The sequence below is a fragment of the Micromonospora sp. NPDC049559 genome, from assembly GCF_040676675.1.
Classification (GTDB): domain Bacteria; phylum Actinomycetota; class Actinomycetes; order Mycobacteriales; family Micromonosporaceae; genus JBFAPK01.
In genome coordinates this window covers 57,672-114,080 of sequence record NZ_JBFAPK010000017.1, presented here as the reverse complement: position 1 = coordinate 114,080, position 56,409 = coordinate 57,672, and the positions used below count along the sequence as shown (strand labels likewise).

The 56,409-nt window shown below is 71.6% G+C and carries 55 protein-coding genes and 1 tRNA gene (2 of these 56 running past the window's edge); 26 read left to right on the top strand and 30 right to left on the bottom strand.

Annotated features, from left to right (window positions below; all coding sequences use genetic code 11):
- The 6 genes from AB0J86_RS19765 to AB0J86_RS19740 form a co-directional block, all read right to left on the bottom strand.
- Positions 1–1,637, bottom strand: partial view of a transglutaminase domain-containing protein gene (locus AB0J86_RS19765; RefSeq protein ID WP_363859008.1) — the 5' portion only. Its footprint begins 640 nt before the window's first position; the window shows 1,637 of its 2,277 coding nt (coding positions 1–1,637); it begins with the start codon at positions 1,635–1,637; its stop codon lies off the left edge, out of view.
- Positions 1,634–2,788 carry a DUF58 domain-containing protein gene (locus tag AB0J86_RS19760; protein WP_363859007.1) on the bottom strand — a complete coding sequence of 385 codons (1,155 nt, stop codon included), beginning with the start codon at positions 2,786–2,788 and terminating at the stop codon, positions 1,634–1,636. Before AB0J86_RS19760 ends, AB0J86_RS19765 begins: the two co-directional genes overlap by 4 nt.
- 2 nt (positions 2,789–2,790) lie before the next feature.
- On the bottom strand, positions 2,791–3,750 hold the full coding sequence (locus AB0J86_RS19755) for a MoxR family ATPase (RefSeq protein ID WP_363859043.1): 960 nt from the start codon (positions 3,748–3,750) through the stop codon (positions 2,791–2,793).
- A gap of 98 nt (positions 3,751–3,848) precedes the next feature.
- A complete protein-coding gene (locus AB0J86_RS19750; protein WP_363859006.1) occupies positions 3,849–5,696 on the bottom strand; it encodes a fibronectin type III domain-containing protein in 1,848 nt (615 codons plus the stop codon).
- 71 nt (positions 5,697–5,767) lie between these two features.
- Complete coding sequence (locus AB0J86_RS19745; RefSeq protein WP_363859005.1) at positions 5,768–7,024, bottom strand: HAMP domain-containing sensor histidine kinase; 1,257 nt, start codon at positions 7,022–7,024, stop codon at positions 5,768–5,770.
- Positions 7,021–7,680, bottom strand: coding sequence for a response regulator transcription factor (locus tag AB0J86_RS19740; protein WP_363859042.1), 660 nt, complete (start codon positions 7,678–7,680; stop codon positions 7,021–7,023). The genes AB0J86_RS19745 and AB0J86_RS19740 overlap by 4 nt, the downstream gene beginning before the upstream one ends.
- A gap of 153 nt (positions 7,681–7,833) precedes the next feature.
- On the opposite strand from AB0J86_RS19740, the gene AB0J86_RS19735 reads away from it, so the two are divergent.
- The 4 genes from AB0J86_RS19735 to AB0J86_RS19720 all read left to right on the top strand — a co-directional run bounded on the left by AB0J86_RS19735 (position 7,834) and on the right by AB0J86_RS19720 (position 12,495).
- Positions 7,834–9,600: a BTAD domain-containing putative transcriptional regulator gene (locus AB0J86_RS19735; protein WP_363859004.1), complete on the top strand. Its 1,767-nt coding sequence runs from the start codon at positions 7,834–7,836 to the stop codon at positions 9,598–9,600.
- 379 nt (positions 9,601–9,979) lie between these two features.
- Entirely contained in the window at positions 9,980–11,083 is a 1,104-nt protein-coding gene (locus tag AB0J86_RS19730) for a type VII secretion protein EccE (protein ID WP_363859003.1), read from the top strand.
- Complete coding sequence (locus tag AB0J86_RS19725) at positions 11,080–11,814, top strand: LuxR C-terminal-related transcriptional regulator (RefSeq protein WP_363859002.1); 735 nt, start codon at positions 11,080–11,082, stop codon at positions 11,812–11,814. Before AB0J86_RS19730 ends, AB0J86_RS19725 begins: the two co-directional genes overlap by 4 nt.
- Before the next feature lie 27 nt (positions 11,815–11,841).
- Positions 11,842–12,495, top strand: a complete 654-nt coding sequence (locus AB0J86_RS19720; RefSeq protein WP_363859001.1) for a response regulator transcription factor — start codon at positions 11,842–11,844, stop codon at positions 12,493–12,495.
- 17 nt (positions 12,496–12,512) lie between these two features.
- Here the strand turns inward: AB0J86_RS19720 and AB0J86_RS19715 are convergent, their stop codons facing one another.
- Genes AB0J86_RS19715 through AB0J86_RS19705 form a run of 3 tightly spaced genes read right to left on the bottom strand, consistent with a single transcriptional unit; the run spans position 12,513 to position 13,865 of the window.
- A complete protein-coding gene (locus AB0J86_RS19715) occupies positions 12,513–13,112 on the bottom strand; it encodes a YdeI/OmpD-associated family protein (protein WP_363859000.1) in 600 nt (199 codons plus the stop codon).
- A gap of 2 nt (positions 13,113–13,114) precedes the next feature.
- The gene (locus AB0J86_RS19710; protein ID WP_363858999.1) at positions 13,115–13,687 is read right to left on the bottom strand and encodes a flavoprotein; all 573 of its coding nucleotides are present in this window, start codon (positions 13,685–13,687) and stop codon (positions 13,115–13,117) included.
- Positions 13,668–13,865 carry a hypothetical protein gene (locus tag AB0J86_RS19705; protein WP_363858998.1) on the bottom strand — a complete coding sequence of 66 codons (198 nt, stop codon included), beginning with the start codon at positions 13,863–13,865 and terminating at the stop codon, positions 13,668–13,670. The genes AB0J86_RS19710 and AB0J86_RS19705 overlap by 20 nt, the downstream gene beginning before the upstream one ends.
- A gap of 68 nt (positions 13,866–13,933) precedes the next feature.
- On the opposite strand from AB0J86_RS19705, the gene AB0J86_RS19700 reads away from it, so the two are divergent.
- A complete protein-coding gene (locus tag AB0J86_RS19700) occupies positions 13,934–14,428 on the top strand; it encodes an NUDIX hydrolase (protein ID WP_363858997.1) in 495 nt (164 codons plus the stop codon).
- Here the strand turns inward: AB0J86_RS19700 and AB0J86_RS19695 are convergent.
- Positions 14,415–15,659 (bottom strand): hypothetical protein, encoded by a 1,245-nt coding sequence (locus AB0J86_RS19695; RefSeq protein ID WP_363858996.1) that lies wholly within the window; start codon positions 15,657–15,659, stop codon positions 14,415–14,417. The two genes, AB0J86_RS19700 and AB0J86_RS19695, sit on opposite strands and share 14 nt — an antisense overlap.
- Positions 15,660–16,038: 379 nt before the next feature.
- Between AB0J86_RS19695 and AB0J86_RS19690 the strand changes: the two genes are divergently transcribed.
- Genes AB0J86_RS19690 through AB0J86_RS19660 form a run of 7 tightly spaced genes read left to right on the top strand, consistent with a single transcriptional unit; the run spans position 16,039 to position 20,701 of the window.
- Positions 16,039–16,284: a DivIVA domain-containing protein gene (locus AB0J86_RS19690; RefSeq protein ID WP_363858995.1), complete on the top strand. Its 246-nt coding sequence runs from the start codon at positions 16,039–16,041 to the stop codon at positions 16,282–16,284.
- Entirely contained in the window at positions 16,281–16,490 is a 210-nt protein-coding gene (locus AB0J86_RS19685) for a hypothetical protein (protein WP_363858994.1), read from the top strand. The genes AB0J86_RS19690 and AB0J86_RS19685 overlap by 4 nt, the downstream gene beginning before the upstream one ends.
- Positions 16,491–16,525: 35 nt before the next feature.
- A complete protein-coding gene (locus tag AB0J86_RS19680) occupies positions 16,526–17,524 on the top strand; it encodes a sigma-70 family RNA polymerase sigma factor (protein ID WP_363858993.1) in 999 nt (332 codons plus the stop codon).
- Between the two features lie 33 nt (positions 17,525–17,557).
- On the top strand, positions 17,558–18,349 hold the full coding sequence (locus tag AB0J86_RS19675; RefSeq protein WP_363858992.1) for an NAD(P)H-binding protein: 792 nt from the start codon (positions 17,558–17,560) through the stop codon (positions 18,347–18,349).
- On the top strand, positions 18,346–18,864 hold the full coding sequence (locus tag AB0J86_RS19670) for a hypothetical protein (protein WP_363858991.1): 519 nt from the start codon (positions 18,346–18,348) through the stop codon (positions 18,862–18,864). Before AB0J86_RS19675 ends, AB0J86_RS19670 begins: the two co-directional genes overlap by 4 nt.
- A 41-nt stretch (positions 18,865–18,905) precedes the next feature.
- Entirely contained in the window at positions 18,906–19,592 is a 687-nt protein-coding gene (locus AB0J86_RS19665; RefSeq protein ID WP_363858990.1) for a hypothetical protein, read from the top strand.
- Positions 19,589–20,701 (top strand): XRE family transcriptional regulator, encoded by a 1,113-nt coding sequence (locus AB0J86_RS19660; RefSeq protein ID WP_363858988.1) that lies wholly within the window; start codon positions 19,589–19,591, stop codon positions 20,699–20,701. The genes AB0J86_RS19665 and AB0J86_RS19660 overlap by 4 nt, the downstream gene beginning before the upstream one ends.
- A 19-nt stretch (positions 20,702–20,720) precedes the next feature.
- Here AB0J86_RS19660 and AB0J86_RS19655 read toward each other — a convergent pair whose 3' ends face one another.
- A complete protein-coding gene (locus AB0J86_RS19655; RefSeq protein ID WP_363858986.1) occupies positions 20,721–21,428 on the bottom strand; it encodes a TetR/AcrR family transcriptional regulator C-terminal domain-containing protein in 708 nt (235 codons plus the stop codon).
- Positions 21,429–21,607: 179 nt separating this feature from the next.
- Here AB0J86_RS19655 and AB0J86_RS19650 point away from each other — a divergent pair, with 179 nt between their 5' ends.
- Complete coding sequence (locus AB0J86_RS19650) at positions 21,608–22,594, top strand: NAD(P)-dependent alcohol dehydrogenase (RefSeq protein ID WP_363858984.1); 987 nt, start codon at positions 21,608–21,610, stop codon at positions 22,592–22,594.
- A 64-nt stretch (positions 22,595–22,658) separates the two neighbouring features.
- Here the strand turns inward: AB0J86_RS19650 and AB0J86_RS19645 are convergent, their stop codons facing one another.
- The 3 genes from AB0J86_RS19645 to AB0J86_RS19635 all read right to left on the bottom strand — a co-directional run bounded on the left by AB0J86_RS19645 (position 22,659) and on the right by AB0J86_RS19635 (position 27,745).
- Positions 22,659–25,004, bottom strand: a complete 2,346-nt coding sequence (locus AB0J86_RS19645; RefSeq protein ID WP_363858982.1) for a hypothetical protein — start codon at positions 25,002–25,004, stop codon at positions 22,659–22,661.
- 35 nt (positions 25,005–25,039) lie between these two features.
- Positions 25,040–26,548: an alkaline phosphatase D family protein gene (locus AB0J86_RS19640; protein WP_363858980.1), complete on the bottom strand. Its 1,509-nt coding sequence runs from the start codon at positions 26,546–26,548 to the stop codon at positions 25,040–25,042.
- Positions 26,549–26,935: 387 nt separating this feature from the next.
- On the bottom strand, positions 26,936–27,745 hold the full coding sequence (locus tag AB0J86_RS19635) for a hypothetical protein (protein ID WP_363858978.1): 810 nt from the start codon (positions 27,743–27,745) through the stop codon (positions 26,936–26,938).
- Positions 27,746–28,019: 274 nt separating this feature from the next.
- Here AB0J86_RS19635 and AB0J86_RS19630 point away from each other — a divergent pair.
- Both AB0J86_RS19630 and AB0J86_RS19625 read left to right on the top strand, forming a co-directional pair.
- Positions 28,020–28,092, top strand: a tRNA-Arg gene (locus tag AB0J86_RS19630).
- Between the two features lie 339 nt (positions 28,093–28,431).
- Positions 28,432–29,391, top strand: coding sequence for a hypothetical protein (locus AB0J86_RS19625; RefSeq protein WP_363858976.1), 960 nt, complete (start codon positions 28,432–28,434; stop codon positions 29,389–29,391).
- 77 nt (positions 29,392–29,468) lie between these two features.
- On the opposite strand, the gene AB0J86_RS19620 is transcribed toward AB0J86_RS19625, so the two are convergent.
- The 3 genes from AB0J86_RS19620 to AB0J86_RS19610 all read right to left on the bottom strand — a co-directional run bounded on the left by AB0J86_RS19620 (position 29,469) and on the right by AB0J86_RS19610 (position 32,776).
- Positions 29,469–30,767 carry a site-specific integrase gene (locus AB0J86_RS19620; protein ID WP_363858974.1) on the bottom strand — a complete coding sequence of 433 codons (1,299 nt, stop codon included), beginning with the start codon at positions 30,765–30,767 and terminating at the stop codon, positions 29,469–29,471.
- An 81-nt stretch (positions 30,768–30,848) separates the two neighbouring features.
- Positions 30,849–31,034, bottom strand: a complete 186-nt coding sequence (locus AB0J86_RS19615; RefSeq protein ID WP_363858972.1) for a helix-turn-helix domain-containing protein — start codon at positions 31,032–31,034, stop codon at positions 30,849–30,851.
- A 23-nt stretch (positions 31,035–31,057) separates the two neighbouring features.
- A complete protein-coding gene (locus tag AB0J86_RS19610) occupies positions 31,058–32,776 on the bottom strand; it encodes a replication initiator (RefSeq protein ID WP_363858970.1) in 1,719 nt (572 codons plus the stop codon).
- 977 nt (positions 32,777–33,753) lie between these two features.
- On the opposite strand from AB0J86_RS19610, the gene AB0J86_RS19605 reads away from it, so the two are divergent.
- Entirely contained in the window at positions 33,754–34,338 is a 585-nt protein-coding gene (locus AB0J86_RS19605; protein WP_363858968.1) for a DUF4259 domain-containing protein, read from the top strand.
- A gap of 258 nt (positions 34,339–34,596) precedes the next feature.
- Complete coding sequence (locus tag AB0J86_RS19600) at positions 34,597–35,136, top strand: hypothetical protein (RefSeq protein ID WP_363858966.1); 540 nt, start codon at positions 34,597–34,599, stop codon at positions 35,134–35,136.
- A gap of 137 nt (positions 35,137–35,273) precedes the next feature.
- Here the strand turns inward: AB0J86_RS19600 and AB0J86_RS19595 are convergent, their stop codons facing one another.
- The gene (locus tag AB0J86_RS19595; RefSeq protein ID WP_363858964.1) at positions 35,274–36,164 is read right to left on the bottom strand and encodes an IS982 family transposase; all 891 of its coding nucleotides are present in this window, start codon (positions 36,162–36,164) and stop codon (positions 35,274–35,276) included.
- A gap of 377 nt (positions 36,165–36,541) precedes the next feature.
- Here AB0J86_RS19595 and AB0J86_RS19590 point away from each other — a divergent pair, with 377 nt between their 5' ends.
- Positions 36,542–36,991 (top strand): DUF6228 family protein, encoded by a 450-nt coding sequence (locus AB0J86_RS19590; protein WP_363858962.1) that lies wholly within the window; start codon positions 36,542–36,544, stop codon positions 36,989–36,991.
- 807 nt (positions 36,992–37,798) lie between these two features.
- Here the strand turns inward: AB0J86_RS19590 and AB0J86_RS19585 are convergent.
- Complete coding sequence (locus AB0J86_RS19585; RefSeq protein ID WP_363858960.1) at positions 37,799–38,050, bottom strand: hypothetical protein; 252 nt, start codon at positions 38,048–38,050, stop codon at positions 37,799–37,801.
- 463 nt (positions 38,051–38,513) lie between these two features.
- Here AB0J86_RS19585 and AB0J86_RS19580 point away from each other — a divergent pair, with 463 nt between their 5' ends.
- From AB0J86_RS19580 to AB0J86_RS19570, 3 genes are all read left to right on the top strand, one after another.
- Positions 38,514–38,885, top strand: a complete 372-nt coding sequence (locus tag AB0J86_RS19580; RefSeq protein WP_363858958.1) for a hypothetical protein — start codon at positions 38,514–38,516, stop codon at positions 38,883–38,885.
- A gap of 95 nt (positions 38,886–38,980) precedes the next feature.
- Positions 38,981–39,775 carry a hypothetical protein gene (locus AB0J86_RS19575; RefSeq protein WP_363858956.1) on the top strand — a complete coding sequence of 265 codons (795 nt, stop codon included), beginning with the start codon at positions 38,981–38,983 and terminating at the stop codon, positions 39,773–39,775.
- A 64-nt stretch (positions 39,776–39,839) separates the two neighbouring features.
- On the top strand, positions 39,840–40,193 hold the full coding sequence (locus AB0J86_RS19570) for a hypothetical protein (RefSeq protein WP_363858954.1): 354 nt from the start codon (positions 39,840–39,842) through the stop codon (positions 40,191–40,193).
- A 9-nt stretch (positions 40,194–40,202) separates the two neighbouring features.
- On the opposite strand, the gene AB0J86_RS19565 is transcribed toward AB0J86_RS19570, so the two are convergent.
- Positions 40,203–40,430 (bottom strand): hypothetical protein, encoded by a 228-nt coding sequence (locus AB0J86_RS19565; protein ID WP_363858953.1) that lies wholly within the window; start codon positions 40,428–40,430, stop codon positions 40,203–40,205.
- Between the two features lie 181 nt (positions 40,431–40,611).
- On the opposite strand from AB0J86_RS19565, the gene AB0J86_RS19560 reads away from it, so the two are divergent.
- Together AB0J86_RS19560 and AB0J86_RS19555 are read left to right on the top strand one after the other, a co-directional pair.
- On the top strand, positions 40,612–40,944 hold the full coding sequence (locus AB0J86_RS19560) for a hypothetical protein (RefSeq protein ID WP_363858951.1): 333 nt from the start codon (positions 40,612–40,614) through the stop codon (positions 40,942–40,944).
- A gap of 338 nt (positions 40,945–41,282) precedes the next feature.
- On the top strand, positions 41,283–41,405 hold the full coding sequence (locus tag AB0J86_RS19555) for a hypothetical protein (RefSeq protein WP_363858949.1): 123 nt from the start codon (positions 41,283–41,285) through the stop codon (positions 41,403–41,405).
- 554 nt (positions 41,406–41,959) lie between these two features.
- Here the strand turns inward: AB0J86_RS19555 and AB0J86_RS19550 are convergent.
- From AB0J86_RS19550 to AB0J86_RS19515, 8 genes are all read right to left on the bottom strand, one after another.
- Positions 41,960–42,676 carry a hypothetical protein gene (locus tag AB0J86_RS19550; protein ID WP_363858947.1) on the bottom strand — a complete coding sequence of 239 codons (717 nt, stop codon included), beginning with the start codon at positions 42,674–42,676 and terminating at the stop codon, positions 41,960–41,962.
- 239 nt (positions 42,677–42,915) lie between these two features.
- The gene (locus AB0J86_RS19545; RefSeq protein ID WP_363858945.1) at positions 42,916–45,108 is read right to left on the bottom strand and encodes a germacradienol/geosmin synthase; all 2,193 of its coding nucleotides are present in this window, start codon (positions 45,106–45,108) and stop codon (positions 42,916–42,918) included.
- Positions 45,109–45,112: 4 nt separating this feature from the next.
- On the bottom strand, positions 45,113–46,102 hold the full coding sequence (locus AB0J86_RS19540; protein WP_363858943.1) for a polyprenyl synthetase family protein: 990 nt from the start codon (positions 46,100–46,102) through the stop codon (positions 45,113–45,115).
- 3 nt (positions 46,103–46,105) lie between these two features.
- A complete protein-coding gene (locus AB0J86_RS19535) occupies positions 46,106–47,554 on the bottom strand; it encodes a family 2B encapsulin nanocompartment shell protein (RefSeq protein ID WP_363858941.1) in 1,449 nt (482 codons plus the stop codon).
- A 347-nt stretch (positions 47,555–47,901) separates the two neighbouring features.
- Entirely contained in the window at positions 47,902–49,155 is a 1,254-nt protein-coding gene (locus AB0J86_RS19530; RefSeq protein WP_363858939.1) for a helix-turn-helix transcriptional regulator, read from the bottom strand.
- 50 nt (positions 49,156–49,205) lie between these two features.
- Positions 49,206–49,973, bottom strand: a complete 768-nt coding sequence (locus AB0J86_RS19525; protein WP_363858938.1) for a hypothetical protein — start codon at positions 49,971–49,973, stop codon at positions 49,206–49,208.
- 21 nt (positions 49,974–49,994) lie between these two features.
- On the bottom strand, positions 49,995–50,930 hold the full coding sequence (locus tag AB0J86_RS19520; RefSeq protein ID WP_363858936.1) for a GEVED domain-containing protein: 936 nt from the start codon (positions 50,928–50,930) through the stop codon (positions 49,995–49,997).
- 148 nt (positions 50,931–51,078) lie between these two features.
- Positions 51,079–51,678 carry a TetR/AcrR family transcriptional regulator gene (locus tag AB0J86_RS19515; RefSeq protein ID WP_363858934.1) on the bottom strand — a complete coding sequence of 200 codons (600 nt, stop codon included), beginning with the start codon at positions 51,676–51,678 and terminating at the stop codon, positions 51,079–51,081.
- A gap of 84 nt (positions 51,679–51,762) precedes the next feature.
- Here AB0J86_RS19515 and AB0J86_RS19510 point away from each other — a divergent pair, with 84 nt between their 5' ends.
- The 3 genes from AB0J86_RS19510 (at position 51,763) to AB0J86_RS19500 (ending at position 54,960) form a co-directional block, all read left to right on the top strand.
- The gene (locus AB0J86_RS19510) at positions 51,763–53,019 is read left to right on the top strand and encodes a YbfB/YjiJ family MFS transporter (protein WP_363858932.1); all 1,257 of its coding nucleotides are present in this window, start codon (positions 51,763–51,765) and stop codon (positions 53,017–53,019) included.
- 224 nt (positions 53,020–53,243) lie between these two features.
- Complete coding sequence (locus tag AB0J86_RS19505) at positions 53,244–54,071, top strand: DUF72 domain-containing protein (RefSeq protein WP_363859041.1); 828 nt, start codon at positions 53,244–53,246, stop codon at positions 54,069–54,071.
- Between the two features lie 367 nt (positions 54,072–54,438).
- Positions 54,439–54,960 (top strand): hypothetical protein, encoded by a 522-nt coding sequence (locus tag AB0J86_RS19500; protein WP_363858930.1) that lies wholly within the window; start codon positions 54,439–54,441, stop codon positions 54,958–54,960.
- 213 nt (positions 54,961–55,173) lie between these two features.
- Here AB0J86_RS19500 and AB0J86_RS19495 read toward each other — a convergent pair whose 3' ends face one another.
- Together AB0J86_RS19495 and AB0J86_RS19490 are read right to left on the bottom strand one after the other, a co-directional pair.
- Entirely contained in the window at positions 55,174–55,716 is a 543-nt protein-coding gene (locus AB0J86_RS19495) for an alpha/beta hydrolase (protein ID WP_363858928.1), read from the bottom strand.
- Between the two features lie 74 nt (positions 55,717–55,790).
- A protein-coding gene (locus AB0J86_RS19490) for a ferritin-like domain-containing protein (RefSeq protein WP_363858926.1) crosses the window boundary here: on the bottom strand, positions 55,791–56,409 show its 3' portion. The gene runs 560 nt beyond the window's last position; 619 of the gene's 1,179 nt are visible here — the last part of the coding sequence; its start codon lies beyond the right edge, outside the window; it ends in the stop codon at positions 55,791–55,793.

Here is a 56,409-nt window from a genome sequence, read left to right as displayed (position 1 = left end):
GCCAGCACGTCGCCGTTGCGGACCGTGTACCCGCCGTCCGGGTCGGGGGTCTGTGGTGCGCGGAACCCGACCACCAGCCGGGCCGGGATGCCCCCGATCCGCGCCAGCGCCACGTACGCGGCGGCGAACTGCTCGCTGGTGCCGCGCTTGCTGTGCAGCAGGAACTCCGCCAGGTTCGGCCAGGCGTGCCCGGTGGGCAGGTCGGTTCCGACGGCCAGCCGGTAGTTCTGCCGGAGGAAGGCCTCCAGCACGAGGGCGGCCTGGAACGTGGGCCGTACCCCCCGCAGGGCCTGCTCGGCGAGGTCGGTGACCTCGGGCGGTACCTCGCCGACACCGCCGAGCCCACCGGGCGCGAACTGGTCGATCGGGGCCGAGCCGAGTTCCCGCGCGTCGATCTCCGGCTGCCACCAGCTGAGCCGGTACCGCACGTCGGCGCCGCCCTCCGGCCTCAGCAGCGTGTTCTGCTCCTGCTCGACGAGCGGGTCGACGCCCCGCACCCCGGCCGGCCAGGTCTGGCTCGGCAGCCACGGGCCGCCGGTGTCGACGGTGGAGATCTCGGCGGACCGGGACCGCACCGGTACGGTCACGGCCGGACTCGGCCGCAGTTCGGTACCGAGGCGGCGGTACCGGTCGCCGGGGCGCCAGTTGACCCCGTCGAAGCTGTCCAGCACGACCAGCGGCCAGCGGTCCACCCCGGCGGCGTCCCGGACCCGGAACACGGCGGTGGTGGGGTGGTCGAGCCGGTACGCGATGTCGTCGAGCGGGTCGGTCACCCGGGTGTCGGGCAGCGGGACGCGCTGGTCCTGGCGCAGCGAGTACCGGGGCGGCGCGGCCGGCAGCAGGACCGCGACCAGGAGCACCGCCAGCCCGCCGAGCGCCGCCGGCGGTACCAGGCGGGACAGCGCCGCCGCCGTCGGCACCGGGCGCCGCGACGCCGGGGCCCGGGTCGAGGTCGCGGCCGGACCGGGGCGCAGGTCGGGCGGGGGCAAGGGTCGCGGCGCGGCGGGCGTGCCGCGCGAGCCGTCGGGCCGACCTTCGCCGCCGGCGACGGCGGGCGCGGGCCGGTCCGCCGGCAGGCCGGTCAGCAGGGCGCCGGCGAGCCCCGCGTACGCCAGCGCCGCGACGGCGGCCGGCCCCGGCGGGAGGGCGTGGTAGAGCTGGCCGACCGTCGCCACCGCGAGGCTCGGCGCGAGCGCGGGCAGCGGCCCGCCCGGCCGGTGCGACAGCTCGATGCCGAGCACCGCCGCGAGCACGACCAGCAGCGGCACGAAGAGCAGCAGTTCCGGGTCGGGCCGGGCCGGCCAGGTCGACTGGAGCACGAGCTGCCACGAGTCGGTGACCCCGGCGAGCAGGGCCCGCCCGGTCGCCCCGGTCGGCAGCCCGGCCCGCGTGGTCGGCCACAGCAGGGTCTCGGTGACGGCGAGCAGGCCGGCCCCGGCCAGCAGCAGCGGGCGCCACGGCTCCAGTGCCGACCGGCCGGCGCAGACGGCCGCGCCCAGCAGCACCGCCGCCGCCGGTACGCCGACCGGGAGCAGCAGCGCGGACAGGCCGAAGACCGGCGCGAAGAGCAGGCCGGCGAGGGCGGCGGCGAGAACCGGGCAGACCGTCGGTACGGCCCGGGCGGCGTGCGCGGTCACCCCGTCACCTCGTTCCAGCGCCGCACCGCCTCCGCCGCACCGTCCACGTGGAACACCCGGGTACCCGCGCCCGCGCGGACCGCCTGGGTCGCTCCCCGGGCCTGCACGCCCGGGCTACCCAGCACGAAGAGGAAGACCGCCGGGAACCGCTGCCGCAGCCAGGCCGCCGCGGCGAGCCCGCCCGTCGCACCGGCGACCACCACCAGGTGGCCGCCCGCGGGCCGGCTCGCCGGCAGCGGCGCGGGTACCAGCTCGGCGGAGCGCGGGTCCTGGCGCAGCTCGCAAAGCTCGTCCAGCAGCCGGCGCGCGGCCGGGGCGCCGCCCGGCTGCGGCAGGTCCAGGCCGGACGAGGTGACCAGGCGGGTGTGGTGTCCCGCCCGCGCGGCGGCGCCGAGCAGCGAGGCGGCCAGCTCGACCGCCTCCTCGAAGGCGCCGGCGGACAGCGCGTCGGACCGGGTGTCGAGCAGCAGGGTGAGCCGGGGCTGGTCCGGGTCGGTGAGGTCCCGGACCATCAGCCGGCCGGTCCGGGCGGTCGCCTTCCAGTGCAGGTGCCGTACCTCGTCGCCGGGCAGGTACTCGCGGACCTCCTGCAGCTCCGCCGAGCCGCGCAGCGCGTCGTCGGCCCCCTCGTGGTGGTGCCGGGGGTGACCGCCCACCAGCGCCCGGGCCGGCAGCTGCCGCGGGTGCACCCGCAGGGTCGCGGTCTCCCCGGCGGCCGAGGCGTGGTGGGCCAGCCCGAACGGATCTTCCCGGTGCAGCGTCAGCGGACCGACGGTGAAGCGGCCGCGGGTGCCGGTGGGCAGCTCGTAGTGGTGCACGGCCTCGGCGCCGGGCGGCAGCGCCCGTACCCGCACGGTCCGTGCCGCGCCGCCGGCCGCGTCGACCGCCGCGAAACCGGCCTGGCGCCGGCGGCCGGGATTGCGTACCGCCAGCCGGGCGAGCGCGGGGCGGCCCCGTTCGACCCGGTCCGGGTAGACCGAGCGGCGCACCTCGACCGGCAGCCCGCGCGCGGTGAGCAGCACCGCGGCCAGCACGGCGCCGAGCCCGACGGCGCCCAGCGCGGCGAGGAACGGGTAGCGGCCCCAGAGCCCGGCGGCGAGCAGCGCCACGGCGATGACGAGCACGGCGCGCCCGCGCCGGGTCAGGTGCACGGTCAGCGGCCCGCGCTCACCGCGGGTACGGGGGTCGCGTCGAGCAGTTCCGCGACGACCTCGGCCGTACCGCGCTGGTTCAACTCGGCCTCCGGGGTGAGGATCAGCCGGTGGGCCAGGACGGGTACGGCGATCCGCTTGATGTCGTCCGGCGTGACGAAGTCCCGCCCCTCGATGGCGGCGAGGGCCTGGGCGGTACGCACCAGCGCGATGCTGCCCCGGACGCTGGCCCCGTACCGCACCGCGGCGTGCTCGCGGCTGGCGGCGGCGAGCCGGACGGCGTACCCGGCCACCGCCCGGTCGACGTGCCCGGCGCGGACCTGGGCGCTGGCCGCGGCGAGGGTCGCGACGTCCACCACCGCGGTGAGGTCGTCGGGGCCGGTGCCGGCGCAGTCGGCCAGGACAACCCGCAGCTCGGCGTCGAGGTCGGGGTAGCCGACCGACAGCCGCATCAGGAACCGGTCGAGCTGGGCCTCGGGCAGCCGGTAGGTGCCCTCCATCTCGATCGGGTTCTGGGTGGCGATGACCAGGAACGGCCGGGGTACCTCGTGCGCCGTGCCGTCCACCGTGACCCGGCGTTCGGCCATCACCTCCAGCAGCGCCGACTGGGTCTTCGGCGTCCCCCGGTTGATCTCGTCGGCGACCACGACGTTGGCGAAGACCCCGCCCGGGTGGAAGCTGAACCGCTCGTCCTTCTGGTGGTAGACGGTGACCCCGGTGATGTCGCTGGGCAGCAGGTCGGGGGTGAACTGGATCCGGCTCCACCGCCCGCCGATGCTGCGGGCCAGGCAGCGGGCGAGCGTGGTCTTGCCGAGGCCCGGTACGTCCTCGACGAGCAGATGCCCCTCGGCCAGCAGCCCGGCGACGGCGAGCCGGACCAGCTCGGACTTGCCCTGGATCACGCGCTCCACGTTCGCCGCGATCGACGCGGCGATCTCGGCCACCGCCCCGGCGCCGGCCACGCTCCCGCCCGCGTTGCGTGCCTCGCTGTCGCCCGCGCCGGCCACGCTCCCGCCCGCACTGGGCGCCTCGCTGTCTCTCGCGTTGCCCGCCAGCGTGCTCACCCGGCCCTCCAGAGGTAGTGGTTGGACTCCAGCCCGGCCACGGTCACCCAGACGTGCTGCCCGACGGCGTCGAACGGGAAGTCCTCGAAGGTGAGGTTGCCGTTGCGGTCGGTCCGCAGGGTGGTGCCCGGGTTGTAGTTCGGCCACTCGTCGGAGTGCGGCTTGATCTCGTACGAGGTGTTCGGCGCGAAGCCCCGCATGGTCACCCGCATGAACGCGCAGTCCGGTGCCTCGCAGAGGTCCTTGTACGTGGTGTCGCGGCCCCGGGTGAGCGAGACCGTCCGGCTCGGGGCCGGTACGGTCGCCCGCGCCGTCGCGGGCGAGCCGCGTCCGGCCGAGTTCTGCGCCACCACCGTGAACGTGTACGCCACGCCCCGGCTCAGGCCGGTCACCGTCATCGAGCGCGCGCTGCCCGGGCGGGTGGACGAACCGCCGCCGCTGCCCGAGGCCGGCGTCCAGCGGACCTGGTACCCGGTCACCGCGGCCCCGTTGTTCGCGGCGGCCTTCCAGCTGACCACCACGTCGCTGCCGCGCACGGAGGCGGTCAGGCCGCCCGGCATCCCGGGCGGGCTGGCCGGCACCGGCCGATCCTCGCTGGCCGGGCGCGCGGGGCCGCCGTTGGCGTCGTCGCCGGCGGGCGGTTCGCGTCGCGGCGGGGGCGGCACCGGCGTACGGGAGCCCTCCGGCCGGCCGCCGACCGGTACGCCACCGACGGCGCCGTCCCGGTCGACCACGAGCACGTGCCGGCCCTCGGCGCCGTCCACGTAGACCCGCTCGTCCTCGCCCCGGCGCAGCGCCGGTTCGCCGTTCTCCGGCGGCAGCGCGGTGACCCGCTGCTGTTCGCCCCGGTTGTTGTAGGTGAGCACGGCGTTGCGCTTCAGGTCCAGCAGCACCACCGACGAGCGGCTGACCGTGGGGGCCGCGTAGGTGCCGTCGGGCAGGTCGACGCTGACCGGCGCGACGGCTCGGCCCGTGTCCAGCCGTCCGGCGTCGACCAGGTGCATCCGTCGCCCGTCGGGGTCGAGGATGGCGACCCGCCCGGCGACGTCGGCCGGCGCGACGCGGGCCGACGCCGGCACGTCCACCCCCATCGGCGTCGGGCGGCCCAGCCCGCTGTCGGTGACCGGGCTGAGCGTGTCGGCGGCGGTGTCCACGAAGACCGGGCGGCCGTCGACCACGGTGAGCGAGCCGGTGTGCCCGGTCGGCGCGACCGCCGGGCAGGAGATCCGGTCCGTACCGGCGGAGAGCCGGCAGAGCACCCCGTTGTCGAGCCGGTTCAGCCAGAGCGTGCCGTCGCGGGTCGTGACCGGTTCGCCGAGCGCCCCGCCGGCCGGGATCGTGGCGGGCGGCTCGCCGAGCCGCACCACCCGGCCGGCCTCCCGGTACACCAGGTACGGCCCGCCGGCGACCTCGACGGCGACCGGACGCTCGCCGGTGGGCGGCGTCATGGTGCTCTCCACCGAGAGGCTGGACTTGCCGAATTCGACGATCCGGGTACGGCCGACCACGTAGCCGCTGGTGTCGCCCTGCACCACCTGGCTACCGGCCTCGATCTCGCCCACCGGCGCCTGGGCGTCGACCCGCCGGGCGGCGCCGTTGATGTGGAAGACCTTGCCCAGCCCGGGGCTCGCCACCCAGTGGCCACCCTGCGCGAAGCGCAGCCCGGGCAGCGGCGCGGCGGCTCCCGACACGGCCGCCGTGACGGCGGTGAGGGCGACCCCGACCAGCAGCACCAGCGGCAGCCGACGGCGGCGGGACAGCAGCCCACGCATGGTTCGGGTGACGCCCGGGACCACGTTCCGGGCGGACCCGGGGACGAGTCGCCGCGAAAAGCCCATCCTCATCACAGTCCGAGCATAGAAGGACGTTTACAGAATCCGTCCACCCTCGGTACAGGGCGGTCGGGTGTCCGCGTTCAGTCGTCGCCGACCGGCAGCACCAACTCGAAGATCGCGCCGCCCTCCTCGGCGTTGTAGACCCGCAGCTGCCCGCCGTGCGCCTGCGCCACCCAGCGGACGATCGGCAGCCCGAGCCCGCTCGAACCGCCGCCGCTGCGGAACCGGTCGAAGTTCTCCCGGGCCTGCTCGACGTCGATGCCGGGGCCGTGGTCGGCCACCATGACCCGGCCACCGGCGACGGTGATGTGCACGACCGCGGGGTCGCCGGGACGCCGTCCGTGCCGCAGCGCGTTGTCGAGCAGGTTGCCGATGGCCCGTTGCAGCAGCCCCGGGTCGGCGTTCACCTTGGTCGGCGCCGCCGTCACGGTCACCTGCGCGCCGTCGGTCGGGGTCTCCTCCACCACCGTCGTGACCAGCTGGTCCAGCCAGACCGGTTGCAGGGAGAGCTGTTCGACGCCGGCGGCCAGCCGGGCCCGTACCAGCAGGCCGTCGATGATGGTGCCCATCCGGGCGGCCAGGTCGACCGTACGCGGCAGCAGGTCGGCGCGTTCCGTCGGATTGCTCAGGGCGGTCTCGGCCAGCGCGCGCAGCGCCGCCACCGGCGTACGCAGGTCGTGCGCGGTGTCGGCGAGCAGCACCTCCTGCTGCTCCAGGGCGGCCAGCGCGGGACGGATGGCCCGGCCGGACAGGACGTGCCCGGCGACCCCGAGGGCACCGACCAGCAACGCGCAGGCGCCGACCACGAGCAGGACGAGGCGCTGGTGGCCGGCGCGTTCCGGTCCCGCGTCGGCCAGCGCGACCACCGCGCCGATGTACTGCCCGCTGTGGTTGCGGAACGGCTCGACGACGATCCGGACCAGCTCGCCACCGGTGCCCGGGACGTACCCGTTGAGCTGCTTCCCCGTCTCCACCGCCTGTACGGTCAGATCGGCGAGCACCGCCGGGTCCACCGGTACGCAGCGGCGCTGGCTGAAGTAGGCGCTGAACCGCCCGGCCCCGGCGGGGAGGATCGCGAACCGGGGACACTGGGTGTCGAACGGGTCCTCGCGGGCGTACTCGGTGATCAACGTGCCGTCGGGCCGCAGCTGCACCAGCCGCTGCACGGCCGCGGTGACCCGCCGCAGCTCGCCGTCGAGCCGCTGCTCGCGCTGTACCGAGTCGGCGTGGATCGCCAGCCCGGCGAGGCCGACCAGCCCGAGCGTGTTCAGTACGGTGAAGAGCACCGTCAGCCACCGGCGCAACCGGCGCAGCCGCCCGGCCGCGGAGCCGCTCACGCGACCGGCCCGCCGAGCCGGTACCCGTGCCCCCGTACGGTGTGGATCAGCTCCGGACCGCGCAGCTTCGCGCGCAGTCGGCGGACCACCGCGTCGACGACGTTCGACATCGGGTCGGTGCTGTTGTCCCAGCAGTGCTCGATCAGTTCGGTCCGGCTCACCGCCTGCTCGGGGCGGGCGATCAGGTACTCCAGCACGGCGAACTCCTTGGCGGTCAGGCTGAGCAGCACCCCGGCCCGGCGGACCTGCTGGCGGGCGCAGTCGACCTCCAGGTCGTCGTGGCGCAGCACCGAGGGCCGGCCCGCGCCGGCGCGCCGGCACAGCGCCATCACCCGGGCGGTCAACTCGGCCATCGCGAACGGTTTGACCAGGTAGTCGTCGCCGCCGTGCTCGAAGCCCGCCACCCGGTCGGCGAGGCTGTCCCGGGCGGTGAGGAAGAGCACCGGTACCGCCCAGCCGGCCTGCCGGCGCCCGTGCACGTACCCGATCGCGTCACCGTCGGGCAGCGTCCGGTCGAAGACGACGCAGTCGTGCTCCACGGTGGACAGTACGGCGTGCGCGGCGGCGAGGTCGCCGGCCTGGTCCACCCGCAGACCGGCCCCGCCCAGCTCGACGGTGAGCGCCAGCCGCAGGTTCTCGTCGTCCTCGACCACCATCACCCGCACCGGCGGCCCTCCCGGTCGCTGCGCACGCTGTCGCTCCTCGGCGTCGAAGGGCGTGTCATCGGAACCTCATGTGTGCGGACGGATCGTAGGGGCACCGCGGCGGCCGGCCGCGGCCGACGCAGCCGATCCGGGGAGGTGCGGCAGGTGCTCTTCCACGTCCTGGGCCCGCTCGAGGTCCACAACCCGGCCGCGCGCCAGCTCGGCGCGGGCAAGCCCGCGACGCTGCTGGCGACCCTGCTGGTGCAGCCTAATACCTGGGTCGCCGGGGACGAACTGGTCGACGCGGTATGGCCGGATCAGGCCGCGCCCGCCTCGGCGGAGGCGAACCTGAAGACCTACGTCTGGCAGCTGCGCCGCCTGCTGCCCGGGTACGGGGGCGACGCGCGGATCGAGGGCCGTCCCGGCGCGTACCGGGTCCGGGTCGGCGCCGGTGAACTGGACGCGGAGCTGGCGGGCGAGCTGGGCCGCGCCGCCCGGGTGGCCGTGGCCGAGGGCGACCCGGACCGGGCGGTGCGGCTGCTGGAGGAGGCGCTGCGGCTGTGGCGGGGACGGCCGTTCGCCGACCTGGCCGGCCCGTCGGTCGCCGGTGCGGTCGCCCACCTCGACGAGCTGCGGCTGGAGCTGCGGGAACTGCTCGCCGAGGCGCAGTTGACGCTGGGGCGCGGTACGCCCGCGGTGGCCGCGCTGCGGGCGGTGACCGCCGAGTCGCCGCTGCGCGAGGGGGCGTGGGCGCTGCTGGTACGGGCCCTGCACGCGTCCGGGCTGCGCGCCGAGGCGTTGGCCGCCTACCAGCGGGCCCGGGAGGTCCTCGCCCGCGAGCTGGGGATCGAACCGGGTCCGGCGCTGGCCGAGGCGTACCGGGCCACGCTCGGCGGGGCGCGGGGCGGCGCGGCCCGCCGCGAGCTGCCCCGGGACGTGCCGCTGGCGGGCCGCGCGGCCGAGCTGGCGGCGGTACGGCGGGCCGCGACCGGCGCCGCGCCGGTGGTGCTCGTCGACGGCATGGCCGGCGTGGGCAAGACCGCGCTGGCCGTGCACGCGGCGCACCGGCTCGCGCCGCGCTACCCGGACGGGCAGTTCTTCGTCGACCTGCGCGGCAACGCCGACGGCGACCCGGCGGACCCGGGCCACGTGCTGGGGCGGCTGCTGCGCGGGATCGGCGTACCGGAGGCGGAGACCCCGGCCGACCCGGGCGAACGCGCCGCGCTCTGGCGCTCGGAGCTGGCCCGGCGTCGGGTCCTGCTGCTCCTCGACGACGCGTCCTCGGGTGACCAGGTCCTGCCGCTGCTGCCCGCCGGGACGGCCTGCCTGACCCTGGTCACCACCCGCGGCCGGGGCTGGCACTGCGACGGCGCGACCCGGATCCGGCTGGAACCGCTGGCCGGGGCGAACGGGACCGCGCTGCTCCGGGCGGCGATCGGCGACCGGGCGGACGCGGTGGGCCGGCCGGCCGTCGCGCCGGCCGCGACCGACGCCCTGACCGACACCCTGGCCGACGTGGTACGCCGCTGCGGCGGCCTGCCCGCGGCGCTGCGCGACGCCGCCGCGCGGCTGCACACCCGTCCGGAGTGGACGGTGCGGCGCCTCGCCGACGAGCTCCGCGACGACCCGTGTCGGGTGCTCTCCGAGGCCGTACGACGCTCGGTCGTCGACAGCTGCCGGCGGCTGGACGGCCTGGTACTCGCGACCTGGCACGCGCTCGACGGGCTGCCGGGCGAGTTCGGGCCGTCGGCCGTGGCGCGGACGCTCGGCGTGGGCCGCGACGCGGCGCGGGCGTGCCTGGAGGCGCTGGTCGACCGGGGACTGCTCGAGCCGGCCGGGCCGGACTCCTACCGGGGGCACGTCCTGCTCCGGCACCTGGCCGGATGTTCCGCCGGTCCGGGCCGGCGGCACGAGCGGCGCCGGGTCGCGTGAGGGGAGCCGGGCGATGACCACCGACACCAGCGGCCTCGGCCCCGCCGGGACGACCGCCCCTCCGGGACAGGGAGCCGCGCCGACCGGACGCCGCCCGTTCCGGCCCGTGCTGGCCGCGACGCGGACCCGGCCCCCGGCCACCCCGCACGCCACGCTCCCCGCACCACCTCCACCTCCGCCGCCTCCACCGCCTCCGCTCGCGGCACGGCCCTCGGCCTCGGCTCCGGCACCGACCTCGCCCCCGGTTCCGGCTCCGGCACCGGCTGCGGCTCGGGCCGCGTCGGTGCCCGCCACCGGGGCCGTCCCGTACCGGCCGGGCGGCGGCGCGGTACCGAACGCCGCACCTCGCCCCGTACCGTGGTCGCGGACCCTGCCGCCGGTGGCCCGCATCGTCTGCTGGCAGCTCGCCCTGGTGCTGGCCGGCGTCGCGGTCACCCGGCCCTGGCCGGTGGCGACCGGGCTCGGCGCGGCGGCGGCCGTGCTGCTCGGGCTGAGCGCCGCCCGGGTACGCGGCGAATGGCTCTCCACCCTGCTGCACCGGCGCGCCGGCTGGCTGCTGCGCCGCCGGTCGTACGCGCTGCCGCCGGCCACCCCGCCCACCGGCGGCCCGGGCCCGGAGAGCCTGCTGCCGGCGCTGCTGCCCGGCGCCCGGCTCGGTACGGCCGAGTTCGGCGGCGCGCCGGCCGGGCTGGTCAGCCAGCCGGACGCCCTGGTCGCGGTGCTGCGGCCGGCGGGCGACGCACCCGGGGCCGGGGCCGGTCCCGGGGCGGCGACCGGGCCCGGCGGCGTCTCCCCCGCCCACGCGCGGGACCCGTGGGACCTCGTCCGCGCCGCGTTCTCCGGCGCGCTCCTACCCGAACAGCCGGCCGACCAGGTGCCGTGGCTGGAGCTGGACCTGGTGCTGCACCGCGGCCCCCGGCAGGCGCGGCTGCGGGCGTGGCTCGCCGTCCGGGCCCGCCGGGACGCCGACGCGGCCGAGGACGAGCCGCTCCGCGTCGCGCTCGGCAACACCACCCGCCGGACGCTGCGCCGCGCCCGCCGAAGCGGACTCGACCTCGTGGTGCTGCCGGAGCGGGAACTGCTCGCCACCGTGCGGGCGCTGACCCACACCGGACCCGGCCGGGAGGCGCTGCGCGAGCGGTGGCGGTACTGGCAGGCCGGACCGGTCAGCCAGGTCGGGATGCGGCTGCGCGGGACCGGGACCCGTCCGCTCGACCCGGCCTCGGTGCTGCGCCGGATCTTCGCCCAGGTACCGGACGTCGCGCTCACCGTCGCCGTCGCCGCGCACGCCCCGGGGCCGACCGGGGTGCTGCGGATCGCCGCTGCCGCCCCGGAGTACGCGGACGCCGCGGCCGCACAGCTGGTCCGACTCGGTCCGGAGTGCGGCGTACGCCTCGAACGGCTGGACGGTCTGCACGGACCGGCCGTCGCCGCCTCGTTGCCGATTGGAGCCTCGTTGCCGATTGGAGGAACGCACCCATGACCGTCCACTTCCCCACCCCGGCACGGAGTCGGCGCTCGCAGACCGGGCCGGCGCGCCTGGCGGTGCTCGGTACCCGCGCCGTCCAGCCGATGGCGCTGTCCACCCACGCCGCGCTCGACGCGACGCTGGCGACGGCGACCCGGGACGTGCTCATCACGAGCGGCCGGTGGGCGGGCACCGCCGACCCCGTCGGCATGCTGCGCCAGGTCGACTACGAGAACCTGCGGCGCGGGGTGCGCTACCGGGTGCTCTTCCCCGACCGGGCCCGTACCGTGCCGGCGCTGGCCGCCCGGCTCGGCAGCCTGGCGCTCGCCGGCGCCGAGGTACGCACCCTGCCCGAGGTGCCGATGGACGCGATGGTCATCGACGAGTCGGTGGCCGTGGTTCCCGGCGATCGACCGGACGGCCGGGCGGGCGGCATCGCCGTGTTCCGGCTGCCCAGCGTGGTGCACACCGTCGTCGAGCTCTTCGAACGGGTCTGGCCGGCCGCCGTGTCGCTGCTCGCCGGCGACGTGCCGGAGGGCACCGAGCTGAACGGGCGGGAACGGGAACTGCTGTCGCTGCTCTCGGCCGGCTGCACGGACGAGTCCGCGGCGGCCCGGCTCGGCATCTCGGTGCGGACCGTACGTCGGATGATGTCCACCATCATGAACCGCCTCGGGGCCCGCAGCCGGTTCCAGGCCGGGGTGAAGGCGGCCGACCGGGGCTGGCTGGTCGAACGCGCCGGATGACACGGAATCGGGTTACCGTATGCGACTGTGCGGATACTGCTCACCGAGGACGACGAGGGGCTCCGGCTGGCCGTGGACGTGTCGCTGCGGGGCGCCGGGTTCGCCGTGGACACCGCGGTCGACCTGCCCGACGCGGACGAGGCGTTGAGCGTCAACGGGTACGACTGCGCCGTCTTCGACCGGATGCTGCCCGGCGGCGACGCGCTGCGGTACGTGGCGGAGCGGCGCCGCGCCGGCTGGCCGGTACCGGTGCTCTTCCTCACCGGCCGGGACGCGGTCAGCGACCGGATCGACGGACTGGCCTGGGGCGACGACTACCTGGGCAAGCCGTTCGCGATGAGTGAGCTGGTGGCCCGGGTCCGTAGCCTCTGCCGGCGCGGCGGCACCAGCCCGACCCCGGTACTGTGGATCGGCGATCTGGAGCTGGACCCGGGCCGGCACGAGGCGCGGCGCGCGGGCCGGGCGCTCGCCCTCACGGCGAAGGAGTTCGCGGTGCTCCGGCGGCTGCTGGCGGCCGGTGGTGAGCCCGTACGCCGGTCGGAGCTGATCGCGACCGCCTGGGACGAGTTGGTGCCGCCCGCCTCGAACGTGCTCGACGTGCTGATCGCGCAGCTACGGCGCAAGCTCGGCCCGCCGGCGGTGCTGCACACCGTACGCGGGGTCGGCTACCTGCTGCGCTGACCGCCCCGCGCCGCTCGTCAGCCGTCGAGGCCGCGCTTCTGCGGATAAATGGTCTCGCCCCGGGCGAGCATCTCGACGAACTGTTCGAGGCGGCGGGCCCGGGTCTCGGCGCGCTTGGCGCTGCCGAGCCGGTACAGGATCGCGTACCGGTTCTGCGAGGTCAGGATCTCGAACATCGCCCGCGCCCGGGGCTGGGCCGCCAGCGCGGCGGCCAGGTCCTCAGGCACCTCGGCGGCGGCCTGTCCGGCGTACGCCGCCTGCCAGCGGCCGTCGGCCTTCGCCCGCTCGACCTCGGCGAGCCCGGCCGGGTGCATCCGCCCCTCGGCGGTCAGCCGCTCCACGATGCCGACGTTCCGGGCCGACCAGGCGCTGCGGGCCCGGCGCGGGGTGAAACGCTGGAGGTAGGTGGCCTCGTCGCGCCGGCGTACCTGGCCGTCGATCCAGCCGTGGCAGAGCGCCTCGTCGAGCGCCTGGTCGTACGTGAGGTCCGTCGGTTCGGTGGTACCGCGCTTGGCGAGCACCAGCCACACCCCGGGCGACGCGCCGTGGTGCTCGCCGAGCCAGGCGCGCCACGCCTCGGCGTCCGGCATCACCAGTTCGGGCAGTTCGGCGGCCATCGTCAGCTCACTCCTCCGGGTCGACGACTCAACATCTCCGCGACGGCCGAGGTGAGCGCGTCCCACGGAAACGGCTCCGCCGAGGCCGGCCCGTCGTCGGGGGACGGCAGCGGATGCCGCGGCGGATCGAGCAGGACCGTGACACCCCAGGACCTCAGCCGCGACACCGCCTCGACGAACGCCGGGTGCCGGGCGAGCGCCGCGTTCGCCGTGGGCACGGCGACGATCGGCAGGCCGAGTCCGATCGCCTCGTTCAGCAGGCCGAGCGCCAGGGTGTCGCTGTTGCCGTACGCCATCTTGTTGATGGTGTTGAAGGTGGCCGGCGCGACGACCATGGCGTCGGCGGGCGGCAGCACGTCGGGCTCGTCCGGCCGCTTGTAGTCGGAGCGGACCGGGTGCCCGGTCAGCTCGACCAGCGGTGCCACGTCCATGAACTTCAGCGCGGACGGGGTGGCGACCACGCAGACCTCCCAGCCCGTATCCTGACAGTGCGCCACGAAGGGACCGAGCCGACCCGCGGCCCGTCCGCCGCAGGCGACGACGTAGAGGACCGGCTTACCGGGCAGCTCCGTCATCGGCCTCCTCGTTTCCGGTCCGCGCGTCGGTCGGGTCCGCACCATGCGGGTCGCCGTTGTGAAGGTAGCGCGGACACCGGCCGTCGAGGGCCGCGACCGCGTGGCCGAGGCGCTTCCAGACGTACGGTCGCAGCAGCCGGGCCGCCTCGTCCAGCCCGACCCAGTCGACGATGAGCATCGGCCCGAGTGGTGTGGTGATTTGATGGGGCGAGATCGTGGGCGGAATCTCGTCGGGGAGCGGCAGGAATGAGTGATACGTACGGATATTACGCTGGTCAGGCGAGGCTCGTCGGCGCGGCCGGCCTGATCATCCGGAACGCCACCAATTCTCTTCTGCTGTTGAAGCCGAGCTACAAGAGCGTGTGGCATGTACCAGGCGGGATCATGGAACCGGATGAATCACCGAGAGCTGCCGCTCGGCGGGAGGCTCTGGAGGAGATCGGTCTGGAAGTAGTCGTGGGACGGCTGCTGTCGGTCGACTACAAGTCCGCCAACACCGCGCGCCCCAGTGGAATCCAGTTCCTGTTCGATGGCGGGATCTTGCCGGACCACCAGCTATCCCAGATCAGACCGGACGCCACGGAGGTTCAGGAGTGGGGCTTCTTCCCCATCGACGAGGCCGTCGCCCTTGTCGAGCCCGGCGGACCAGCGGCCCGCCTGGCCAACACCCTGGGCGCCTTTCACTCATCGCATCCGATATATCTCGAAGACGGAGAATTGATCGAAGCTAGGACCCAATGACAGCGAGAGTGGCAACCTGATCGAGCAGGGCCCTGGTCGCCTGATGCCCTTTGGCAGCCGCAGCCGCCTCGCCTGCGAGCTGGCGCAGACGACCATTCACCCGGTCCGACTTGAGCCTTGCGGCGAGACGGACAGCCTCCGTCGCCTCTTCCGCCATGCCGTCGAGTTCGCCGCGCCTCAACCTCGCGGTGGCGAGATTCACGTGGTCCAGCGCCCGATTGCGGATTTGATCTAGACTCCGCGCCGTCGTGGCTCTCTGGATCACATCCTCCGCCTTGAGCGCGAACCGGGAGTCTACTCGCGCCAGATCTCGATAGCAGGAGCCAACCACTCCAGCAAACTGACTCTCGTTGAAATATCCGATCCATCCCGGGTCACGTTCCGAGCGCCCGTCCGCAATCCTCTGGCTGGCCTGGCCGATCGCCTGCTGGCATTCCCGGGAATGTCCGAGAATCGCGTAGGTCTTGGCCTCCATGCTGTGGAGCTTTGCCAGGACCGTCGCCGTCACCTGGGACCGCGAGAGGTGTCGGGCTAGTCCGAGCAGTTCGATGGAGTGCATCGGGTTGCCGAGATCCGCGTTCACCCGGGCCATGTCGCAGAGCAGGCGCGCGGCCAGGGCGGGATCCTGCGCCTGCTGCGCGACCTGGACGCCGAGCGAGAAGTAGCGCAGCGCCTCCTGCGTCTGACCAACGTCGTACGCCACCCAGCCCGTCACGGCGCACAGGTCCGCGACCGCCGGCAGCAGCTGGTGTGCCACCTTCTCGGTATACGTTCCGCGCACCAGCCGCATCGCGGTGTCGACGTATCCGATCGCCGCCTGGTACGGCACCCATCCGCCCATCTGCCGATCCCAGCGATGCAGCGATCTGGCAGCGGCGGCGACCTCGCGGGCCTCGGCCATGCCTACTCGAAACTGCTGAGCAGGCCCCACGAAGGCGAGGCTTCCGAGAACCGATCCGCTGAGCAGCACATCCCGCCTGCGCATCGAGCCACCTCCAGCCTCCGAGTCTGCCTCAACCGCGACGAGTCCCAGCCCCAAGACCGAGAGCGCGGACGGGGACAGCTCGGCGAACAAGCTGCGCTCGGGCACGCCGTACACCAACGCCCAGAGTGAACGATAGAAGTCGCTGGGCTCGTGGTCGCCGCGTTCCCAGCCTTTCAGCATGCGTACCAAGCTCTCGCGCGAGGGCACCGCAAGGCGCAGCTGCCGCGCTTTCTCCTCCAAGGCCATGGCGGCGCGTACTTGCGACCAACGTGGCGACCGCTGGTTCCGCTGCGCCCTGAGACGTAGCGCCCATGCCGGAGGCTGCTCCACGACAAGATCCCCTCGGGGACACTGTGTCCCCTTCGAGTCACCGACTGTCATCTGCAAGCCGCAGCCTACCTCCGAAATGCTGGTCACACGGCCCGGGGCGGGTGCTGCGGAGACGGCTCCTCGTGTGGCACCGCAGGAAGTCGACCCCGCCCGCTCCGGTGCCGATCCATCGAGCCGACGGGAGGCGCGAGTGGAACGGAGAGGTCCGGCAGCCGGGCGAAGGACGGGTCGCCACGCTGCTGCGGCCGGTGCGCCCGCGGGCGTACGCCGGTCGGAGTGTGCGGAGGCCGCTGGGGTGGTCTATCCCCGGCTGACCTCGGCGGAGCTGAGGGCCGTACGGCTCACGCGGCGGCGGTGGCGCGGTCTCGACCCTGACGAGGTCTACGCATTGCTGCGGCGGGTTGCGGACGAACTGGACCTGCTGCACCGGGACCTGCGAGTCGCCCAGGAGGACGCGGATCGGGTCAAGGCGGCACTGCTGCGCGGGCAGACCGGCAACGCGCGGGCCTCCGATCGCCGCTGGCGAGGTGGACGGCCATGACGAGTGGCCCCGCTGGCAGCGCGTCCGGTCCGGTGCACGTCTCGGACGAGATGGCCGCGCACTACCGGGAGACGATGCTGGCGCACGCCGATGATCCGACGACGGGCGCGTGCGTCCGCTGCCAGCGAACCCGGTGCGACGAGTGGCGATGGGCCTACGAGCGGCTGGTGCTCGCGGGCCGGCTCGGTGATCTGCAAAAGCCGTGACAGTTGCGGCGGCGGCTGCTGCCACACTTGGCGGGATGGCTCCGGACGACCCGCTCGCCGACTTCGAGGCAGAGCGGCCTCGGCTCTTCGGCCTGGCGTACCGGATGCTCGGCTCGGCCGAGGACGCGGAGGACGTCGTCCAGGACGCCTTCCTCCGCTGGAACGGGGTGGACCGGGCTCGGGTGCTCTGGCCGTCGGCCTGGCTGGCCAAGGTGGTTACCAACCTCTGCGTCAACCGGCTGACCGCCGCCTCGGCGCAGCGGGAACGGTACGTCGGCCCGTGGCTGCCGGAGCCGGTGCTGACCGGGGGCGGGGCGCTCGGTCCGCTGGAGACCGCCGAGCAGCGCGAGTCGGTGTCGTTCGCCCTGCTGGTGCTGCTGGAGCGGCTCACCCCGGCCGAGCGGGCGGTCTTCGTGCTGCGGGAGGCGTTCGGGTACGCCCACCGCGACGTCGCCGAGGTGCTGGAACTCTCCGAGGTCAACTGCCGGCAGCTGCACCGCCGCGCGCGGCAGCGCCTGCGGGAGCCCGGCGCGCCGGGGCAGCACGGACCGGAGCGGCCCGCGCAGGAGCAGCACGGGCGGGAGCGGGGTCCGGACGGCGTGCGGCCCCGGTTCACGCCCGAGCACCGGCAACGGACCGCGTTGCTGGAGCGGTTCCTGGCCGCCGCCGGGGACGGTGACCTGCCCGGCCTGGAGCGGCTTCTCTCCGCCGACGTCGTCTCCTGGGCCGACGGTGGGGGCGAGATCGGCGCCGCCCGCCGCCCCGTGCTCGGCCGCGACCGGGTCGCCCGGTACCTGGCCGGCGGCGTCGAGCGGTTCGCGCGGCACGCGCGCTGGCAGATCGCCGAGATCAACGGCGAGCCCGCCGTGCTCGGGCTGGTCGACGACGACGTCCTCGGCGTACTGGTGCCCGAGGTCACACAGGGCCGGATCAGCGCGCTGCGGATCGTCGCCAGCCCGCGCAAGCTGGCGTTCCTGACCCGGCAGCTGGCCGGGCCGTCACGTTCCGGAGGTCTCGCCGGTCCTAACGGGTGACACCGAACCGGTGACATCCGAAGGGAGATCTTCGTGCGTGATCAGATTCTGGTGACGGGAGCCAGCGGGCTCCTCGGTCACCTGCTGGTCCGGCGGCTGCGGGAGGCGGGACGCCCGGTACGGGCGACCAGCCGCCACCCCCGCCCGGCCGGCGCGGACCCGGGGCTGACCTGGGCCAGGGCGGACCTGCGCGCCGGCACCGGGGTACGGGAGGCCGTGGCGGGCGCCGGCGCCATCGTGCACTGCGCCACGGCGTCCGGGCGGCGGTCCGAGGTCGAGCTGGCCCGTACCCTCGTCGAGGCGGCCCGCGACGCGGGCTCGCCGCACCTGCTCTACGTCTCGATCGTCGGGGTGGACCGGGTGCCGCTCGGCTACTACCAGGGCAAACTGGCGGCGGAGCGTCTGGTCGAGCGCTCGGGGCTGCCGTACACGATCCTGCGCGCCACCCAGTTCCATGACCTGCTCCGCGTGGTCCTCGCCCGCGCGGCGGCGGTACCGGTGATGCCGGTGCCGGACCTGCGCTTCCAGCCGGTCGACGCCGGTGAGGTGGCCGACCGGCTCGCGGAGTTGGCACTCGGTGACCCGGCCGGCCGGGCGCCCGATCTCGCCGGCCCCGAGGTACGGCACACCCGTGACCTCGCGCGCGCCTACCTCGCGGCGACCGGGCGGCGGCGCCCGATGGTCCCGGTCCGGCTGCCCGGCCGGACGTTCCGGGCATTCCGGGCGGGCGGTCACCTGGCCCCGGAGCACGCGACCGGGCGGGTCACGTTCGAGGAGCACCTGGCGCGCTTCGCCGGCCTGCGGTCGTACCGGGAGACCCGGTGACGGCCGGGCGGGCCCGGCCGCGGCCGGCCTGGCGGCGGCGGTCCTGGCTGCGGGCCGGTCTCGTCTTCCTCGCCGGGATGTGGGGCCTGGTCGGCGCGATACAACTGCTGCTCCCCCGCGTCTTCTTCGACGACTTCCCCGCGCCGGGACACCCCTGGGTGGCGATGCTGCCGCCGTACAACGAGCACCTGATGCGGGACGTCGGCGCGCTGGTGCTCGCGAACGCCCTGGTCCTGGCGGTCGCGGCGGTGTCGATGGAGCGGAACCTGGCGCGTACCGCGCTGGCGGCGAACCTGGTGTGGTCCGTGCCGCACCTGGCCTTCCACGCCAGCCACGTCGGGCACTACCCGCCGGTCGACGCGGTGGCACAGACGGCCAGCCTCGCCCTGGGGGTGGCGCTGCCGGCGGTCCTGCTCGTCGCCGCCTGGCTGGACCCCCCGCCCGGCGCCCGACCCGGCGTGCCGGACGAGCGACCCGGCGTGTCGGACGAGCGGTCCGGCGTGTCGGGCGCTTGATTTCCGCAACATCATCTGGAGGATCGGCTAGGTTTTCCGGCATGGGTCTGTTGGGCGACGCGGTGGCGGTGCTGGACGAGCGGGGCGTGCTGGAGCGGCTGGGTCGGTTGATCCAGCAGGTCTACCGGCGGGCCGCGGACCGGCACGAGCCGGAGCTGGGCGACGACGCGATGAGCTTCGGCACCACCGTGTGGCGCAACCTGACCAACCTCGGCAAGGCCGAGTTCGACGGCGTGGACGGGGTACGGGCCCGCCTGGAGGACAACTCGCTGGAGATCCTCTGCGCCGGGTACGTGGTGCGGCTCTACTCGCTGCAGGGCGGCATCGAGTCGATCCGCTGGGAGGGGAGCGAGGCCCGGCTCGGCGGGGCGGTGGAGAACAGCCGCGACCGCCAGCTGGCCCTGGAGGACCAGTTCCCCGAGGCGTTCGCCGGCGTGATGCCGCCGAAGCGCCACATCCGGATCGCGCACACCGGCGACCTCGCCACCGGCGAGGCGATCGCGTACGTCGGGCTGCCCCGGGACAACCGCGACGGCGGGTCGCCCTGGTTCGAGGTGATGCTCTGGCTCGGCGAGGCGCCCGCCGCCGGCACGCCGCTGCCGATCGCCGGCACCGAGGGCGGCGTGCCCGAGCAGCGGCACGACGAGCTGCCCATTCCCGAACTCGCGCTGGAGACACTGCGGCCCGCCGCCACCGTCGGCCGCGCCGCCAACGGCCACCCGGCGTGACCGGGGCACCGCGACCGCCGGTACCCGCTGCTGCCGCCGCCGCGGCGTTCGAGCCACACGCGCTCGGGCTGGCCCGGCGGTGGCGACGGATGCGCAAGAACGAGCTGGCCCGGCGGGTCGGCGTCACGGCCGCGGCGGTCAGCCAGTACGAACTCGGCCAGGCCCGCCCGTCGGCGGCGGTGCTGGCCCGGCTGGCGCTGGCGCTGTCGATGCCGGTCGAGTTCTTCGCCGCCGGTTTTCCGGCGCCCGCCACGCCGGGGCACGCCCATTTCCGCAGCCTGAGGGCGACGAGCCAGGCGGAGCGGGACCAGGCGGAGGCGTTCGGCGAGGTCGCCTGGCGGGTGGTCGAGGTGGTCGAGCGGCACCTGCGGCTGCCCCGGCTGCGGCTGCCGCAGCTCGATCTGCCCGAACCGGCGCAGGCCGAGGACGTACGGGCCGCGGCAGCCACGGCGCGGGCGGCCTTCGGGCTCGGCGACGGACCGGTGCCGCACATGGTGCGGCTGCTGGAGTCGTACGGGGTGATCGTGCTCGCCCTGCCCGACGTCTCCGAGCGGGTCGACGCCTTCTCCCACTGGTACGGCCAGCGCCCGTTCGTCTTCCTCAACCCGGCGAAGGACGACAAGGCCCGCTCCCGGATGGACGCCGCCCACGAGGTCGGTCACCTGCTGATGCACCACGACGCCGAACCGGGCAGCCAGATCCTGGAGCGGGAGGCGAACGCCTTCGCCTCGGAGCTGCTCGCCCCGAGCGCGGTGCTGCGGGACGAGCTGCCGGCCCGGCTCGACTTCGACCGGCTGCACGAGCTGAAACGCCGCTGGGGCATCAGCCTCAAGGCGCTCGTCTACCGGGGGCACGACCTGGGTGTGTACCGCGAGCACACGTACCGGCGCGGGATGAGCCTGCTCGCCCAGTGGGGGTACCCCGAACCCGGCGACCTCGGCCCGCGCGAACGGCCGTCGCTGCTCGGCAAGGCGGCCGAGCTGCTGGAACGGCAGCGGATCGGGGTCGACGAGTTGGCGGGGCGGGCCGGGCTGCCGCCGGCGCTCGCGCAGACCGTGGTCGAGGCGGCCACCGAGCACGTTCCCGAGCTGCGGCTCACGCCCGGATAGGTCGGGCCGGGGCTGCGGGTCAGGTGTGGTCGCGCAGCCGGTCGAGGCCGTCGAGGATCAGGTCGAGCCCGAACTCGAACTCGGTCTGGTCGTCGCACCAGCCCAGCGTGGAGTCCGGATCGTCGTGGGCGACCTCGGCCAGCATGCCGACGAGGTGCGGGAATCGCTCGGCCAGCTGCGCCATCAGGCCGGCCGCCTCGTCGCCGGTCGGTGCGCCGCCGGGGTCGAAGAGCTCCTGGCTGAACCCGAGCGCGCGGCTGCCGAGGGCGTGCAGCGCGTGGTGGATCTGGTCGTAGGAGAAGCCGCCGTCGCGCATGAGCCCGACCAGGGAGTCGTGGTAGCGCAGGACCGCCGGGCTGGTGTTGGTACGCGATTCGAGGACGCGCGGTGCCCACGGGTGGCGGAGCAGGACCTCGCGCGCGGCGAGGATCCGCTGGCGCACGGCCTTCTTCCAGTCGGCGCCGTGGGACGGTACGTCGATCCGCTCGACGGTCTCGTTGATCTCGTCCACGACGACCTCGGCGATGCCGTCGAGGACGTCTTCCTTCTTGGCCACGTGGTAGTAGAGCGACATCGCCTCGGCCCCGAGCCGGTCGGCGAGGCGGCGCATCGTGAGCGACTCGACGCCGCCCTCGTCGGCGAGCGCGACGGCGGCCGTCAGCACCCGCTCGCGGCTCAGCGGGACCCTCGGCTCGGTTCCCGGTCGGGCTTGGGTGGCCACGCGCATCAACCCCTTCTCCGCGACCGATCGTACAAGTGCGGGCGGGGTGGTCCGGCGCGGCGACCGTTGACAGCCTTACGACGTAAGTCGTACCTTACGTTGTAAGACTTACGGCGTAAGAATGCTCGCCGTGAGCGGCTCAGCGCTCGTGTACGCAGCCCGACCGCAGCGGATGAGGAGACGCCATGAAGGCGTTCGTCGCACGTTCGTACCGCACCGCCGACCTTTTGGAACTCACCGACCTGGCCACGCCCGTGCCCGCCGACGACGAGATCCTGGTACGGGTCCGCGCCACCTCGATCAACCCCTACGACTGGCACCACCTGCGGGGCGAACCCCGCGTCGCCCGGCTCATGCCCGACGGCCCGCGGCTGCGCCGGCCTCGGTACGACGTGCTCGGCTGCGACGTGGCCGGGCAGGTCGAGGCCGTCGGTCGGGACGTCACCCGGTTCCGCCCCGGCGACGACGTGTACGCGCTGGTCGAACAGGGCGGCTTCGCCGAGTACGTCACCGTGCCCGAGCACCTGCTGGCACCGAAACCGAAAAACCTCTCGTACGAGCAGACGGCCGCGATACCGATGGCCGGCGCGACCGCGCTGCTGGGCGTACGCGAGGTCGGGCGGCTCCGACCCGGCCAGCGGATACTCGTCAACGGGGCCTCGGGCGGGGTCGGCACGTTCGCGGTGCAGCTCGCCCGCGCCCTCGGCGCGAACGTGACCGGCGTCTGCGGCACCCGCAATCTCGACCTGATACGCCGCCTCGGTGCGGACGAGATCCTCGACTACCGCACCGCGGACTTCACCCGGGCCGGGCAGCGCTACGACCTGGTGCTCGACGTCGCCGGGAACCGATCCCTGCGGGCCTGCCGACGAGTCCTCGCGCCCGACGCCACGTACGCCGTGGTCGGCGGGCCGGCCGGACGGTGGCTCCAGCCGGTCGGCCACATGGTCTCGACGTTCGCGCTCGCACCCCTGGTACCGGCACGGGTCGCCCTCGTCGACACGGTCCGGTGCGACACCAAGCGGGGACTGCTCGAAACGTTGACCGAGCTGGTCGAGGACGGCAAGCTCACCCCGGTCGTCGACCGGCGGTACCCGTTCGACGAGCTGCCGGCGGCGCTCGCGTACCAGGAGCGGGGTCACCCGGTCGGCAAGGTGGTCGTGACGATCTGACCAGCCAGGCACAGGCGGAACGGCCGGCCGCGTACCGCTCGCGGCCGACCGTTCCCCGCTCTGGTCACCAGACCGAGTTGGAGAAGCCCAGCCGCAGGATGATCTGGTCGAAGCCGTTGCCGTCGGCGTCGTCGGTGTAGGCCACGTTGACCTCCCCGAAGGCGGAGACGGCCAGCGCCACCTGATCCTGCCGCTGGGCGGTGGTCGCGTTGAACCGCGTCGCCGGCAGGCGGCCGGCGACCGTACCGTCGGGATTGAAGCCCCGGGCCCACACGTCCGTGCCCGAATAGCCCACCTCGGTCCAGGCCACCACCGTGTTGCGCTGGTCGTCGAGAGCGATCCGCGGCGCGCTCTGCGCGCCGACCGGGTCGCCGACGCCCGGGCTGTCCTCGGTCACCAACCGGTCGGTGCTGACCGCGGCCCCGGTCGGGGTGAACAGCCGGCTGTAGAGCCGGACCTTGCCGGTCTGGTCCCCCTCCCAGGCGACGGCGATGTCCCCGTTGAAGTTCACCGCGACGCTGGCGGCCCGCTGCTGGCCGGCGTCGTCGTCGTTCGCGGCGAACTCGGCGACCTTGGTGCCACCGCTGGGCGTGAGCACCTTCAGCGCGATGTTGTAGTAGCCGTTGCCGTCGGTGTCTTCCTCCCACCCGACCGCGATGTTGCCGGCGGCGCTCATGCCCACGTCGGGGCGGTGCTGGCCGCCGCCGCTGGCGGCGGTCCGGCTGACCTGGCTCTCGAAGGTCTTGCTGCCGATCGAGGCGTACCGGGCCAGCCGGATGGTCGGCGAAGCGCCGGACTGGACGTCCTCCCAGGCCACGGCGAACCCGCCGCCGTCCGGGTCGGCGGCCACCGACGGGTGGATCTGCTGGCCACCGGTGGCGGCGTTCGCGACCGCCGAGCCGGCCACGGTGCCGTCCGGCTTCACCACGGTGACGTTGATGTCGTTGTAGCCGTTGCCGTCACCGTCGATCGCCCAGGCCACGTACGCGTTGCCCGCGTCGTCCAGCGCCACGTCCGGCTGGGTGTGCCGCCAGTTGCCGGTGCCACCCGCCGACAGCTTCTTCTCGTAGACGCTGGTGCCGTTCTTGAAGAGCCGCAGGAACACCTCGCTGTGGATGTCGTCCTCCGGGGCGGCGGTGTCGCGGTCGTCCTCCCACACCACCGCGAGGTGGCCGTTGCGGTTGGCCGCCACGGCGGAGAAGTCCTGGTCGCCGCTGGCGTTGCTGTTGCCGGTACCGAGGGTCGCGTTGGGCCAGTCGTCGACCCGTACCTTCAGCGCCGCCTCCTTGAGCCGGTCGAACCGCGTGCCGTACGCCTGGTAGGTGACCGGGTCGGTCGACTTCACGGTGATCGCGTCGTCCCTGTGCAACTGCCGGTCGGTGAGCCCGCGCAGTCCGGTCACCACCGTGCCGGTGCCGGCGGTGCTGCCCGAGACCAGGACGAAGCTCGTGCCGAGGTTCCCCAGGTCGCAGTCACCGCCCACCGGGTAGTGACAGCCACCCGGCCGGTACGTGTGGTTGGCGATGCCGGCCGCGCCCAGCGCCGGCACCGCGTCGTTACGATCGCCGATCACCACCTCGACGGTGCAGCCGGCGGTCTTCTTCGCCGACAGCTTGTTGACGATTCCGGCCCGGTCGACGGTCCAGGCGGCGGCCGCCACCCGGATCGTGGCGCCGGGGCAGACGGCGGCGTCGATCGGCGCCGCCAACGGGTCCGCCTCGGTGGCCGCCCGGGGCGAGAAGTACGCCACGGTCTTCCCGTCCGCGCTGGTCACGCCCCCGGTGAAGGTGGCGGGCGTACCAGCGCGCAGGGCGGCGAAGTAGTTGCGGAAGCCGGTGGCGAGGTTCGCGTCACCCGCGCTGAGCAGCAGGTCGTGCTGGGCGAGCCGTCCCCTGCCGGTGGGGTCGGCCGAGGTCTGCACCACCACGTTCTGCCGGCCGTCGCCCAGCGCGTCGAAGATCCAGAAGCCCGCCGTGTCGAGCGCGCCGGCGCCGCTCAGACACCCCTCCACGCACCAGGTGAAGTTGCCCGGAGTGATCCCGCCGGCCAGAGCGGCGAGCGCCGTCGAAGGAGCGGCGCAGGCGCCGGTGGTGTCCCGGATGGCGCACTGCTCGGCCACCACCTGCACGGTCACCTGCCGGCCGTTCTGGGCCGCCAGCAGCCGATCGGTAACCGCCTGCTCGGTGAGCGCCGGCAGGGAGACCCGGATCGTCGAGCCGGTGGCCGCGGCGTCGACCAGGTCGGTCAGCTGGGTGATCAGACTGTCGTCCGCGCGGGAAACGGTCGGCTCGTTGAACGAGACCGACGAGCTTGCGGCGGCGTACGCCGCGAGGGGTGGTGACGCGCCGACGACGAGCGCCGGTACGACCAGCGCCGCCAAGGCGCCGGACGCGACCAGTCGTACGTTCACCGATGTCCTCCTTCGTGTGGTCGGTGTCGCCGCGGTCAGGCGGTCTGGAGTCCGGGCCGACCGGCCTCGATGGCGAACGAGGCCAGCGTGTACGCGGGATAGTCGCGTACAGTGATCTTGTCCACGGCCCGGTAGTCGACGCGCATCGCGGTCTGGTCGATGCTGGCCCGGATGTAGCCGCGCAACGAGTTGTGGAACTTGACGTGCGGGTTGGTGCTCGCCGCGTACGCCCGGTACAGGGCGGCCTCGTCGTCGGACATGCCCGTGGCAACGGCCAGGGTGGCGCTGCCGTCGCCGCCGCTGGAGACCGAGGAGGTCACCAGCTCGGAGCCGATGACCGGCGAGGTCGAGCTGGCGTAGTCGAGCTTCAGGTCGTTGGCCCAGGCGCTGTGCACGTCGCCGGTGAGCACCACCGGGTTGGGCACCGCCCGGTCCACCCAGCCCTGCTGGACGCGGCTGCGGGAGGCGGTGTAGCCGTCCCAGGCGTCCATGTTCGAGGTACCGCTGCTGTTGATGAACTGGGCGAAGAAGACTTGCTGCCCGATGACGTCCCAGGTCGCGTAGTGCTGCGCCAGTCCGTCGAGCAGCCAGGCCTCCTGGGTGCCGCCGGTGATGCTCCGGCTGGGCAGCGAGGCGTCCGAGCAGGTCTTCGACCCGTCGCCGCACGCCTGGTCGCTGCGGAACTGCCGGGTGTCGAGCATGTGGAAGGTGGCCAGGTTGCCCCAGCGCAGCCGCCGGAAGAGCTGCATGGAGCCGCCGCTCGGCGCCGAGCTGGCCCGCAGCGGCATATGCTCGTAGTAGGCCCGATACGCGTCGGCCCGCCGGTCGGCGAACGGGCGCGGCTGGGTCTGGCCCTCCTGCGGGACCAGGCCGGCGTAGTTGTTCTCCACCTCGTGGTCGTCCCAGACGACCACCCAGGGCGCCGCCGCGTGCGCGGCCTGCAGGTCCGGATCGGACTTGTACTGTCCGTAGCGGGCCCGGTAGTCGGCGAGGGTGTAGATCTCCCCGCTGGTGGCGTGCGGCCGTACGGTGCCCGACGTCGGTCCGTCCTCGTAGATGTAGTCGCCCAGGTGCAGAATGAGGTTCGGGTTCTCCTCGGCGATCCGCCGGTAGACGGTGTAGTAACCCGACTCGTAGTGCGCGCAGGACGCGAAGGCGACGTTGAGGGCCGAGGTGGCGGCACCCAGGGCCGGGGCGGTACGGGTCCGGCCGACCGGAGATATGTAACCCTCAGCCCGGAAGCGGTAGAAGTACTCGGCGTTCGACTGGAGCCCGGCCAACTCGACGTGCACCGTGTGCGCCGAGGCGTACCTGGCGACGACCGAGCCGGACTGCACGAGTTGGGTGAAACCCTCGTCCTTGGCGACCTGCCAGTCGACCGTGACGTCCCGGTTCGGCATGCCGCCGTAGCCGTCGGCGTTCAGCGGTGACGGGGCCAGTCGGGTCCACAGCACCACCCCGTCGGGCGTCGGGTCGCCGGAGGCGATGCCGAGCCGGAACGGAAACGACGACAGCGCGGCCCGGGCGCTGCGACCACCGGTCACGCCCGCTCCGAGGATCACCCCACCGGCTGTCAGTCCCCCGAGAATGAATGTTCGGCGGTTGAGTTCGCGCACCTGGTGTCTCCCTCCCTGCGGCGCCGGCCGGACGGCCGGCCGGACTGCTACCGTCGTCGGGAGTGGGGCGTAAGGTGTGCCTGCCGTCACACACCCGATCCGGGCGAGCGGAAAGCTACCATCGAAGATCACCTTCTTGGGGCGCCGTCCTGGTAACGGGGCGATAAACCGGGGGCCCTTTCCTTCCGTACGATGCGTCGGCCGCCTGGTACGTCCACGTTGCGCACGTTCCGGTCCAGCCGGCGCTGGCGCTGCCGCGGGCCTGAATGTCGGTGGTCTCGGTCGGCCGTCTTGCGTCGGGAGCGTCGGTTACGACTACGAGGTATGCCTCGGCTTCGCCAAACGTTCGCATTGGGAGCAGGCGGCATCGGTGGCCTCGTGATCCCGGCCCCACAGGTAGACGTCACGCTCACCGCGCCGGGGCGGTACCGCGGCAAGTTGGAACCGGCGTAGTCGGGTCAGGTCGGCCGGCAGCGCGGCGAAGCTGGACTCGCGCAGCTGGAAGCGGCCGACGACGACCGCACCGTCGACCATCGTCAGCAGGGCATGGTACTCGCGAAAGTCCTCGGGTCCGTCGGACGAGTGCACCGTCTCACCCTTCCGGCGGGCCCGCAGGATGTGCCGGCCGTCCGGCTGCAGATGGGCCAGCTGCCGTTCCACGTACCGACTACTGGAGGGTTCGAGCACCACCAACTCGCGCGCCAGCGACTCCAGGGTCACGGTATCGAGAGCCTTGAACCCACCCGGCGTACGAGGGAGCTGCCAGCCGCCCGGCCGGAACGCCGGCCTGGTCGCGGGCGGCGTGGCCGGGCGCGGCAACTGCGGGCTCTCGATCAGATAGCTGTAGTCGACACCAAGCTTGTCCAGATGGCGGGTCAGCCACTCCCGCTGGTAGGCATTGGCGGTCTGCCACATCCAAACGAACGGGTCGAACTCATCAGGCCGCAGACCCCCGGCCGTCGGCAAGTTGTGGCAGACGTCCGCGATCACCCGGATCTGCTCCAAGTGCCCATCCGGGTGCTTCGCCGACTCCGGTCTGAACGCGAGATACCTGATCTCTATCAGCGCCTCGTGCAGCAGATACGCCCTCACGTACTCCCGCTCCCGACGTCCCCACACCCGCATGCCGGCATTCTCGCCCCCGCCCCGACCGTCGGATAGCAGCCGGGCTCCCCAGGCGGGCTAGATGATCTCCATGCGTGTGCACCAGTTGTGCTCCGACGCCGCCGCACGCCACTGACCGACGCCGACCAGCCGTACGCGACAGCGACCGGCCCACCGCCCAGCGACGACCGCGCGCGGTCGGTGTGCGATCCACGGCCGGCGCTGCCAGCGGTGACAGGTTCCGCGGGTCCCTGTGCCACACCGACCACCGCCGGTGGGTACCCTGGAACGGCCCGCCCTCGTAGCTCAGGGGATAGAGCAACGGTTTCCTAAACCGTGTGTCGCAGGTTCGAATCCTGCCGGGGGCACCCCAAAGATCAGCGGAAACGTCATCTGACCAGCGGAAACGCCTCTCGGCCGAGAGGATCTCGTAGGCAGTCGTAGGCCACCTGGAGCCGCCGCTTGTCGCCGTCCGTGCAAAATACGTGCAATGATCTTGACCCCATCGGGCCAACTGTTCGCGCAGCTCAAAGCTATGAGCCGACAGTCGTTCAACACGGAGCTTGCACGGTGGCGTGCACCGCTTCAGCCCCCGGCTAGGCGCCCTCACCGCAGCTCTCGTGGCATAACCGACCCGCGTCCACCCACCATCACCAACCAGCAGCGTACGGTCCACCCCGTCAGCAACCCGTATGGAGGGAATCTTCATGGCTCGTTCCGCAGAACATGACTTCGTCACAGAGAAGTTCATCGAGACTGCTAGCGAGTTGTCGAGGTCAGAACTATACGGCTACAAAGAAGCCGATCGCGGACTTTTCGATTTTGCAGCAACCTTGACAGCAAACAACCAACGACAGCTAGTCGGCCAGACATTGACCCACCATGCAGCAGGAATCGACAAAGATTTATCCGCCCTCCTCTTCGAGTCAAAGTCGAACCTCCCCATCTACCTCTACTCGCATGACGCACGCAACGAAGCCCGAGTCCAAGAATTTTTACAACGCGCGTCTGAGCAGTTACCTGATAGAACTCGACTCGTCCGACTTATCCGCTATCCCGCTTTCGATGCAGATCAAGAAGAGGAGCGACTGGCCGTTGCTGCAGCAATTCGCAGTCAGATTTTGGACGACCTTCTTTTGAACGTGCTATTTGGGCGACTGACCGCCTCGGATGTGGATTTATTCTTACAAGGAACCGGGATTCCCGGCCTACTGCTGGCGGCACTGGAAAATATCGCCTCCCATGGATTCATCAACTTCCCCACCCTTGCTAGGCCACTTGGGATGAAGCCGAGCACACTGAGATCAAGAGTGCAATCCCTATTGACTGCCGGAATGCTCACTCAGCAAGTAGGGGCCTCCGTATTCTCCGCCACTCCACGAGCGGCAATATTCTTGCGGGCGTGCAGGTTACTCGCGCGCCACCCTGTAATTTCCGGCGAACTAGCGTTCATATTACAGCGACTTGGCCTATGGGAGGGCACTGCCAACCCACCAACTCCCACCTCATTGGAAGAATTATTAACAATTCCTTACACCCCTATCAAGAAACGACAGAAGCTCCTGTTCGAGATTCAGTCAGCAACGATCCAGTTTGGCGTCTCATTCGCCAACGAAAGCTATCTGGTTACAGACCCAACACGTGAAGATAATTGGGTGGGCCGCTGATAGTAACCTGAGGTCTAGACCACAAGTTACCAAGTCGAGGCAAATTGGAAGGCCGCTCGCTCCTGTCACCACAATGGTCATCCGCGTAAGGCCGCTTCAATGCGCTCGTTCAGGCGGCTCCGGTCTCCGTCGATGCACTTCGCGTACACCTTGAGCAGCACATCGACGGAGTGGCCGGCCCGCGCCGCGACCTCCGGCGCTGGTAGCCCCGCGTTGAGCCAGAGCGAGACCCCGGCGTGCCGCAGGTCGTACGGCCGCCCGGCCAGCGGAGACGCCACCCGCTCCGGCGGAAGACTCAGCATCCGCGCCTCCTCCCACACGCGCGAGTACGTCGACGACGCCACCACCCCGCCCCGCGTACTGCGGAACAGCCGCCCGTCCGCACCGACGCCGAACCGCTCGATGTGCTCCCGCAGGATCGCCACCAGCTCCGGCGGGATCGGCACCTCCCGCGCCTCCGACTCGCCCCGGTGCTTGAGCCCGCGTTCGTCGTGCACCTCGCCACTGTCGGTGTACCGCTTGCCCGCCGACGGCCGTGACTTCTCCACCGTCAGCAGACCCCACCCCGACGCCGGCAGGTGACAGTCCCGCTCCCGAAGCCCCAGTGCCTCACTCGGCCGCAGGGCGGCGAAGTACAGGCACGCGTAGAAGGCGCGCAGCCACTCACCACGGCGCCCGTTCCTGCCCCGCCGACCGACGTAGGTCACCGCGGTCAGCAGCTCCCGCGCCTGGCCCACGTTGACTACCACCCGCCGGTCAACCTCGCCGGAGACCTTGCGGCGCGTCGACCGTACGCGCAGCTTGTCCACCGGGTTGAAGTCCAACAGCTCCAGCTCGACGGCGTACTGAAGCACGTTGTAGAACACCGACCGCCGCCGCCTGGTCGTCGACGCCGCCGCCGGTCGGCCATCCATTCGCAGGCCGAGCGCGTCCAGCGCCGGCCGCACCACCGCAGCCTCCGCCAGCGCCGGCAGCGACACGGACGCTTTGCCGAGCCAGCGCAGGGCCGCCGCGATCTCCGCCGGCCGGTCCAGTTGCCGAGCGGCCGGCGGAAGCTCGTACTCCCGCAGTGCCCGCCGCAGCAGCACCGCGTCAGGCCGGCCTGCCACGTCCCGAACGAGGACACCGGTCACGGTCGCCAGCGCGTCCGTCATGCTGTCGCGCGACTTGGCGGCGGCACCCGGCCACTTCATGTCGACATACCGCAGTACGAAGGTCAGCCACGTGACCGCCTCCTCCGGCGGCACCATCGACTCCGGCAGCCCCGAGTCCCCGTCGAAGGACTCGCCACGGTTCGCCGCCTGCATCAGGTCCGAGCGGAAGTTGTCGGCCAGCGCCCGCGTGCTGAACGTCCGCGACTTCGGCTCGACGCCCACGACCCAGCGGACGGTGTACGACTTTCTTCCGCTTCGCCAGGGCGTTGACCTGGATCCCGCGAATCCGTACCTCGCGCGACTTCACGCCGCCTCCCGGTGCTGCTCCAGCCAGGCCCGCAGGTCGCGCCGCTCGATGCGCAGTTCGCCGTTCGGGAGCTTGATGCACTCCGGCGCGACGCCCAGTTCGCGCCAGCGATAGAAGGTCCGCCGCGATACGCCGTTGAGCGCGGCGAGCACCTGGGGGACGGTCAACAGCTCGTCTTCCATGGGGGTGATGTCCTCCGAGGGGTTCAGGCTGCGGGGCCAAGAGTCGAGTCAGTTGCCGAAACAGCGGCGGCGGCTCGTCGACGGGCCGTGTCGAGGTCTGTTCGCCAGCGGATTCGGGCGGAGATGGCGCGTAGGAGGCGGTGTTCCAGCGGCAGGACGTCCGGGTCTTCGGGTCGGGCGAGTTCGAACCGGTACCGGTTGTCGTCGGCGGCCTGGTCCTGGTCGTGCTCCTGGTCGGGCTGGTCGGTGTCGGCCATGCCGCCGGCGAGGACGGCGCGGATCCAGGCCCGGTTGTCGGCGCGGTGGTCGGCGAGGGTCTTGCCGGACCACTGCCGGGAGACGAGGACGCGACGGCCGGTGAAGCCGAGCGTGGTGCGCTGGTGGACCTTGCCCGTGCACCGGCCCGGGGTCAGGCCCGGCTTGGCCTGGTCGGGTTGGACGCCGTAGAGCAGCCAGTTCGCGCAGGTCGGAGAGCAGGGCAGCACGGCCAGCTCCGCGTGGAGCCGGTCGAAGTGTGCGCGTTGTGCATCCGACCGCGGTTTCGCTTGCTCGGTCAGGTCCTTCGTGACGTACTTGGTGACGTACCGAATCGAGCGCTCGGCGTCCTTGGTGCCCTGCTCGATTCCCCGGGCGTCGATCCGACCCAGCCTCGCCACGTACGCGGGCCGGCTGTCGGATTCCTCCAGCTCGTCGAGGGCCTGTGACCAGGTACGCAACGCCTGGAGCGTCCTAGGATTGACGTAACACTGCTGCTCGACGTCCCAGACCGGCGGCTTGTCGACCGTGTACACCGGCTCGTCGAACGGCGGCCACCACACCTGGTGGTAAGTGGCCGCCGCTACCTGCTTGAGCAGCCGCCGGGGCAGGGTGCCCCGGATGGCGAAGTGCGCATGCGGAGTGAGGCGGCGTTGCAGCTCGACGACGCCCGCGTACTGGACGTTCCAGCCGGCCGCCCGGCGCAGGTTCTGCCACCACCGGTCCAGGACCCGGGCGAAGTGGATCGCGTCCAGGGCCGCCCGCCGGTAGTCGTAGCTGCTCGGGTCGACCGGGGTGCCGAGGACATCGTCGTGTGGGCCGTGGCGTTGGCCGCACTCGCAGGGGGCGATGTAGGCGCCGCGGCGCAGGTGGGAGTGCACGGCGCCGTGTGAGCCGAGGGTGAGAGTGACCAGCATCGACGGCCGGTACGTCTTGCCTGAGCGGCCGGCGTAGGCGCGGCCGATCGTCTTCGGCGACACGGGCAGCCGAGGCAGGTCCGGGGAGTCCTGCCGCCGCCTGGTCGACCGCTTCCGCCGAGGCCGATCCTCCCGCTCCTTCGGGGTGAGGTGCCCCCGCAGGCTCGTCTCCCCCAACTCCTCGTCCAGGTCGGCGATGGCCTGGTCGATCTCGGCGATCTGCGCGGCCCGCTCGTCGGAGTGCATCGGCTCGTACTGCACGGCGGTCCGTTCGAACTCCAGATGCGCCCGCACCCGCACCAGGTCGAGCACACCGGCGTCCGGTGGTTCGGGTCGTACAGCCGGCTCGTCAGCCAGGTGCCAGCCCTCCCGGATCTGCTGGATGCGCAACCGCCGGCCGCGTTCGGCGCAGGGCTTGCACTTCACAGCCAGCGTCGCCCCGCACGGGACCTCGATGACCTCGGTCTTGCCCGTGTGAGTGTCGGTGCGCCGCAGGGCCAGGGGCCGGACGCAGACGCCGTGCTGTTCGGCGAGTTGCTTGAGCCCGTCCTTGGCGAGCGGTTTGCGCATCTGGTCCGCCCGCGACCCGGGCCGCGGCTCGGGTGCCGGGGCGGGTGGTTCGGGTTGGCGTGGGGGTGGGGCGAGTTCGATTTGGTGCACGGTCACTTGCTGGCCTCCGAGGGTGCCGAAGGGTGGAACGTGGTGCCGTTGCGTGGGGTGAAGGCGGTTGCGGGTACGGGGACGAGCGCGGGACGGTCGGACTCGCGCACCTGGCGCAGGAGTTCGGAGGCGGTCCCGTTGGCGACCCGCAGGACGGCCCGTAGTTCGTCGCGGGTGATCGGCCGTCCCGTCGCGGCCCGATGCTCGGCCGCCCGCTGCCGGGCGAGCTGGACCAGGTCGGCGCCCGGCGCCTGGCCGTCCCCGTCCTCGACCTGCTAGTTTGGGTTCTCGTCTTGCTCGTCCTCGGCGGTGACCTGCACCGGTACCGGCTCGGGACGATCACCGTCCCCGCCAGCCCGACCGGTTCCGTTCCAGGACGTGGCCGGTACCCGCTCGTCCGGCCGAGTCGAGTCCGGGGACGAGCGCCGTACGGGTTCGTCCGACCCGACGGAGTCCGGGGACGAGTTCCGTAGCCAGTACAATCGCATCGACGCCGTCGCCGAGATCCATGGCAATTTTGTCGCCTTGGACATGCGCTCGGAATCAGTGCGGGAAGCAATCAGCAAGGCCACCGATGGTGGTGTCCGTGGGCTGTTTGAAAAGCATGGCGGTGACTACAGTTCACTTTTCCAGCACTTTCCGTTCGGAAATTCGTTTCCGTCCAGCTCAATCGGCTACAGGCCCGGACCGGAGGCAGCGCGGGCTAGGGAAGCCTGCTTCAAGTCAACTGCTGCCGAAACGATCTCTTTTGGATCAAGGCGCCGTGCAAGCACGGCGCAGGCCCGCCCGCGCTCGGCCTGCTGGCGGCCTCCGGCCGGCATCGGCCAGCGCGGCGGGCCCGTTGGGGTCTAAAGTCCCCGCATATAGAGCCTGCGGGGAGGGCGACCTTGGGTAGCTGGGGACATGGCCCCTTCGATGACGACACCTCGATGGACTTCGTAGACCACCTGGCGGAGCTACCGCCCGACGAGGTGGTACCGGCATTGCTGCTGACCATCGACCAGCTGGTGTCCGGCGATAGGCAAGTAGAGGATTACACGCTTTGCGTGCAGGGCGTCGCCGCGGCTGCGCTCCTCGCCGGGTGCGTCCCAGAGAGCCACGAGCAGTGGCCGGCTGCGGCAGCCCTACGGCCTACCGCAGAGGTCGCCATCGCAGCCCTGCGTGCCGTCGACACAGCTTATGCCGATGACTCGATCCTGACGGAGATGGCGACCGAGGACGGCAACCTCCGTGAACGTCTCGCCGCTGTCGAACCCATCCGTCAGTTACTGCGGGCAGCTAGCTATCCCGCAGCTGCAACACGAGACTCTGTTCTAAGCCCCAGCCGCCCGTACCGAGGCCACGGCCGTAGCCGTGCCGCAGAGCATGCCGTGACGATCGCGTGGGTGGCTGGCCGCCGTCGAAGGCGGGGCGATCGCTGCCGCGCCGCTTCGCGGCTTGCCACCGGAGTACATGGTCCAGGAGCACGGTGAGCCGGCGCCACGGCAAGCCGCCCCGACCCGAGAGCCAGGGCGGAAAGCCGTACGACGCCGGCCAACCGCGCCACTGGGCCGGGCCATTCACGTGCCAGTAACCGGTGCCGTAGACGGTCGCCAGCGGGCACGAGCGGTCACCACGCCACCGCCGACGACCAGGCACAACGGGCAGACCAAGGCAGCGGGCAACGATCTTCCAAACTGCGGGTGCGCGCGAGGCGTTGTCGCAACCCGGCTATGGCATGGTCCTCAGCCGTGAAACGCGATTTCTGTGGCCGAGACGGTGACCTCGTTCCGATCAAGGGTTGGCCAACCGCCCTGAAGTTCGACGGGCAGGTCACCTACGTGTGGTGGGGCCAGGACGTCAACAACGAGGACTGCGCTGCGGCCCGGGCGAAACGCCTGTACACCTTCGCCTCCGAAGCTGACTGCTGGGCAATGGCAGATGCGAAAGGTTGGGCTGCCGACGGCGATCCAGCGGGCCACGAGCCTGTGGTCGCGACCGACCTGGAGCCAGCTCAAGACTGGCTACGAGGCCAGCGAATGGCGCTCGACCCAGAGTCCGGGTTGAACCTCTGGAACTGGGCCACCGACGCCGCCTACAGCACCGGCCGGCCATGGAGCGACCGTGGCGGCCTGCGTGACGGCTGCTACGACAAGCTCCTCGCCGCTAGCGTCCCATGGGCCTTTGGGACGGAGTCGTACCACCCCAGGTGGACCCCCCGTCAGCTGCGGGCGCTGCGGGAAATCCTGAGCCAGGCGGTTCACCTGCTTCGTGCCGCGATGCGAGGCTGATCGTCATCGCCTACCGCACAATCCGGCCCCATGTGACGGCTGACGGTCCTCCCGCATCAGCGCATGCCCGTTGCATTCCCGACACGGCACGCCCGACCCGCGCAGTCCGCATCTAGACGAGTAAGTCCGAAGTCTGGTTAGTGGTCGTAGGCGATCAGGGACCTGGTGGTGGGCTGGCCGGTGGCGCGGTTGTGCCAGATCGCGGCGGTCATCGCGAGGAGTCGTTGCGCGACGCGTACGGCGACGCCTTCAATGCGTCCGCCGTGTAGTTCGAGGTCGAGTTGGCCTTTGAGGGTGTCGTTGACCGACTCGATCAACTGACGGACCGGCTTGAGGAGGCGCTCGCCGGGTCGTGGGGTGCGGTTGCGGTACGACGGACGCAGCAGTCGGACCCCACGCTCGGCCAGCCACCGGTCCAACTCTTTGGAGACGTAGCCCTTGTCCGCGATGATCAGCAGGCCGGGACGGTCGGCGATGAGGTGGGGGTCGTGGTCGAGGATCGCGGTCAGGACCTGCCGTTCGTCGACCTTGGGTGAGGCCAGAGCCCAGGTGACGGGTAGTCCGGCGGGGGTGCAGACCAGGTGGAGTCGTAGTCCCCAGAAGAACCGGGAGTGGGAGGCGCAGTAGCCGTAGCTGGCCCAGCCGGCCAGGTTCGAGCGTTTCACGGTGGGGCGGGACCGGCCGCACTCCACCGGGGTGGAGTCGACGATCCAGAGGCTGTCGGTCCACAGGTCGGTGTCGGCGGCCAGGGCGCGGATGGCTCGTTTGATCAGCAGTAGCGCGGCTTTGAGGCGTTTGTTGTAGCCGGACTGGCCGGGTAGGTAGGGGAAGGCTCCGGGCAGGTGTCGGGGGACGAATCGCAGCCAGCGGGCTTCGGAGCGGACGCCGAGTAGGGCTTGGGCGACGGCGAGGGTGAGTAGTTCGGCGTCGGACAGCTTTGGTGGCCGGCCGTGCCTGTGTACCCGGCCGAGCCAGTCGTCGATCTTCACGTACAGTGCGGTGAGAAGGGTGTTGAGGTCTGTCGTCACAAACGGATCTTCAACACCCTTCTCCCGTACCCACAACCGGGACCGACTTAGGACTTACTCGTCTAGTCCGCAAGAGGCTGGTTGACAGCGGTGGAGTGGTGGGAGATGTCGAGAGGTATTGCCGCTGATAGGCCGCCATGTGCCGAGGTCGGCGGGGCGGTCAGTTTGACGTAACGGATGCTTCCGTCACGCAGCTGCACGCGAGCGTCAGCATCGGGTGCTGTCTCCGGCCGATGACGCCCGAGTAGGAACCGCGCGACGAAGTCCGGCCGCTTCACCACGAAGTACGGACCGTCCTGCACTAACCCCCCTCGCCCAGGCCGTCGACTGGCGTTGCCGAAAGGCAGAGTACGTGCACGGGAGTACGCTCCGGGAGCGTGCGAGCCGCCGCGAGTGAGCCCTTCGTCCTGCACCGAGCCAACGGCCCACGTTGGGTCATCCAGCCACCGCAGGACCCGTACGGCGACGGCTACGTCTACACCGTCGCGATCGAGCTGCACGACGACGGCATGAGCGCATCTACCACCGCCACGATCGACGGCCTCTACGTCAACCCCGACATCGGAACGCTGTCCCAGTTCGTGCAGTCCCTCGCAGACGACTGGCGCGGTTGGCGCGAAGTCCGCCGCCGGACCTCGATGGAAGACGAACTGACGCTCGACGCCCAGCACGACGGACGGGCCTACGTGTCGATCGGTGTGACCCTGCGAGCGCCCGGCGGTAGCTGGGAGGACGCGAGATGGTCGGCCCGATCTGTCTTCGTACTTGAAGCCGGCGAGGAGATGACCCGACTCGCCGCAGACCTGAGGCACCTCCTCGGGTCGTAGTCACCCATCGTCGCGAGGACGCACACAGGGGGCACCACTTGACCAGCGGAACCCGCTGACGTCTAGCCGCCACCCTGGAGCACGAAACTGCCGCCGGTTGTCGCGATCCACGGGACTATTCACCGGTTGATCTTGAAGTCGTTTTCCGATTTCGCACCCGCACCACAACCAAGATTCGGGGTGTGCGCGACAAGTCAGGCCCACCGCGCCCAGAGGGTCAGGTCGCTACTGGTTGCGACCGCCAGCGTGTGTCCTGACGGCGAGAATCCCACGGCTCGCAGCTCGGAGTAGTCCGCGTAGAAGATGTGCCACCAGTTGCGCCCTGCTGGGCCTCGGCATAGCCCACCGTCGGCCGACAGGAGAACCCGGTGATGCGGCCAGTCCGGAGCAACCGCCTCGACAGTCCAGCCATCCGCGGTCGTAAGGTGCAGACCGCCGCCGAATAGGCCGGCAATACGGACTCGTGTGCCGGCCACAGGGCCAAGTCCAGGACAAGACAGCTCCGTGGTCGCGTCCGGCATGCTCGATTCGGGGTCCGGGTCTCGGTCCCGGGCGATCTTCGCCCCGGTCGTCGCGTCGAAGAGCCCATGCCCATCATGCGACACCACCATCACCAGGTCGTGTCCGCTGGCCGGGTCGACAGCGAACCCAATCCCCAGAAGGCCCCCGATCGGTGTAGACCGGTCAAGCACCATATGCCATGGTTCCGGCGCCGGCATTGCCGGAGCGGACAGAAAGCGCTCCCGGAGCTCCTGCTGATAGACGGAGAGCATCAGTCGCCAGTCCGTCGGCATCTCCGCCGATTGATCATCGACCCAAACCTACCCATCGGCTCATATGCTGATCGACGACTTCCCGCACCTGGCGGCGAAGGTCCGTGTACTCCATGTCGCCCATCCCCTCCGCCTCGAAGACAGCATCGGTAAAGCTGTCCACGGAGCCCGGCGGTGACTCGCAGAGCCGGCGGATCTCCGCGGGCGGCAGGCAAAAACCCAGCCTGACACACAGTTCACGGAGGAGTCGCTGCACCTGAAGCTCCTGGTGGTTGCCGTGGTTCACGCGGACAGCATGACGACCCCGCCGAGGTCTGCCAAGCCGGTAAACGCTTGCAGCCGCCGGGCCGCGTCTCGGCCTGCTGGAGGCCTCCGCGGCATGGCGGGCCGGACGTGGTGTGTGGTGGTGTACACCTACGCGATGGAAGCTCAGGTCGAAGAACTATCCCGGGATACAGCCCTTGCGCCATCGAGCATGGCGGTCAGCCCTGAGCGGGCTACGACCAGAACCATGGACCGCGCGGAACCGTATAGGCAGCACGACGAACGTTCCAGAGAACGCGGCAATCAGCATGAAGGCTGCCGAAAGATCGGTCACGCCGCCAGCCGACCACGCGCCGCCCGAGCCCACACAGCCATTGCCCGCAGCCCGGAATGCACGAGCGCCGGGTTCGTGTCGCTCGGCTTCCCGCCCGCCAGGGCCGTGAAACGTGGTCGTCCGGCAGACTGGCACCCAGTATCGTCGCGGCGTGGGGAGCCAGGCTGTTCGGGTCGATCGGGCTGACGTGCGCGAGACCGACCGCGACCTCACCCTGATCCTGTCCACCGGCGGTGTCCACGTCGTGCTGATCCGACAACGCTACGACGGCCTGGTGGACGAGGTCATCAACAACGCGGGAGTAGCCGCCACCTGGGCTGTGTCGTCGTGGACCCTCTTCGGCCAGGAACTCTCCCTTGAGTACGGCAGGCAGGCCGCAGCGACGCTCGGCTTCCCGCGCGAACAGGTCCTTCGCCTTGACCTGCCGAGGGATGTTCTCGCGCAGGTCCGCGACAGTCTCTTGGAGATCCTGCAGACGGCCTGCTTCGCGGTTGATACACCAGATGGCCGCATTACCGGCTGAGGCACATGGCACGACGATTGCTCACCGCCCTCGTGCAGCCGGGTGCGGGGCCAACCAGACTCAGCGAGGCTACCGCGTCGGGAGGCAGCATCATATTGACCCATCAGTCCGTCGATTGGTCCGAGTTCAGGGATATCGCCGGGCGCCCAGGCGACCAAATCGCGGCACTGCTCGATAGCTTGGAGCAGGAGCCGAACGCCGGTTTGTGGAGGGAACTCGGCCGCCGGCTGGTCGTGGAGACCGAATGTTTCTGCTCCGCCGGTTTCGCCGCACTACCACGTCTGAGCCTCTTGGCCGAGCACGGCACGGAGGAGTACCGCGACACCGCGATCAAGCTCGCGTCGATGATCGCCATGACACTTCACCGACACCACCGCGACGACGATCTCGTACGGGCCGAACCGGCCGCACTGGCCACCCTGCACCGCCTCACCCGGTCCCGACTGCCGAGTGTGACCGGGAGCGAATTCCGCGACTACTTCCAGGCCGCACTCGCGTTCGCCGGCTACGTGTTCTGGGCAACGATCAGCCTCGACTACTCTGACGAGCACTACCGGATCGGATGCCCACACTGCTCGACCCGGATCGTGGTCGTGATCGGCGACTACGGCCACTACTCCGCCATCCGGGATGAGTGGGCAGGCGATGTCCAACGTATCCCACTGGATCCAGCAGAACCCGCTGCTCTCGATGGGCTCCAGCGATGGATGTACGACACCGCCGTCGCGTGCGGCGATCCGATCCTTGCCGGCGGCCTGACGTACTTGTTCGGCAACGCTACCTGCCCCAACTGCGGCAGCGTTTTCAATATCGCCGAGTGGTACGAGGCCGAGAACGGTCCGACCCAGCCGATCGACCCGGTCGTACCTCGCGTCGACCGGGCAATCTAGGCCGCTTGCCCGACCAATGTGTAAGTACTCACGACCCGATTCACTCACGCCTCGGAGGCTATGAATGACCAGAGACGTACAGCTGGTGCAGGACCTTGTTTCGAGGGTGCCTGCGTTCGGGGGTCTGTACGACGCCCATGTGTTCAACAACGACGGGGTGCTACCCCACGTGATCTTCTGGGAGATCACGCAAGACACCGTGCGCTCCCATCTTGGTGCCGATGACGCGCCAGATTGGCGCGAGACTCTTCGATTTCTAGAAGAACAAATGGGGCCGGAGATACCCGAGATCAACACGGTGATCGTGACCTCGTTCCTCTTCGCTCTCCCATGGCCGCACAAGGCGGGGTACGGGATAGTCCAGGAGCTAGGTCCCAGGCTGGCCAAGGCGTTCGCGAAAATACGTCCCTCAGGATGATCCTTTCGGCTACTCACTCAAGCCACGTAGCGCGCCGGTGATGCGCTGGTTGACCGTCGTCGTCTCCTGGCCAGCGATGCACTCCGCGTACACCTTGACCAGCACGTCAACGGAGCGGCCTGCTTGCTCGGCGACGTCGTTGCCGGAGAACCGGCGTCGAGCCACAGAGACGCTGCCCAGTGCCGCAGGGTCGTACGCCCGACCGGCCAGCGGCGAGGCGGCCTGCGCCGGAGTCAAACCGACGTGTCTCCGCCATCGGAGCGCCGCGCCGGCGCGGTGTGACCCCAGCTGGGTCTACAGTCTCCGCCAAGAGGTCCGGCGGGAGGTCAACGTCGGGTAGCTGGGGACACGGCACCTTTGACGACGACACCTCGATGGACTTCGTGGACCCCTGGTCGAGTTGCCTCCCGGCGAGGTGATGCCGGCACTGCTGCGGACCATCGAGGAGCTGGTGTCCGGTGACAGGCGAGTGAAGGACTACGCGCTCGGCGTCGAGGCTGTCGCCGCTGCTGCACTGCTGGCCGGATGCGTACCAGAGGGCCATGAACATCCAGGCGCGGCCCTGCGGCCTTCCGCGGACATCGCCATCGCAGCTCTGCGTGCCATCGATACTGCCTATGCCGACGACTCGATTCCGACGGAACTGGCGGCGGAGGACGCGAACCTCCGTGAACGTCTCGCCGCTGTCGAACCCGTACGCCAGCTGCTCCGGGCAGCTATCCCGCCCCTGCAACGCGAGACCCTGTTCTAAGCCCGAGCCGCCACACCGAAGCCAGGACCGCGGCCGAGCGGTAGAGCATGGCGCGACGATCGCGAGGTTGGTTGCCCGTCACCGAGTTGGGCCGATCGGCCGCCGCGCCGCTGCGCGGCTTGCCATCGCAGTAGGTGGTCCCAGGCGCCCGGTGATGCGGCGCCGCAGAAAGCCGGCCCGGCCATTAGCGCCAATGTACGAAGACCTGCCTCCTACACGTCAAGAAGATCGTGGTCGTACCAGACATCTTCGTGACCAGGCGCTAGCAGTACACGCCACCCTGGCGGCAGTGCCAGAAACGGCAGCAACTCGGGCGCGTGATCCCCGAGGTGCTCGACGTGCAACGGAGCGAAGAAGTCGTCCTCGTCCTGAGGGATGTTCCCACCGCGCCACACGAACCACCCGTTGCTCTGGCCCTCGGCCGGATGGCGGAGCGCATGGAGCGGCAGGAGGTCGCGTGACCTGGATAGAGCAATACCGATCATCGTTCGCCGTACGGGCGGGTGAGGCGTGACGGCGAAGCGACGGCAGACGCGGCGTTGGCTCCAAGAGGTGGGCATCAGACATCCTGGCATTTGGGTCGTGCCGCCTCAACGCACCACCCGCGACGCCGCATCGGCGGCCGGCCGCTCCGCAGATATTCACGGTCTTGGCGACAGCACCCAAGCCGCAACCCGGAGTGGCAGGTCAGGGGCTTACACGCGGCCCAAGCCGCAGCGCACTCCGGCAGCGCTTGTCGGGGTTCGAATCCTGCCAGGGGCACCCAAAAATCGGTAAAACGCAGTTTGACCAGCGGAAATGCCCTCCGGTCGATTTGATCTCGCAGGCAGCGGTAGGCCGCCCAGAGCCGCCGCTTGTCGCCGTCCGTGCGAACACATGCAGCGACGCTGAGCCGGTCGACCCTCGTTTACGCGGTTCAAGGGCGTGGAAACAGTAAGGCCGCAGCATTGGCAACGGCCTTCGCCCCATCGGCGATCAGCCTCGCTGTCCTCACGCCGATGCACACGAGGTCCGGTCACATGGCAACGGGCAGTGTCTCGATCCAGCAGTCATCGACCTTCCGCGCGAACAGGGCCCGAGCCTCCTCCGCATCGGCTTCGGTCAGGAAGACCCCCGCACCGGACACCTCCGTCCGCTCCGCTCGGCTATACCGGGTCATCAAGACGTAGACGTACCGGTGTCGTTCCCGGCGGCGCGGTGGGTGGTCATCGGCACGCAGAGCATCCAGCAAGTCCCGAGCCGAGGCCATGTTCAAGCCGGCACCTACTCCGTGGAGTGGGTTCGGGGTCCACCGATCGCCCGGCACGATGTCACTGCTGAAGAAGCTCTGCTGCATCCGAGGAAGCATTCCCTCACGCCAACCGACAGCCATGCTGACCACGTAGTCGCTCTGCCCCTGGTCCGGGCTCTGCAGCATGAACACATGCCGCCCCTCCCACCTGACGCCAGGCAGCGACGCCTTGACCTGGTCCGCTTCCTCCGGCTCCGCGCACCTGATCACCAGGCCGGTGAACGAGTCCCGTAGCTTGATGGCTTCGATGGGCTTGAAGAGGACATCGATTGTCGTCTCGGGGTCGGGGCGATCCTCGTCGCCGTACAGGGGCGTGCTGCGTAGCAACAGTTGGCCGTGGCTGGCCGAGTAGGCCCAGATTTGGAACCTGCGATCGCTACGGAACCGTTCCCTCCCCGGCGGGAACTCATGATCCCTGTTCAACCAGGCTTGTGCGGTCATAGCGCGGCAGCTTCCGATCCGGCGGAGGACGCCGCAGCGTTCGCCGCGACGCCCTGCACCCTATCCGGGGTCGTCACCCGCCTAGGGGTGCGTGCTGCCGGGCAGCCGACGTCCGGACCGACGCCGAAGCGGTCGATGCGCTACGGCAGCATCGCGACCAGTGCCGCCGCGGCGGACCGCAGTAGAGGTTGTTCGAGACCGGAGGATGCTCGGAAGGCCGACACGACGGCTGTCGCCGATCACCAACCGGTACCCGCACCGTCGAGACGGGGCAAGGAGTTCGGCCCGCGGAACGCCAGATGTCTGGCTGCCGAGGGCAGGAACGACGGCCGGTACCGGGCGGCGAGCCCGGCCGGCGTATACCGGGCGCACGAGCGGTGCCATTCCAGGATGCCGGAGAGCCAGTCCTTGAGCTGGTCGGCGTAGCGGGTCAGCGCGGCCTGGGTCGGCTCGTCCAGCTGGTGGTGCTCGAAGAACGCCGGCAACTCCTCCGCCATGAGGTGTTCGAGCTGCCGCATGCGTTCGTTCATCAGCTTGGCGGCGAGGTCACGAGCGGTGAGCCTGGCGCAGCGCAGGAAGCGCTCCAGGACGAAGACCAAGTTGTGGATCTCGTGCTCGTACTCGATTTCCTTCTGGTAGCTGAACAGGTCGTTGGCCAGGCACGCGTAGTCCTGGGCGGCGTTCGTGAGCTGCCGTATCACCCGCGTGTCGAACAGGTCCGGTGGCACCGGTGTGGCGAGCCGCAGCCGGGCCAAACTCGCCGTCAGGTCCGAACCGAACGTGGCGCGGCGCATCTCGACGTAGTCCACCGGGTCCGGGATGCGGCGGTGCATCTCGTTCGCCATCTCCCACAGCCACGCCGACGCCATGGTCTCCACGGTCGTGCGGAACTGTCCCCTGGCGTCTGCCGACATGTCGCCGGCGGTACGCCGCCACAGGTCGGCGAGGCCGGCCTCCAAGGGCGAGGTGGGTGGCGGCGGTGGCCCTTCCAGCGGCATGAACAGCGACAGTCGCGCGGTCGCCACCCTGGCGCCGGCGAGGTCGCCGGACCGCCCCCATTGGACGGGGTAGAGGTCGTCGCCGTAGGTACCCCAGGCGAGCCAGTCGGCGGCCACGTCGAGCTGCTCGGGCGTGGCATCCGCGGCGATCATCGCGGCGCAGTGGGCGAGGTCGAAGCCGGCGAACAGCTCCGCGTCCCACATCTTGCGGCCGGCGACCGGCTCGAACATCCCCATCGCCGCGGCCCACTCGGCGCCGTGGCGGCGGGCGGCCGTCAGGTGCGGGCTGACCCGGTACCGGAACGGCATGTGCAGCTCGGGCAGCGGCAGGTGCCCGACGTGCCGGTCGGCCAGCACGTGGTCGTGCGCGGCGAGGCGCTGCCCGAGCCCGGACGAGGCGAGCGAGTACGGCACGGCCACCCCCGGGATGAGGACCGGCCGCTCCGTCGTCTTCGTGTACCGGCTGGACCTGGCGTGCCATTCGTGGCCGCCGGCCTGCCAGTCCTGGAGCGCCTGCGCGTACCGGGACACGGCGATCTGCTCGTGCGGCGGCGTACCGCGCTCGGCGAAGAGCAGCGGGACCTCGGCGAGGGCGGTGTGCTCGAACTGCTGCAGCCGGGACGTGAGCAGCTCGCCGACCAGGTCCGCGGCGCGCTGCGGCGGTACGCCGAGGAACCGCTCGAACACCAGCACGGCGTTCGCGTTCTCCCCCTCGCGGGTCACCTCACGCTCGTACGAGAAGAGGTCGTTGCGCAGGTGCACGGCGTCGGCGAACGTGTCGCGTAGCACGCGCAGCGGTCGGGTCGCCGCGAGCGGCGCCGGGACCTCGGCGGCGATCGCCACCTCGACGAGGTTCGCCGACCAGGGTGCCCCACCGACGCGTCGGCGCATCTCGATGTACTCGATCGGGTTCGCGACCCGGTGCCGGGAGATGTTGTCCAGTTCCCACAGTGACTCGACCATCAGGTTGTGGGTGCTGGTGACGAACCGCTGCCGCCAGTCGTCGGACATCGCCGGCACCGTACGTGCCCACAGGTCGGCGAGTCCGGCCTCGGCCGGGTTTTCCGGTGACCGCGTCGGCTGTCCCATGAACTCCCTCAGCCGTGCCAGGTGGCGACGGCCGCCCTCGATGTCCCGTCCCTGTTTGAACAGTTCGAGGAAGTGGTCGTCGAAGAAGAACACCCAGACGTACCAGTCGGTGATCAGGTCGAGGGTCGGCGCGTCGCAGTCCGGGTGCGTGTACGCGCACATCAGCGCGTAGTCGTGCGCGGCGAGGTCGGCCTCGTCCCAGACCAGGTTGCCGGAGGGCGCGCGGCAGTCCAGCATGCCCGTCTGCCGGGCCCAGGCGGTGGAGTGCTCGCGGGCGTGCTGCTCGTGCGGGTTCCGCCGGGCCGGGTGCGGCAGGTAGAAGTCCGGGAGCGTGAACGCGGGCATCGGCTCACCACTCCCGTCGTACCGCGAGCCGGGCGAGCGCCGCGAGGTCCGCCGCCGCCGCGGGCTCGAAGTGGGAGATGCCGGCCAACGCGCTCTCCACCAGCGCGTCGGCCTGCTCCAGCGCGTACGTTCGGCCGCCCGCCGCCGCCACGAGGTCGGCCGCCTGGCGCAGTTCGTCCTCGTCGAGCTCGCGCTCCCGTCGGTACAGCGCGGCGAACCGCCCACCCTCCGGCGTGGCGGCGTTCAGTGCCGCGACGACCGGCAGGGATTTCTTGCGGCTGCGCAGGTCGGAGTGGACCGGCTTGCCGGTGGTCGCCGGGTCCCCCCAGATGCCGAGCAGGTCGTCGACGAACTGGAACGCGAGCCCGAGCTGGCGCCCGTACGCGGCCAGCCGTTCCACGTCCGCCGCCCGGCCGCCGGCGGCCAGGCCACCCATGGCGCATGCGGCGCCGAACAGCGCGCCGGTCTTGGCGAGCGCCATCTCCCGCGCTTCGGCGACCGACACGAATGCCCGCCGCGCCAGGCCGAGATCGGCCGCCTGCCCCTTGAGCAGCTCCTGGGTCGCCGCGGTGAGTACCCGGACGGCGGCGACCTGGGGGGCGAGCAGGTCCAGCGCGAGGGTGAGCAGCGCGTTGCCGGCGAGCAGCGCGGGGTCGGTGCCGAACACGGTCCACGCGGTCGGTCGGTGCCGGCGCGTGACGTCCTTGTCCATCACGTCGTCGTGCAGCAGGGAGAAGTTGTGCACGAGCTCGACGGCGACCGCCGCCGGCAGGGCCGTCTCCGGGTCGGCGCCGACGGCCCGCGCCGCGGCCAGCGCGAGCGCCGGCCGCAGCGCCTTGCCACGGTACGCACCGGTCGGTCGACCCGCGGCATCGAGCCACCCGAAGTGGTAGCCGACGACCGGCCGCATCGCCGCCGGCAGCGTGGCGACGGCCGCCTGCAGCGCGGGAGTCACCAGCGCCCCCGCGTCCGTCCTCCGATCGGTGTCCGCCACGGGTCAGCTCCCGGCCGGCTGCTGCTGCTGGAGGTCGCCGTAGTGGCCGACCTCGACATCCTCCAGCACGCCGAGCGCGTCCGGAACCAGTACTGCCGCCGAGAAGTACGCGGTCACCAGGTAGTTCATCACCGCCTTCTCGTCGATGCTCATGAACCGCACGGACAGGCTCGGCTGGTACTCGTCCGGCAGCCCGGTCTGGTGCAGCCCGATGACGCCCTGGTCCTCCAGCCCGGTCCGCATCGCGATGATCGACGTGGTGAGCGTCGGGCTGACCGGGATCTTGTTGCACGGCAGGATCGGCACCCCCCGCCAGGCCGGTACGGTGTGCCCGCCCAGGTCGGCGCTGGACGGGTAGAGGCCGCGCCGGCTGCACTCCCGTCCGAACGCGGCGATGGCCTTCGGGTGCGCCAGGATGAACCGGGTGCTGCGCCGGCGGGACAGCAGCTCGTCCAGGTCGTCCGGGGTCGGTGGTCCGGTGCGCGTGTGGATGCGCTGTCGCAGGTCCGCGTTGTGCAACAGGCCGAACTCGCGGTTGTTCACCATCTCGTGCTCCTGCCGCTCGCGCAGCGCCTCGACGGTCAACCGGAGTTGCTGTTCGAGCTGGTTCATCGGGTGGTTGTAGAGGTCGGCGACCCGGGTGTGTACCCGTAGCACGGTCTGCACGACGGAGAGCTCGTACTCGCGCGGCGCGGCGTCGTAGTCGACGAACGTGGTGGGCAGCCGGGGCTCACCGGTGTGCCCGGCGGCCAGTTCGATCGCCGCCTCGCCGAGCCGGTTCTGCGGTTTCCCGGTGGCCTCCACGAAGGCGTCGAGGTGCGCGCGCAGCGCCGGCGACCGGTCGACGAGTTCCCGGAACGCGCCGATCGGCAGCTCCAGGACGATGCACTGGGTCGAGGCCCGCGCGCTGACGTCCCAGGTCGCGTCGGTGTTGGTGAGTGCCGCGTCGCCGAGGTAGTCGCCGTCGGCGAGCACGCCCAGCACGGACTGGCCACCGTACTGCCCGGCGCCGAGCTTGGTGACCTTCCCGTGCGCGATGGCGAGCACGCGGTCCGTGGGGTCGCCGGCCTGCACGATGGTGTCGCCGGCCGCGTACTCGCGCTGCACGAACCGGTCGGCGAGCGCGCCGAGCACCTCCTCGTCGGCGAAGCCGCGCAGCGCCGGCAGCTCGCCCAGTTCGCCGGCGACGAGGTGCACCTCCGCGCCGGTGTTGGTGAAGGAGAGCCGCCCGTCGCCGACCACGTAGGAGAGCCGCCGGTTCACCCGGTACGTACCGCCGGTCACCTCGACCCACGGCAGCACCTTGAGCAGCCAGCGGGACGTGATTTCCTGCATCTGGGGGGCGGACTTGGTAGTGGTCGCGAGGGTACGCGCGCCCGCGGTACTCAGGCTGCTCTGTCCGCCGTCGTTCTGCTCGTTGTCCCAGGATCTGTCCGGTTCGGTTACCGACACGTGACACCGCCGTTCTGGGCCGAAGGAGATCTGCGAGCGAATCGTGCGCAGCCGAATAAACGGAGGTCAATTTATTAGCGATTATCTGCCAATGTATTCATGAATCACGTTATTCATCGATACCATCCGGTCTGACGCACCGCAGCAATACGGTCGATATCACCCGCAAGACCCGGCGCCGCCCCGACCGCCCGCATGGCGGGCGAACCCAACGACGTTTGTCAATCACACGGAAGTGTGACCACGGGTTCGGAGTCGAATTCGGGACCGCGCCGGTGCCGCCGACGGCGGATGCGTGACGCTCGGTGTGGGTACGCCCCGCCATCCCGGCGACATTCCGGGCGGCGTCAGGCGAGGCCGGCACGGGCAGCGAGCGCCCATGCGTCGACGCGCACCAGCGCGTCGTCGCGCGAGAGCAGGTCGGTGATGGCCTGCCGGGCCACCCGGTTGACCCGCAACTCCTCGGCGCAGGCCTGCTCGGCCTTGCCGAGGGCGAGCAGGGTTGCCGCCGCGTTCCGGGCGCGGGCGTGCACCCCCGCGAGCGTCAGGTAGCCGCGGCTGCGCCGGGCCCGTGCGGGCACGCTCTCGGGGTCGATGCGGTCGGCCAACTGCAGCGCGTCCGGCAGGTGGCCGAGTCGTAGCGCCACGCGGACCGCCTGCACGGCCACGTCCTGGGCGCCGAACGGGTGCCGTGGGTCGTCGGGGAGCCCCTCCCGGGCGTACGCGGCGGCGCCGCTCAGCCAGCGTCGGGCGGCGTCCGCGGCGTGCCCGGCGCTCGCGACGCGCGCGGCGGCCAGGTGCAGCCGGCCGACCACGGCCGGGCGGGCCGCGCAGGCGCAGTCGTCCGCGGTGGCCAGTGCCGTTCCGCACGCCGCTTCGGCACTGCTCAGTGCGCCGAGGTGGGCGAGGCTGTCCGCGTACGCGCCGATGGCGGCGGCGGCCGTGCACGCGCAGGCACCGCGGCGCGCGGCGGCCATCGCGTGCTGCGCGGCCGCCAACGCCAGGGTCCCGTCACCGGCGCGACCCGCGAGCTGGCACGCGAGCCGGTACGCGTCGGCCGCCGCCTCCCCGGTCGCCGCGCTGACCGCCCGGAGGACGGCCGGCAGTCGGCCGAGGGTACGGGTGTAGGGCTCCGCCGAGCTCTGCCACCCGGCCCACAACCAGGTCACTTCCTCGTCGACGCGGTCCGGCGCGCCGGCCGGCGGATCGGTCGGTAGATCGGCCGGTGAATCGGCGGCCGGCGGATCGAGCGGCGGGTCGGTCCGGCCGGATGCGGCCGCCGGCGGCCCGGCGCGCCGGAGCAGCGTGGCGGGAAGGGTGAACACCGCGTCGCGCAGTGCCGTCATGTCCAGCGGCGCCCGGGGCAGGGTGACCGGGCGGCCCACGGCGCCGTTGACGAACGCCGGCACGTCGGCCACCTGCAGCACGGTGGCGAGCCGGAGCAGGACGGAAAGTCGGTCCACCATCCGGTCGCCGCGCTCGACCTGGCGGATCCACTCGGCGCTGCGGCCGACCAGTTCGCCGAGCGCCCGCCGGGACAGGCCCCGACGCTGCCTCGCGAGCGCGATCCGCCGGCCGAAGGGGAGGTCCGGAAGGCTCATTGACGCGAGGCTATCCAGCTATCCGGTATCCGTATCGCGCACTGACGGATTTACGACGGTCCGGCGAAGGTCGCGAGCATGGCCGTGAACGGCTCGGGTCCGACGGACAGCGCCCGGCTGAACGGAAATTCCAGCTGGTAGATGATGAACAGGGACAGCGCCGTCATGGCCGCGACGGTCGCCATCATCAGACCGTTCGGGAACGTCCGCTCCAGCCCGAACAGGTAGAGAAACCCGATGCCCACCGCGCCGCCGAGGCCGAGCGCCGGCCACAGCAGCGGAAGCATCCCGTCGGCGGCGGCCGCGATCCGGGTACGCCGCGAGTCGGCGGCGCTCTCCAGCCGGTCGCGTAGGTTCTGGGCGGCCTCGTCCTGCCGCCCGCCCTCCGTCGGAATCGCGACCGCGGCGGCGCGCAGCTCGGTGAACAGGGCCTCGGTGGCCGGATCGCCCGTCCGGTCGGCCCGCAGCCGGGGCCATTCCCGCCGCACGACCGACTCGCCGTACGCCACGATGAGCGACCGGACCTTGGCGGCGCTCGTCGGATCGAGCTGACCGGCCCACCAGTACGCCTCCGACAGGTCGCTGGCCTCCTGACGGGTGGACTGGCTCGCGTCGGCGTGCGGTTCCCAGACGGCGATCGCCCCGATCGCGATGAAGATGGCGTACACCATGCCGACGGTCGCGTACATGGCGCTCGCCGCGGCCGAGTCCGCGATCAGCCAGCGCTCGGGCACGTACCGGGACACGAGCAGGAAGCCAGCCGTGCTCAGGACGGCCGCGACCGCCATTACGACAAGACCGGCCAACAGGGTCGACATGCTCTCCTCCGGGGGTGGTGGTCAGTGCCTTCGACGGGCCGCGCGTCCGACGGCGTGCGCCGCGCCCGCCGCGGCCGGTACCACGATCAGGAGCGCGATGGACCAGGTCAGCGGCAATCCCCCGCGACGTGGACGCGCGGGCTCGGCGTGTGTGGCCGGCCTCGCCGGCGCGCTTGACGCTCGACTCGGTTGGCTCGGCGCGGGCGCGGGCGCGGACGTCGACGGGTCGGATCGCGTCGGCGACGGGGTCGGTCCGGCCGGGTTCGTCGACGTCCGGGCCGACCTCGCCGGCGCGGGCCTCGGCGCCGCCTTCGTCGGCGTGGGCACCGGGGCCGCGCTCGGGGGCGGCGGGGCCGGCGTCGTCGGAGCAGCCACGAACGTGACCCGGTAATCCTCGACCTCGCCGCCGACGGCGGCGCCGACCGGCACCGGATGGAGCGGCAGGCCGTGGTACAGGCGCAGCCGCAGCTGACCCGCGCGCGTCCCGGTACCGGCCGGCATTTTCCAGCGCAGCGTCGCCCGCGTCGCGCCGACCGGCACCCGGACCACCGCCCGTTCTCTCGCGCCGAAGCCGTCACCGGACGTGTCCAGCCACCCCGCCAGCAGCGCCGTCGCCCGGGTGTTGTTGCGGACCGTCACGGTTACCCGAGGCGTGCCGGCGGTGAGGCGTACCGGCGTGACCAGGCCGTCGTCGGCGTCCCCGTCGTCGGGCCGGCCGTCCGGGTCCGCCGTGACGGTGGTGCCGAGGGTCAGGGCGCCGGACCTGGCGGCGACCAGGTGGCGCGGTCCGCCCTGCGCCCGCAGGGTCCGGTACCGCAGGGGCGCGTCGCCGTAGTCCCACCCGTGGGTGTGGCCGAGCGTCGCCCCGGCGGCCGGGGACGGCCACGCGGGCAGGAGTACCGCCGCGAACAGCAGCGGGACCGAGAGAAACGTGACGGAGCCGGTACGCCGCGTCATGGGGGCCGATCGTAGGCGTGCTCACGGGGCACGCCGCCCAGCTTCCGTGGTGCCAACAAGAGTTGCGACGCTCAGCCTGAGAGCGAGTTCCGGCGGTCAGCCCTGCGGGAGAGCGACGGCGGTCAGCCTTGGGCGAGAGTGGGGGCGGTCAGCCTTGGGCGCGGGTCCGGGTGGCGACCGACAGCAGCGCGAGGGCGGCGTCCCGCGCGTGTTCGCCCGCCCGGACCGGGTCCTGGTGGTCGGCGACGACGGTCGCTCCTTCGAGGAGGATGAGGAGTTGCCGCCCCAGCAGCGCCGGATCGGCGGCCCCGGCCCGGCTGGCGATGCCGGTCAGCAGGTCGAGGTAGCGCTCCAGGTGGCGCTTGGTGAGGGCACGTACGGCCGCCACGTGGTGCTGCGTCGCGGCGTTCACCATCGCGCAGCCGCGGAAGTCCGGCTCGTCGTACCACTGCTGGAGTGCCGCGAAGACCGCGGTGAGCTGGTCGCGCGGATCGTCGCCGGCGTTCGCGGCGGCCTCGGCCAGCCAGCGGGTCGTCCGCTCGCTGCGGGCCTCCAGGACCGCCTCGACGAGCCCGTCCTTGGTGTCGAAGTGCCGGTAGAGCGTCTCCTTCGAGATGCCGATGCGGGTGCAGAGCTCCGCGACGCCGATGCCGTCGAGCCCGCGCTCGTACAGCACCCGGGTGGCCGCTTGGAGGATGGTGGCGCGGGTGCGGTCCGGGTCGATCGTGGAGCCCTTGGGTACCGGCATACCCCAGATCGTACCGATCGGTTCGCCCCACTGCTAACATCTCAAAGATCGTACCGATCGGTTCGACGTTGAAGGGTGGGCCCGATGACGCAGCTCGCACCGGCCACGGCACGCGGGACGGTGTGGCGGGCGGCCCGGCTCGCGCTCGGTACCGCCTCGGCGCTCGGCCTCGCGCGTTTCGCCTACGGGTTGGTGCTTCCGGCGATGGGCGACGACCTGCACTGGTCCCTGGCCGAGGCCGGGGCGATGAGCACCGCCAACGGGCTGGGCTACCTTCTCGGCGCGCTCGTGACGGCCGCGGTCGTCCGCCGCTGGGGTACGACGGCCGCCTTCCGTACGGGAATGGCCGTCACCGCCGTGTCGTTGGCCGCCACCGCCGCGAGCGCGGACTACGCCGTACTGCTGCTCTGCCGGGCCCTGGCCGGGGTGGCGGGCGCCGTGGTCTTCGTCACCGGCGGCGTGATCGCCTCGCGTCTCGCCGCGCGCGCCGCCTCGGCCGTTCCCGTCAGCGTCTACTTCGCGGGCGCCGGGCTGGGCATCGTCGTGAGCGGGGTGGCCATCCCAGTGTTGGGCACGCACTGGCGCCTGGCCTGGGTGGGATTGGCGGTCGCGGGCGCGATGGCGACGGCGGGAAGCTGGACCGCGGCGGGAACGAACGAGGATCCGCAGCCCGCGCCGGGAGCGAGCGAGAGTACGCGGGCCGCGGTGGGGACGAGCGAGGATCCGCAGGCCACGGCCGGGGCCGTCGAGGGCAGGCGGGTTGCGGCGGCGGGCCGGGCGCGGGTACGCCCGCTCTGGCGGCCCGCGCTGGCCTACCTGCTCTTCGCCACCGGGTACATCACCTACATCACGTTCCTCTCGGCGTATCTCGCTGACCGGCGGGCCCCGCTCTGGCAGGTCGTGCTCACCTGGACCGTGCTGGGCCTGGCGGTCGTGGCGGCGCCGGCGGTCTGGGGTCGCCCCGCCGCGTCGTGGCCCGGCACCCGGCTCCTGGCGACCCTGCTCGCCGTCCTGGCCGGCGGGGCGGCGCTGGCGCTGGTGGCACCCGCGCCACCGGTCATTCTCGCCTCCGCGCTCGTCTACGGGGCGACGTTCATGGGCGTCCCGGCCGCCATCACCGCCCTCATCAAGAGCGTCGTCCCATCCGAACGATGGACGACCACGCTGGCGACCTTCACCACCGTCTTCGCCGCCGGGCAGACCGCCGGGCCATGGATCTCCGGCGCCGTCGCGGACCGTACCTCGACCGCGGCCACCCTGGCCTGGACCGCGATCCTCTGCGCCGCGGCGGCCGTGGTCGTCATCCCGGCGGGCCGGCGCGAGCCGTCGCCCGCCGGCTGACCAGCCAGCCCGGGACCTGCTGAGAATCCTGCTGGAGGTGGCGGCCCGCTGAGTGACCGGAGGCCCGGCCGGCGGTGAAGGCGAGGGCGCGCCGCCGTCCGGTCGCCGCACCGCCCCACCCGTATACCGTGGGCTGGCGCGGCCGACCGGGTGAGGTATCCGGGCGATCCGCACCGGGTACGGCGGGAGGGATCGGAGCCATGCGGCTGCACGTGGGATGCGCGATGTGGACCCACAAGGCATGGCAGGGGCGCATCCTCGCGCATCCGCTCGCCGCCCACGAGCGGCTACGCCACTACGCGAGTTGGTGCAACGCAGTCGAGGGGAACACGACGTTCTACGCGACGCCGAGCCGGGAGACCGTGGCGTCCTGGGCGGAGCAGACCGACCCGGACTTCCGGCTCGTGGTGAAGTTGCCGAAGCCCGTCACGCACGAGCGCCGCCTCACCGACGCCGACGAGCCGCTGCGGGTCTTCCTCGACGCGATCGAGCCGCTCGGTCCGCGGGCGCACGCCCTCTGGATCCAGCTGCCGGGATCGTTCACGCCCGCCGACGTTCCCACGCTCGCCCACTTCCTGCGCCAGCTCCCCGCGTCCCACCGGTACGCCGTGGAGGTCCGCCATCGCGCGTTCTTCGACGACCCGCGCGCGGCGCGCGTTCTCGAAGAGGTGCTCTCCGCCGCGGACGCCGAGTGGATCCCCTTCGACACCACGGCCTTCTTCCAGACCCCGCCGACCAGCGACGCCGAGCGCGACGCGTGGACGAAGAAGCCGCGCATGCCGCTGCGCACCGTCGCGCTGACCGACCGGCCCATCGTCCGGTACCTCGGTCGGGACGACACCGAGCGGACCGTCGAGGGCTGGCAACGCTGGATCGGCATCGTCGCGGCTTGGCTGCGTGAGGGCCGCTCGCCGACCGTCTTCGTCCACACGCCGGACAACGCCGAGGCTCCCGTGCTCGCCCGGCGCTTCCACGACGAGGTACGGGCCCGGGTACCCGAACTGGAGGCGCTGCCCGAGCCGATCCCGGTCGAGCCGCTGACCCTCTTCTGACCGATCGACGCCGCATCTGGCTGTGCTGAAGAGATCGAGGGCCGCGGGCGACAGCCATCTGCCTGAGAGCGCTGCTTGCCTGAACATCGGGCCACAGGCACCGCACCCCGCCCCAAGCTACGCCCGCTCGATCTTCCGCCTACGGTGATGGCCTTGAGCCTGAGCCCGCAGAAGCGAGGACGATTTGCCCACAGACTCACAGCCGAGCCACGAAGCCGCGTTCACGGCGTGGCGGGACTCGCTGCAGAAGCTGACTGCCACAGAAGACTCCGCCAAGCTTTGGCGGCGCAGCCGGTACCGGTTCGCCCACCAACTGGGCGCGGCACTGGTGGACGCGACAGGTGGACAACCTGCACTCCGCGGACCAGTGCTGTATGGCGTCTGGCTGCGCTGGGGTCTGCTCTATGTCGGCCAGACGATGGAAGCCGAACGCCGGCTTCGCGACCTTCCGATCGGCGAGAGCCACCACCTCGCGACTACGTTCCCGCCCGAGATCTGGCACCGCGTCGTGGTTGTCGCCTGGCCACGGCTACCCGAAGCCCAACTACTCGCCGCGGATGCCACGCCCGAGCTTGTTGGCCTAGCGCTCGAACATACCCTCCAGCTTCGACTGAATCCCTTGGCCAACTCGGAGAAGAGGACACCGGACGGCAATTGGCGAGCGGTTGTCTGGGAGGCGAGGAGATCTCGGGGCGCCCGGTACGCGAGCCAGCTTGGCGGACTCGTCGAGGCAGTGCACCAGGTCTGGGACGAAGCGGCCTCTCAAGCGTTGACAGCCAACACCGCTTCCGCCGTGCACCGGGTTGTCTTCCCCGAAACGCTCGTCCTCGCCCCTCCGGCAGTGGCGGATCCATCGCCGCCGCACCTCTCGCATCTCACGCACCGGTGAGTGCTTCACCGGGCCCAGAGGGAATCGAGGTCCGCCGCGACGCTCTTCTGGAGCACCGAGTCTCGAACGCGCTGCTCCTTGAGGCATCCCTTTCAAACCAGCAGGCCGTCAGCCGGTGAGCCGCACTCCTGACGAGTCCGGTGGTGATGATGTCGACAACCGGTGGAGGCAGCGAGGCCGTCGATGTCGGCCGGACAACACGAAAACCCCCACTCAGTCCTCGGACAGCTCGCGGACCAGGCGCTCGCCCTCGGGCCAGGGGCCGTACCCGCTGGCCGAGTCGAGATGCCCGACGTCGCCCGCGTCGTACAGCTCGGCGCCCCAGTCCTCGGCGTACCGCCGGAACTGCGCGAAGGTGGCGTACGGGTCGGTGCGGCTGGCGACCAGGATCGAGCGGAACGGCAGCGGGTCGCGCGGTACCTCGCCGATGAAGACGTCGTCCGCCTCGCCGGGACCGGGTTTCCACTCGGGGTCGATATGCGGCGGCGTGACCAGCAGTGCGGCGCGGACCGGTCCGGCGTACCGGCTGGCCCATAGCGCGACGGTGAGGCAGCCCGCGCTGTGCGCGATCAGGATGGCGGGCTCGTCGGCGACGCTCACCGCCGCCTCCAGCGCGGCGACGCGGTCGTCCGCGACGTACGGCGGTCCGGGTGGCTCGGGCGCCCAACGGTGGTGCGGGTACGCCTCGACCCAGCGCCGTGACCAGTGTCCCGGGAGGGGCCGCCCGCGCCCCGGCACGAGCAGGTACCGCGTCATGGCGTGATCGTATGGTCTGCCGCGCCTAGGCCGCCGCCGGACCGGAACTCGACAGCAAACCCGGCGCGGGGGACTCACATGAAGTTGCGGGTGTGCAGGGCCGACAGGGCGGCGGCCTCGTCGTCGGGGAAGCCGATGTACTCCAGCCGCCGGCGCCGGCCCGCGTCCATCGTCTCCTGCAGGCGCAGCACCTCCCGCCAGCCCCGGGCGATCGCCGCCGGTTCCCAGGAGCCGGCGGCCAGGATCACCAGCGCGTCGAAGACCTGCTTGTTCAGCCCGGCGGTGTCGACCAGCGCCGCGTGCCGCCGCTCCACGGCGGTACGCAGCCGGCCCAGGAAGGTGGGGTCGGCGCGTACCACGTGTGCGGTGTGGGCGACCCCGAACGCGACGTGGCGGGCCTCGTCGCGGGCGGCCAGCCGGGTCACGTCGGCGGTCACGGCGTCCGGCGCATGCTGGTGCAGGAAGTGCAGCAGGTCCAGGAAGCTCCCCTCGCCGAGCACGGAGAGCAGGAACGAGGCGAGGGTGAAGTCCGGCTCGTCCAGCAGCGTCTGCAGGGACGCCCGGCCGCCGGCACCGGAGAGGCCGAGTACGTCCCGGTGCAGCAGCGCCCGGCGGGTGAAGATCTCGACGTGCCGCGCCTCGTCCGCGGCCTGCGCCGCGAGCAGCTGCATCACCTCGCGGAAGTGCGGGTGC

Bases quoted from the DNA above. Each gene is read 5' to 3' on its own strand.
- AB0J86_RS19750 (WP_363859006.1), bottom strand. From the start codon at position 5,696: ATGAGGATGGGCTTTTCGCGGCGACTCGTCCCCGGGTCCGCCCGGAAC.
- AB0J86_RS19740 (WP_363859042.1), bottom strand. From the start codon at position 7,680: ATGGTGGTCGAGGACGACGAGAACCTGCGGCTGGCGCTCACCGTCGAG.
- AB0J86_RS19725 (WP_363859002.1), top strand. From the start codon at position 11,080: ATGACCGTCCACTTCCCCACCCCGGCACGGAGTCGGCGCTCGCAGACC.
- AB0J86_RS19715 (WP_363859000.1), bottom strand. From the start codon at position 13,112: ATGGCCGCCGAACTGCCCGAACTGGTGATGCCGGACGCCGAGGCGTGG.
- AB0J86_RS19710 (WP_363858999.1), bottom strand. From the start codon at position 13,687: ATGACGGAGCTGCCCGGTAAGCCGGTCCTCTACGTCGTCGCCTGCGGC.
- AB0J86_RS19705 (WP_363858998.1), bottom strand. From the start codon at position 13,865: ATGCTCATCGTCGACTGGGTCGGGCTGGACGAGGCGGCCCGGCTGCTG.
- AB0J86_RS19700 (WP_363858997.1), top strand. From the start codon at position 13,934: ATGAGTGATACGTACGGATATTACGCTGGTCAGGCGAGGCTCGTCGGC.
- AB0J86_RS19695 (WP_363858996.1), bottom strand. From the start codon at position 15,659: ATGGCCTTGGAGGAGAAAGCGCGGCAGCTGCGCCTTGCGGTGCCCTCG.
- AB0J86_RS19685 (WP_363858994.1), top strand. From the start codon at position 16,281: ATGACGAGTGGCCCCGCTGGCAGCGCGTCCGGTCCGGTGCACGTCTCG.
- AB0J86_RS19680 (WP_363858993.1), top strand. From the start codon at position 16,526: ATGGCTCCGGACGACCCGCTCGCCGACTTCGAGGCAGAGCGGCCTCGG.
- AB0J86_RS19665 (WP_363858990.1), top strand. From the start codon at position 18,906: ATGGGTCTGTTGGGCGACGCGGTGGCGGTGCTGGACGAGCGGGGCGTG.
- AB0J86_RS19655 (WP_363858986.1), bottom strand. From the start codon at position 21,428: ATGCGCGTGGCCACCCAAGCCCGACCGGGAACCGAGCCGAGGGTCCCG.
- AB0J86_RS19650 (WP_363858984.1), top strand. From the start codon at position 21,608: ATGAAGGCGTTCGTCGCACGTTCGTACCGCACCGCCGACCTTTTGGAA.
- AB0J86_RS19635 (WP_363858978.1), bottom strand. From the start codon at position 27,745: ATGCGGGTGTGGGGACGTCGGGAGCGGGAGTACGTGAGGGCGTATCTG.
- AB0J86_RS19625 (WP_363858976.1), top strand. From the start codon at position 28,432: ATGGCTCGTTCCGCAGAACATGACTTCGTCACAGAGAAGTTCATCGAG.
- AB0J86_RS19615 (WP_363858972.1), bottom strand. From the start codon at position 31,034: ATGGAAGACGAGCTGTTGACCGTCCCCCAGGTGCTCGCCGCGCTCAAC.
- AB0J86_RS19610 (WP_363858970.1), bottom strand. From the start codon at position 32,776: ATGCGCAAACCGCTCGCCAAGGACGGGCTCAAGCAACTCGCCGAACAG.
- AB0J86_RS19570 (WP_363858954.1), top strand. From the start codon at position 39,840: ATGACCAGAGACGTACAGCTGGTGCAGGACCTTGTTTCGAGGGTGCCT.
- AB0J86_RS19560 (WP_363858951.1), top strand. From the start codon at position 40,612: ATGCCGGCACTGCTGCGGACCATCGAGGAGCTGGTGTCCGGTGACAGG.
- AB0J86_RS19550 (WP_363858947.1), bottom strand. From the start codon at position 42,676: ATGACCGCACAAGCCTGGTTGAACAGGGATCATGAGTTCCCGCCGGGG.
- AB0J86_RS19545 (WP_363858945.1), bottom strand. From the start codon at position 45,108: ATGCCCGCGTTCACGCTCCCGGACTTCTACCTGCCGCACCCGGCCCGG.
- AB0J86_RS19530 (WP_363858939.1), bottom strand. From the start codon at position 49,155: ATGAGCCTTCCGGACCTCCCCTTCGGCCGGCGGATCGCGCTCGCGAGG.
- AB0J86_RS19525 (WP_363858938.1), bottom strand. From the start codon at position 49,973: ATGTCGACCCTGTTGGCCGGTCTTGTCGTAATGGCGGTCGCGGCCGTC.
- AB0J86_RS19520 (WP_363858936.1), bottom strand. From the start codon at position 50,930: ATGACGCGGCGTACCGGCTCCGTCACGTTTCTCTCGGTCCCGCTGCTG.
- AB0J86_RS19515 (WP_363858934.1), bottom strand. From the start codon at position 51,678: ATGCCGGTACCCAAGGGCTCCACGATCGACCCGGACCGCACCCGCGCC.
- AB0J86_RS19510 (WP_363858932.1), top strand. From the start codon at position 51,763: ATGACGCAGCTCGCACCGGCCACGGCACGCGGGACGGTGTGGCGGGCG.
- AB0J86_RS19505 (WP_363859041.1), top strand. From the start codon at position 53,244: ATGTGGACCCACAAGGCATGGCAGGGGCGCATCCTCGCGCATCCGCTC.
- AB0J86_RS19495 (WP_363858928.1), bottom strand. From the start codon at position 55,716: ATGACGCGGTACCTGCTCGTGCCGGGGCGCGGGCGGCCCCTCCCGGGA.